A 48,618-nucleotide genomic window follows, 5' to 3' on the forward strand; every position below is an offset into this window, starting at 1 on the left:
GCGCGCGCGCGCGCGCGCGCGCGCGCGCGCGCGCGCGCGCCGCGCCGCGCGCGCGCGCGCGCGCGCGCGCGCGCCGCCGCCGCGCGCGCGCGCGCGCGCGCGCGCGCGCGCGCGCGCGCGCGCGCGCGCGCGCCGCGCGCCGCGCGCGCGCGCCGCGCGCGCGCCGCGCGCGCGCGCGCGCGCGCGCGCGCGCGCGCGCGCGCGCGCGCGCGCGCGCGCGCGCGCGCGCGCGCGCGCGCGCGCGCGCGCGCGCGCGCGCGCGCGCGCGCGCGCGCGCGCGCGCGCGCGCGCGCGCGCGCGCGCGCGCGCGCGCGCGCGCGCGCGCGCGCGCGCGCGCGCGCGCGCGCGCGCGCGCGCGCGCGCGCGCGCGCGCGCGCGCGCCGCGCGCGCGCGCGCGCGCGCGCCCCCCCGTAGTCCCCCCCCCCTGGGTGGGTGGCCCCCTTTGGGGCCAGGTCTCAGCTGCGGATCGAGTGGCAACTGCCCTGCACCGGAGCCACCGCCTACTGGACGCCCAACACCAACGCCCGCTGGCTGCCGCCCAGTTGGGCCATGCCCCGGGAGGCGTCGCTGCCCAAGGGCGCCCCCGTCGGCAGCCTGATCGGCGCCGGCGACCGCGCCCTGTGCACCTTCGCCGTCGGCGAACTCGTCCGGCCCGTCACGATCGGCGAGGGCGCCGTCGAGGAGACCGGCCGGTTCGCCTGGTGGACCGAGCACGACGGCCCCCGCAGCAGCCTGCGCCTCGACCTGACCGGCCGTCACTACGCCGACACCATCCGGGAGTCCGCCGACTGGTGGGAGACGCTCGCCCCCGTCCGCACCGTCCCCGACGCCGCGTTCGAGCCGGTGTTCTGCACCTGGTACGCGCTGCACCTGGCGATGGCCGCCCCCGACGTCGAACGGCTCGCCGCCCTCGCCGCCCCGCTCGGCTTCCGCTCCCTGATCGTCGACGACGGCTGGCAGACCGACGAACGCAGCCGTTCCTACGCCACCACCGGCGACTGGCGGCCCGCCCCCACCGACTTCCCGGACTTCGCCGCGCACGTCGGCCGGGTCCGCGCCCTCGGCCTGAACTACCTGCTCTGGCACGCCCTCCCGTTCGTCGGCGACCGCAGCGACGCCGCGCAGGAACTGGCCGGCCACACCCTCGCCCACCTGCCGCAGCTGGAGACCCACCTGCTCGACCCGCGCAGCGCCACCGTCCGCGCCCACCAGGTCGAACGGCTCGCCGCCGCCGTCGAGCAGCACGGCGTCGACGGCCTCAAGGTCGACTTCGTCGACACCTTCGCCCGCAAGCCCGCACCCGGCGCCCCGCCCAACACCGCCTCCCCCGAAGCGGACTGCGCCACCGTCGCCGAAGGCGTGCAGAAACTGCTCGCCGAACTCGACGCCCGCCTGCGCGCCACCCGCCCCGACGTCCTGGTCGAGCACCGGCAGGACTACCTCGGCCCCGGCCTGTGGCCCTACGCCACCATGGTCCGGGCCGCCGACTGCCCGCACAACGCGGTCGAGAACCGGGTCCGCACCGCCGACCTGCGGCTCACCGCCGGGCCGCTCGCCGTGCACGCCGACCCGCTGACCTGGCACCCCGGGGAGAGCCCCGAACAGATTGCCGTGCTGCTCCAGTCGGTGCTGTTCGCCACCCCGCAGGTCTCCGTCGACCTCGGCGCGCAGGACGCCGGGCAGCTCGCCGCGCTGGCGTTCTGGCTGCGCGTCGCCGAGGAGCACCGCGAGCTGCTCCAGCGCGGCGAACTGCGCCCGCACCGGCCCGAGTTGGCGTACCCGCTGATCGAGGCGGCGCGCGGCCGGCAGCTCGCCTTCGGACGCTACGCGCCGCTGCCGGTGCGGGCGCACGGGGAGTGGGAGCTGCTGCTGGTGGCCAACGCCGACCAGGACACTCTGGTGCGGGTCGAGTTCGACCGGGTGCCGGGACCGGTCGAACTGCTGGTGCAGGACTGCCGGGGCGGCGAGGTCGCCCGGGCGCAGACCCCGGTGGCCGGGACGGAACTCGCCGTCCGGGTGCCCACCGGCGGCCTGCTCACCCTGCGCAGGTAGCCCGCGGCCGGGGGCGGTCAGACCTCCAGGTCGCTCTCCACCTTCTTCAGCTGGTGGCGGGCCATCGCCAGGTTCGCCCGGTTGCGGTCCAGCGCCAGGTACAGGAACAGGCCCTTGCCGGAGCGGGAGGTCAGCGGGCGGATCAGGTGGTACTGCGAGGAGAGGGTGATCAGGATGTCCTCGATCGCCTCGTTCAGGTTGAGCAGCTCCATCGCCCGGAGCTTGGCCCGGACCACGTCGGTGTTGCCGGCGGCGGCGACGTTCAGGTCCAGCTCCGGCCCGCCGCCGATCAGGCCGAGCGCCATCCCGCTGTTGTAGTCGACCAGGGCGACACCGATGGCGCCGTCGATCGACCCCATGATGTCCTTGAGCGCGGTTTCCACGGCAGCCATGTGCAAGTACCTCTTCCAGTAGGCGAATTGACGGCACGTCAGATCGACGGGCCGGGTGGTGCGGAGATGAGATGAGCGTCAAAGGGGGGAGCGGGGAAGGTCAGAGCGGGTTGCGGTCGAGGTCCGCGTCGGCGAGTGCGGCTATCCGCGCCCCGGCCCGGCGGGCCTCCAGGTGCAGGCGGCCGACGTTGGCCTGCGCACCGGCCATCAGCGTCAGCACCGTGTACGCGCCGGCGGCGTACGTCGCGGTGTAGCCGAGCTCGCCCCGGGTGATCAGCTCCCGGAAGGCGCCCTGTCCGGTGGCCTCGGTGAGGCGCGCGCCGACGCCGAGCGCGGCGGCGGTCAGCGCGGCCACGCTCTCCGCCTCCAGGGCGCTGGTGTCGTGCGCCACCACCAGGCCGTCGGTGGTGGCGACCAGCGAACCCGTCAGGTGCGGGACGCGTGACCGCAGGCCGCGCAGTTCGGCGTGCACCTCGGCTTCGGGCAGCACGATCGTCCTCCTCGCGGTCAGTTGACGGAAGGTCCGCTTCATGACTCGGACGGCGGGCAGGGGCGGACGGGCAGGACGGTCACAGGGCCTCCAGAGCGGCGCGTAGTCGGAGCAGCAGGCCCACCTCCGGGTCCGAGGAGTCGTAGGAGCGCGGACCGGGCGGCAGCAGCACGTCCGGCGGCGCCGGTTGCGGCGCGGCTGCCGGTGGCGGGTCGGGAAGGACGGCGGGCCGGCCGGCCGCGAGCAGCCCGGCGGCGGCCAACTGCCGGACGTCCAGCAGGGTGCCGAAGGTGGAGCGGCCCAGCAGCCGGGCCAGCTCGGGCACGCCGCGGCTGCCGTCGGCGGCCGCCAGCAGGGCCTGCCGGCGGTGGCGCGGCACGGCGGTGCGGCGCACCGGGGCCGCGCCGGTCGCCACCGGCGCGGCGGAGTCCAGTTCGGCGGACGGCCAGCAGGAGTCCAGCAGGGCGCGGCGGCGGCCGACCGCGCCGCGCAGCTCCAGCACGGACAGCGGGCGGGCCAGCCGGAAGGCCGGCCGGGCGGCCGGGTCGAAGCGCAGCTCGCCGCCGTGCTGGGCGAGCGCGTCGAACGCGCCGTCCAAGGTGGCTGCCAGCCGGGCGAGTTCGAGCTCGCCGGGGCCGACGAGTCCGGACAGCCGGTCGGTGCCCAGGGCGACGGACTGCCAGTCGTGCAGGCCGATCCGGCCCGCGCCGACCAGCAGGTGGCCGACGGTCGCGCCGCGCGGGGACTCGGCGTGCACCACCAGGCCGGCCGCCAGGTGCACCGCCCCGTCCGGGCCGTGCAGGACGCCGGTCGCGCCCTCGGCGGCGAGGTCGGTCAGGGCGGCCTCGAAGGTGGTCGCGGGTGCGCAGCTGGAGCGCCGGCGGCGCGGCAGCGGGGCGGCCTGGGTGCGCCGGGGCCGCGGGGCGGAGTCCGGTGCGGCCGGGGCGAGTTGGGGGGCGGCGACGGGGGAGGCCACCAGCAGCGGCGGCACGGTCGGCATCGGGGGGACGACGGCCGGGACGAGTGCGGGGCCGGCGGCGAGGGGGTCGGCGGTGGGGGCGTCGGGCGGCGTGAGGGTGTCGGTGGGCCACATCAGGCGAGCACCAGTCGGTCGGCGATGGCGGCGAGGCGGAGCCGGGCCATCGCCAGGTTGGCGTGGTCCCGGTCCAGCCGGAGGTAGAGGAAGACGTTGGCGTCGAACGCGGCGGGGACGAACCGGATCAGGTGGTAGGTGCCGGCCGAGGTGACGATGACGTCCTCGGCGGGCGGGGCCCCGGAGTCCGGGTCGGCGAACGACGGGGTCTGGGTGACGGCGCGGGCGAGTTCGGTGGCGTCGGCCGCTCCCACCTCGTGGTCGCCGTCGGGGCCGAGTCCGGCGGTGCCGATGGCCAGGCCGTTGGTCCAGTCGACCAGGCTGACCCCGAGCGCGCCGGTGATCCCCATGGCTTCCGCAAGGCACTCCTCGATCCCGGGCACGTACCGCGTCCCTCCCCACCGTGCGGGGGCACGGCGCGTCGCTGCCACCGCCTTCACCTGCGGTAGTCTGACCGAAACGCAACGCTACCGGGGGGACCTCGGGAGGGCGAGACTTTCGGCCATATCCATCGGGCATATGCCCGAATGCGCTATGGTGCCCCGCCCTCCTGACGCCGCGTCAGACCGCGTGTTCGAGCGGTTCTCCCTGGTCGGCCGGTTCTTCCGGGTCCACCGCGCCGTCCTGGCCGGGCAGTTCGCGCAGGCGCGGGATTGGCGAGAACACCACCCAGAGCGCGGAGGCCACCGCTCCGGCCGCGGCGATCCACAGCGCCGGGCGCAGCCCGAGGGTCGAGCCGAGCAGTCCGCCGAGCAGCGAACCCAGCGGCCGCACCCCGTAGTTGACGGCCTGGTAGGCGCCGAACACCCGGGAGCGCAGGGCGTCGGGGATGCAGGCGGCGAAGATCGTGCCGGCCGAGATGTCCAGCACCATGACACCGATTCCGGACAGGAACTCGGCGCCGAACAGCAGTGCGGCGGCGGTGGCGACCGAGCCGCCGGCCAGCGGGATCAGCAGCAGCGGCGCGGGGAACAGCACCAGGCCGAACAGGAACGCCGGGCCGACGCCGATCCGGGCGGCCAGCCGGCCGGTGAGCGCCGCGCCGATCAGCGTGCCGACCGCGGCGGCGGCCAGCACGGCGCCCAGCAGGCCGGCGCTGAAGCCCAGTTCACGGGTGGCGTAGAGGACGAACAGGGCGCCGACGACGAAGGTGAACAGGTTGACGGTGGCGGTGCCGAGCAGTGCGGCCCGCATCACGGGGGAGTGCCGGATCCAGCGCAGCCCCTCGCCCGCCGAGCCGCGGCCGGCCTCGGCGGGCGGCGGCTCCTCGGGGCTGATCCGGCGCAGGAACAGCGCGGACGCCACGAAGGACAGCGCGTCCACCACCAGAGTCAGCGGTGCGGCGAGGAGTTGGACCAGCAGGCCGCCGAGGCCCGGGCCGGCCACGTAGGTGGCGGCGCGGCTGCCGTTGATCAGCGCGTTGCCGCGCAGGTACTGGTCGGCCGGGACGAGCGCGACGAACAGCGGCGGGTTGCAGACGTTGAAGAACACCGACAGCGCGCCGACCGCCAGCACCACCAGGTAGAGCTGAACCAGCGTCAGCACGCCCGCCGCCCAGGCAGCCGGGACGGTCAGCAGCACCGCGGCGCGCCCGAGGTCGGTGGCGATCATCACCCGGCGCCGCCGCCCGTAGCGGTCCGCCCAGCCGCCCGCGTGCAGGGACAGCAGCAGGTACGGCAGGTAGCCGGCGGCGGCCAGGTAGCCCATCTGCGCGGCGTCGGCGCGCAGCGCGGAGACCGCGATCAGCGGGATCACCAGCAGGGTGATCTGGTCGCCGAGCGAGGAGATGGTCTGGCCGCTCCAGTAGCGGCGGAAGGCCGGGTCGCGCAGCAGGTCGGGTATCCGGAGCCGGCCGGTCACGGTCGCACGTCCGTCGGGACGGCCAGCTGGATCAGCTGGACCGGGCGGGTGCCCTCGGGCGGCTCGCCGCCGGCCGGCCGCCGCTCCCGGTACGGGCGGGTCAACTCCTCGATCCGCGCCTGGAGTTCGAGCAGCTCGGCGGCCGTCACGTGCACCAGCGTGTCGCCGAATCCGGCGGCCTCGCGCCACTGCGGCGTCTCCTCGGCGCGGTGCGCCAGCCAGGCGGTGGCGCGGGCGAAGTAGCCGTCCAGGACGGCGCGTTGCAGGGTGTCGACGGCGGCGGCCTGCTCCGGGTCGGCGGGGGAGGAGTCCCAGCTGGTGAAGGCGGCGGTGGCCTGCCAGGGCTTCTCCCGGCCGCGGCCGCCGCCGGCCTCCTCCACCAGCCCGTACTTGGCGAGCTGGCGCAGGTGGAAGGAGCAGCTGGCGACCGACTCGGTGCCGAGCAGCTCCGCGGCCCGGGTCGCGGTCAGCGGCCCGTGCACGCGGAGCAGGCCCACCAGGGCCATCCGGGTCGGATGGGCGTAGGCGCGCAGGGCGCGGGGATCGGTCAGCCGGACGGCCGGCGGCGGTTCGCTCATGTGTCTAAAGCTATCTTTGGAAAGAAAGCTTTACAAGCGGGGCCGCCGCCGGCCGTCCGGCCGGAGCCGGGGTGTCAGGAGGCCGGGCCCACCCGCACCGTGGTCAGCTTGCCGCCCTGGGTCTCGCGGACCACCTCGATCCGGGTGTTGGTGTCCGGCACCTTCACCCCGAGCTGCGGGATCGCCGGGTCGCTGTACACCCCGGAGTGGTCGTCGAACACCGGCACCGCCGGCTTCGACGCCACCTTGGTGGCCACGCCCGCCTTGTGCAGCGTGAACGCGTCGGTCTTCTTCAGCGAGAAGGTCGCGTCGTACGACTGCGAACGCCCGTTGGTGAGCGAGCCGTCCGCGAACCGCAGCGCCTGCGGGTGCGCGTCCACCGGCAGGATCAGCCCGCCGCCCAGGTGGTCGACGGTGTTGTTGTCGCCATAGGAGGTGTCCCACAGCCAGACCAGGACGCCTTCCTGGTACGGGTAGTTGTCGATCACGTCGCCCTTGCCCGGCACGCCCGAGTAGCCGAAGTTGTACGGGCCGGTCTTCAGGTACGCGCCGTACCCGGCGTAGCGGCGGTTCTCCACCAGGTACGCCCGCGGGTGCTGCTTGACCGCGTCCTTGCCGTGCAGGACCGAGAACCCGACGGCCGCCCAGTCGCCCGGGCCGCCCTCCGCGCCGTCGGCCAGCAGGACGGCGCCGTCGGCGGTCAGCTTCACGGCGTCCACCAGCACGCCCTTGCCGTGCGTGTTGGTGTCCGAGGTGACGTGGAAGCGCACCTGCACCTGCTTGCCCAGGTAGGCGTCCAGCGGGACGTGCAGCTGCCGGTAGCCGCCCGAACTGCCGCTCAGGCCGGGGGTGAGCGCGGTGGTGTCGCCGATCGGCTGCCCGTCGACCGTGCCGTGCAGCGGCGTCCAGGTCCGGCCGCCGTCGGCGGAGCCCTCGACGGTGAAGAAGTCGTAGTCCTGCTCGGTGTCCCACCAGGCGGCCGCGTCCAGCGCTGCCGAGGCGGTCCTCCCGGTCAGGTCCACGGTGCGCGCCAGCGAGGCGTCCATGTTGTCGCCGGTGTCGCTCCACCACTGCGCGCCGCCCTCGAACGGCTCGGCCAGCGTGGTCGTGGTCGACCCCGGCGGCAGGTGCACCAGGACGGCCTGCGCCTGGTCGGTGTTGTAGCCGGAGACGCCGAGGGTGTGGCTGGACCGGGTGGCGGCCTGCGCCTCGTCGTAGTTCAGCCAGCCCATCTGCAACTTGCTCCAGGCGTCCAGGTCGCCCGGGAACTCGCCGGTGGTGTTGCGCCCCCGGCCCAGGTACGAGCCGGAGGACATCAGCGACCAGAAGCTGACCGAGTTGTCGCCGCCGTTGGTGGAGTACAGGTCCGGCAGGCCCAGGTTGTGCCCGAACTCGTGGGAGAACAGGCCCACTCCGCTGTTCTCGCCCGCCTGCACGTAGTCGTACACGTACAGGCCGGTGTCGCCGACCGGTGCGCCGCCGATCCGGTTGCCCGCCGGGCCGGTCTGGCCGGACGGGTCGGGGAAGGTCCAACTGCGGTGCGCCCACAGGGCGTCGCCGCCCTGCGCGCCGCCGCCCCAGGTCTCGTCCACGCCGGCGTGCACCACGATCACGTTGTCGAGGTAGCCGTCCGGCTCGTCGAAGTCGCCGTCCTTGTCGAAGTCGTAGCGGTCCTGGACGTCGTACTGCGCCAGCTCCGCCCTGACGTCCGCCGCGGTGCGGCCCTTGGCGAGCTCGCCGTCGTACCAGGCCTTGGTGGCGTCCCGGACGAACTCCTGCGCCTGGGTCCAACCGCCGCCGCCCTGCGGGCCCTTGTTGGATCCGTAGCGGGCCTCGTTCCACGGCAGGGTCACCCAGTCGGTGACGGTGCCCTGGATGTCGTACCGGCCCGAGGACTGGGTGCGGTAGAAGTTGCGCATCGAGTTCGCGCCCGGCGCGTCGTCGAAGAACATCTTCTGGTAGTAGCTGCGGTCGAAGTCGCCCTGCCAGTAGGTGTGGGTGTCGTTCGAGCCGGGCTTCGGGATCCGGTTGTGCTGCGGGCCGGGGGTGCCGCCGTAGCGCGGCTGCCCGTTGTACAGCGTGGAGTTGTCCACCTGGTCGCCGAACTGGGCGAGGATCACGAAGACCTTGTCGGTGCGCTGGTGGGCCAGCTGGACGTAGTCGTTGCCGATCTTCACCTTGGCCGGGGTGGTGCCCTTGTCGCTCCGGGCGACCTTGCCCTGGTTGACCTGCTCCAGGGCCTGCGCCTTCAGCGCCTGCCGGGCCTTCTCCTGCGGCGGCAGCGGCGACGGCGGCGCCTCGCGCTCGTCGGAGGCCTGATCGGCCGTCAACATCCGGTCGGGGGTGGTCGGTTGGGCGAAAGCAGGGACGGCGGTCAGGGCTATCGCGCCGGTGGTCAGCGCAGCCAGGACGGCTGTGGGGAGTCTGCGCAAAGAGACCCGCTCCTTAACGGAAGGAAGGGTAAAAGGATGGTCGGTAATATTTCACATGTCATCCTTCACGCGGAAGGGGTCAGACCCAACTCCCGACGCAGGAAGGCCAGTTCCACCGCCGCCAGGCGCTCCAGCGCCCCGTCCGGCAGCATGTGGGTCAGCCCCGGCAGCGGCAGCACCGCGTGCGGACGGCCCGCCCGGGTCAGCGCCTGCGACAGCAGCAGCGTGTGCGAGGGGTGCACGTTGTCGTCCGCCAGGCCGTGGACCAGCAGCAGCGGACGGCTCAGTGACGGCGCGTCGGGGAGCAGGCAGTCCGCCTCGTACCCCTCCGGGTTCTCCTGCGGCAGGCCCAGGTACCGCTCGGTGTACGCCGTGTCGTACAGCCGGAAGTCGGTCGGCGGCGCGCCCGCGCTCGCCGCGTGGAACACGTCCGGACGGCGCAGCACCGCCATCGCCGCGAAGTACCCGCCGTACGACCAGCCGCGCACGCCGACCCGGGACAGGTCCAGGTCCGGGTGGAGCGCGCCCAGCGCCTGCAGCGCCGCCACCTGGTCGTCCATCGCCACCGCGGAGAAGCGGCGGAAGATGGCGCGGGTGAACTCCGGTGACACGAACGGGGTTCCGCGGTTGTCCACGGTCACCACCGCGAAGCCCTGGTCGGCCCACCACTGCTTCAGCTGCCAGCGGCGCGGCTCGTTCGCCACCGCCTGGTAGCCCGGCCCGCCGTAGATGTCCACCAGCACCGGCAGCTTGCTCCCCGCCACGTGGCCGCGCGGGTACAGCACCGCCGCGGGCAGCCCGTGCTCCGTCACCCGGGCCAGCAAGGGCTTGGGCCGGTACGGGAGTTCGGCCGACAGGTCGGCGAACGCGGTGCGGACGCCGGGCTGCCGCCACTCGCGCCGGACGCCGTTCAGCCCCGCCGAGGTCAGCAGCAGCACGCCCTCCCCGTGCGCGGCCACCGAGTGCACGCCCGGGCCCTCGGAGAGCAGCTCCGGGGCGCCGCCGTCCGGGTCCAGCAGGAACACCTGCTGGTCGGCCGGATCGCCCTCGCCCGCCTCGACCAGCAGCCGGCCGTCCGGCCACGGGCCGAGCACGCGGCGGACCTGGAGGCGCTCGTCGGTGAGCGCCTTCCCATCCAGCGCCAGCCCGCGCGCCGCCGGGGTGTCCGCCGAGGTCAGCACCCGGCCGTCGGGCAGCCGCTGCGGCGTGCCCGGCAGCGGGTCCACCCAGAACTCGTCCACGGTGCAGGAGAGTTCACGGGTCCCGCCGGTCGCCGGGTCGGCGCTCAGCAGCAGCACGCACTGCTGCAGCCGGTCCGCGACGGTCAGCAGCACCTCGCCGTCGGACGCCCACTCCGCCGCCACCAGGTACGGGAACCCGCCGTCGTCCCAGCGCAGCCGGGTCCGCTCGCCGTTCGGGCGCAGCACCCAGAGCTGGACGTCCGCGTTCGGGCCGCCCGCCTGTGGGTAGGCGAAGGACTCCGGCTCGCGCGCCGGGTCCGCCGGGTCGGCGAAGTGCCGCACCGGGAGCGCCGATTCGTCCACCCGGGCGGCCAGCACCGCCGAACCGTCCGGCGACCACCAGTGGCCCCGGGAGCGGCCCAGTTCCTCGGCCGCGGCGAACTCCGCGACGCCCCAGCGCGCCCCGTCCGCCGGGCTGAGCCGGCCGCCCGGCGCCAGGTGCAGCGCGTCGTCCGCGACGTACGCGACCAGCGAGCCGTCCGGGTTCGGGCGCGGGTCGAACGCCGGCCCGGCGACCGGGAGTTCGGTGCAGGCGCCGGTCTCCGTGTCGCACCGGAACAGGCGGCCGTCGAGGGCGAACACCGCGGTGGCGAGGTCGGCGGTGGCGGCGAAGGAACCGATGCCGGGCGCCCAGACCCGGATCCGCTCGCGCAGCCGGCGCTCCGCCGCGGGCAGTGCGGCCGCCGTGCCGGTGCGCGCCGGGAGGAGGGCCTCCGGGTCGGCGACCAGGCGCTCCTGATGGGTGGTCAGGTCGAGGCTCCACAGGCGCTCGACCGGGTCGGTCGGGCCGGTGGAGCGCAGGAACAGGGCGCGGCTCGCGTCGGCGGCGAGGGTGACCGCGCGCGGCGAGCCGTAGCTGAAGCGGCCGGTGGCGGCGCTCAGCGCGAGAAAGGGGTCGGTGTGAGTCACCCGCCGATGGTTGCCGCACCGGGCCCACTTCGGCTAGAAGTATGACGTGTGAAATGTCACACAGCATCAAGGCGCAGAGCAGCACGGCGCACAGCATCGAAGAGGGCGGCCGAGTGAACACCCCGCAGCACCCACGACACCCCGCCGGCCCGCCCGCCCCGCTCCCGGGCAGCACCACCCTGTTCGCCCTCGACCCGGGCACCGCCCACCTCAACCACGGCTCGTACGGCGCCGTCCCGGTCCCCGTCCAGCGCCGGCAGGCCGAACTGCGCGCCGCACAGGAACGCGACCCGGACGCCTTCCTGCACGACGCCCCCGACCGGATCGCCCGCGCCCGCGCCGAGATCGCCGCCGCCCTCGGCGGCAACCCCGAACGGCTCGCCCTGCTCACCAACGTCACCGAAGGCATCGCCGTCGCCCTCGACACCGTCCCGCTCGCCGCCGGCGACGAGATCCTGGTCACCGACCACGGCTACGGCGTCGTCACCCGCGCCTGCGAACGCCGCGCCGCCGATACCGGAGCCCGCGTCCGCAGCGTGCGGCTCTCCCCGCAGACGCCCGACGGGGACGCCGTCGCCGAACGCGTCCTCGCCGCCGTCACCCCGCGCACCAGGCTCGCCGTCCTCGACCTGATCACCTCACCCACCGCCCGCGCGATCGCCGGCCCCGCACTGCTCGACGCGCTGCGCGAACGCGGCATCACCACCGTCGTGGACGCCGCCCACGCCCCCGGCGCCCTGCCCGTGGACCTCGGCGGCGAGGCCGGCGGCGCGGACTTCTGGATCGGCAACCTGCACAAATGGGCGTTCGCCCCGCGCCCGACCGGAGTCCTCGCCGTCCACCGCCGGTGGCGCTCCCGGGTCCGCCCGCTGACGTACTCCTGGGAACACGACCGCGGCTTCCCGCGCAACGTCGAATGGCGCGGCACCTGCGACTACACCGGCTGGCTCGCCGCCCCCGCCGGCCTCGCACTGATCCACCGGATCGGCGCGGAGCGGCTGCGCGAGCACAACGCCCGGCTCGTCGAACACGGCAGCCGCCAACTCGTCGAACACGCCGGACTGCGCCCGCTCCCCGCCCACCCCGGCCTCCCGATGCGGGCCCTGCGGCTGCCGGCCGGCACCGCGGAGCACGAACACTCCGCGAAGGCCCTGATGGCCGCCGTCCACCGTGCCCTCCGCACCCGGATCGCCGTCCGCCCCTGGCCCGGCGGCGGCATCCTCCGGATCAGCGCCCAGCTCTACAACCGCCCCGAGGAGTACACCCAGCTCGCCACCGGCCTCCCGCGCCTGCTCACCCACCGGGCAGGGCCGTCGGGCGGCGGTCAGGGGGCGGCGCGGAGTTCCTCCAGCAGCATGCCCTGATCGGCGAGCAGTTCGGTGAGTATCCGGCGGGCGGTGCGGAGGAGGTCGGCGACATCGGCGCCGGCGAGGGCGTAGACGACGGTGGAGCCCTCGCGGGTGGCGGTGACCAGGCCGGAGCGGCGCAGGATGGCCAACTGCTGGGAGAGGCTGGACGGTTCGACGTCGAGCGCGGTCAACAGGTCGCGGACGGGGGTCGGCCCGGCCTGGAGCAGTTCGAGCACTCGGATCCGGACCGGGTGGCCGAGCATCCGGAAGAACTCGGCCTTGGCCTGGTACAGCGGTACGGGCATGCTTCCTCCCCTGGTTCTCGGACGGCGTGCGGGCCGCCACCGCTCGCTCAGACCTCCAGGGACGATTCGATCCGCTTCAACTGGTGCCGGGCCATGGCCAGGTTGGAGCGGCTGCGGTTGAGCGCGAGGTACAGGAACAGGCCGCGCCCGCCGGCCGTGGTGAGCGGGCGGATCAGGTGGTACTGGCCGGTGAGGGTGACCAGGATGTCCTCGATGCCGTCCTCGTGCAGGTTGAGCAGCTCCATCGCCCGCATCTTCGCGCGCACCAGGTCGGTGTTGGCGGCCGCGGCGACGTTCAGGTCGATCTCCCCGCCGTCGCCGAGGGTGCCCAGGGCCATGCCGCTGCCGTAGTCCACCAGGGCCACGCCGATGGCACCTTCGATGGTCATGGCTTCCTTGAGCGAGGTTTCGAGATTCGCCATTGCGCTGTCCTCCGGTCGTGGCGGGGTCGGTCGGTCGGCACGACTGTAGGAACCGGATCGCCCGACGGCCGACTGTTGACCGCAATCCTTCTAAACCGGGCCACAGTTGACCGGTCGTCACCGGATCGGCGACCACATGAAGACATTTGCAACTACGGATGTGAGCACTTCACGCAAGCATGATTTCCGCAGCCGCTCCCGGGGAACGGGGCCCGGGCAACGGGCAACGGGGCAACGGGGCATGGGGCCCGGGCAACGGGGCAACAGGGCATGGGGCCCGGGCAACGGGGCAACAGGGCATGGGGAGTTGGCGGCGAGGTACGGGCGCCCACTCGGCTCCGCCCCGGACGTGACGGAGCCCGGGAGCGGTATCCAGCTCCCGGGCCCCTGAGGTGCCACCCAATTGCTCTGCGCCGGCACGTTTAAGGCCGAGGGTCAATCTCACAACGTCGTGCTTTGCCATTGAAGCTACCGTGCCGCGGAGAGGCACAGGCGGGAGTCGAACCCGCATCCGACGTTCCAGGCCCTCGACCGGTCGATCCGGCGCTCGGCGGCGAATGCTGAGTCTGGAGCGAGAGTCTGAGATTCACGGGGCTGCCTCTGCCATGTTGGGCCACCCCGGCGCGTGAGTGCCGGGGGGAGGACTCGAACCTCCACCGTGTACCCCGAAGTCAGCTTCAACTTCAGTGTCAGCTTGCGCTTTTCGCGCCCACCCCGGTCTCACCCGGGGGGATCGTGGGGCTACCCGAACAGGTAGCCGAAAACGGCGTCGCCGACCCGGCGGTCGGTGACCTCCGCGGCGTTCGCCTCCTCGCGGGCGAACTGCACCGCCTGCTGGAGCTTCTCCACCCGTTCCAGCAGCTCGTTCACCCGCCGCGCGGGCAGCGCGCCGGAGAACTTCACGGTCGTCCAGTACCCGATCGCGACGTCCTCGTAGTAGACCTCGACCTGCGCCGGGTGCTTCTCCGTCGCCTCCGCCTTCACGTGGTTGCGCGGCACCTTCTTGGTGCGGATGGTCCGCACCGCCTCGGTCTTCCACGCGTCCGAGGACGGGTCGTGCGACCAGGACTCGGCGGCGTCCAGCACCGGCAGCTTGCGGACGAAGGTCCGCAGGTCGGTGAGCTGCTTCTCGAGGAACAGCAGGTAGGTGACCGGCGCGCCCGCCACCAGCGTCCGCCCGTCCACCACCACGTCGGCCCGGGCGTCGGTGTTCGCCCAGTCCTTGGTGGCCGTCACGTCGAACAGCCTGGTCAGCGTCGCGGCCGTGGCGCGCAGCACGTCCTCCGCCTTGACCTGGACCCGGGTGGACTCCGGAGGGAGCTGCTCGCCCTCCTCGTCCTTCGGCTGGTACGTCCGGGAGATGCCGGCCAGCAGCGCGGGCTTCTGCAGGTCCTGGTGAGCCTGCGTCAGCTCCTGGAAGGACTTCGACTTGACGCCTTTTTCCACGGCGATGATCTGGTTCAACTTGGCCACGGCGAGGACGCTAGCGGAACGCCCGTTCGACCGTCATACGGTTTTCGCAACCCGGCGCCCCGGCCGGCATCCCGCTCGCCGTCTCCGTCACCGGGCCTTCCCCCACCCGTGCCCCATCCGTGTGCCCGCACCCGTGCCCCCACCCCTGCCGCCACCTGGAACGCCACCCCCGCCGCCACCCCCGTCGTCACCCCGCGGCGCTCACCGCCGGCAGCCGCCCGCTCACGCTTCGCACCCCCGCCGGCCGCCCTTTTCAGCTGCCGGAAAAGTCTGATGTTGATGTCACTCCAGACGGGTAATCTCAGGCTGAGATGCTCGATCACCACACCCCAAGCACCCGCTGCGCCCCGTCGCCCCTCCGGGCCACGGCCCCGCAGCCGCAGGCGTCGCCGTCTGCGCCCCCGTCCAGCCACACCCACGGGAAGAAAAGGTGACGCCAGTGCACGGCAACCCCACGCCCGAAGAGCAGCTCAGCCCCGCCGAGCGGTACGCGGCCTCCCGCGAGCGCGCCAAGGAGCAGGCGACGGCCCTCTACGGCTTCCAGCAGTTGTACGACTTCCCGCTCGACGACTTCCAGGTGCAGGCCTGCGAGACGCTGGAGAGCGGCAAGGGCGTCCTGGTCGCCGCGCCCACCGGCAGCGGCAAGACCATCGTCGGCGAGTTCGCCGTCCACCTGGCGCTCGCCGCCGGCCGCAAGTGCTTCTACACCACGCCGATCAAGGCGCTGTCCAACCAGAAGTACGGCGACCTGGTGAAGCGCTACGGCGCCGCCAAGGTCGGCCTGCTCACCGGCGACAACTCCGTCAACGGCGACGCGCCGGTGGTCGTGATGACCACCGAGGTGCTGCGCAACATGCTGTACGCGGGCTCCAGCGCGCTCGACGGCCTCGGCTACGTGGTGATGGACGAGGTGCACTACCTCGCCGACCGCTTCCGCGGCGCCGTCTGGGAGGAGGTCATCATCCACCTCCCCGAATCCGTGACGCTGGTGTCGCTGTCCGCGACCGTCTCCAACGCCGAGGAGTTCGGCGACTGGCTGGACACCGTCCGCGGCGGCACCGAGGTGATCGTCTCCGAGCACCGCCCCGTCCCGCTCTGGCAGCACGTGATGGCCGGCAACCGGATGTACGACCTGTTCGCCAGCCCCGACCGGGACGGCCGCCCCAAGGGCAGCCTGAAGAACCCGGCCAAGGCCGTGAACCCCGAACTGGTGCGCCTGGCCCGCTCCGAGGCCGACCGCGGGCGGGACAGGTTCGCCCGCGGCCGCGGCCGCTCGATGCCCGCCGGCCGCCCCGGCCGGGTCTGGACGCCGAGCCGCGTCGACGTCATCGACCGGCTCGACGCCGAGGGCCTGCTGCCCGCGATCACCTTCATCTTCAGCCGGGCCGGCTGCGAGGCCGCCGTCCAGCAGTGCCTCAACTCCGGCCTGCGCCTGAACCGGGACGCCGACCGCCTGAAGGTCCGTCAGTTCGTCCAGGAGCGCTGCCGCGACATCCCCGACGAGGACCTCAACGTGCTCGGCTACTTCGAGTGGCTCGACGGCCTGGAGCGCGGCATCGCCGCCCACCACGCCGGCATGCTGCCGAGGTTCAAGGAAGTCGTCGAGGAACTCTTCGTCCAGGGCCTGGTCAAGGCGGTCTTCGCGACCGAGACGCTCGCCCTCGGCATCAACATGCCCGCCCGCTCGGTGGTCATGGAGAAGCTCGTCAAGTGGAACGGCGAGACCCACGCCGACATCACCCCCGGCGAGTACACCCAGCTCACCGGCCGGGCCGGCCGCCGCGGCATCGACATCGAGGGCCACGCCGTGGTGCTGTGGCAGCGCGGCCTCGACCCGGAGGCGCTGGCCGGCCTGGCCGGCACCCGCACCTACCCGCTCAAGTCGTCCTTCCGCCCGTCCTACAACATGGCCGTCAACCTGGTCGGCCAGTTCGGGCGGCACCGCTCCCGCGAACTGCTGGAGACCTCCTTCGCGCAGTTCCAGGCCGACCGCTCGGTGGTCGGCATCGCCCGCCAGGTCCAGCGCAACGAAGAGGGCCTGGACGGCTACCGCGAGTCGATGACCTGTCACCTGGGCGACTTCGACGAGTACATGAGCCTGCGCCGGCAGCTCAAGGACCGTGAGAACACCCTCGCCCGCGAGGGCTCCACCCAGCGCCGGGCCGCCGCCGTCGAATCGATCGAGCAGCTCAAGCCCGGCGACATCATCCACGTCCCCACCGGCAAGTTCGCCGGCCTCGCCCTGGTCCTCGACCCCGGCCTGCCGCCGGACGTCCGCGGCCGGCACGGCCGCACCGGCCCGCGCCACCCCGACTACCAGGACGGGCCGCGCCCGGTGGTGCTCACCGCCGAACGCCAGGTCAAGCGCCTCGCAATGATCGACTTCCCGCACCCGGTCGCGGCCATGGACCGGATGCGCATCCCCAAGTCCTTCAACCCGCGCAGCCCGCAGTCCCGCCGCGACCTCGCCTCCGCGCTGCGCACCAAGGCCGGCCACCTCGAACCCGAGCGCTTCCGCAAGGGCCGCGCCGCCGCCGCCGACGACCCCGAGATCGGCCGGCTGCGCACCGCGCTGCGCCAGCACCCCTGCCACGGCTGCGACGAACGCGAGGACCACGCCCGCTGGTCCGAGCGCTACCACCGCCTGCACCGGGACACCGAACTGCTGGAACGCCGGATGCGCTCCCGCACCCACACCATCGCCCGCACCTTCGACCGGGTCTGCGGCCTGCTCACCGACCTCGGCTACCTCCGGGGCGACACCGTCACCGACGACGGCAAGCGCCTCGCCCGGCTGTACGGCGAGCTCGACCTGCTCGCCTCCGAGTGCATCCGCGAACGCGTCTGGGACGGCCTCGCCGCCGCCGAACTCGCCGCCTGCGCCTCCGCGTTGGTGTACGAGGCCCGGCAGTCCGACGACGCCACCGCCCCGCGGGTCCCCGAGGGCGGCGCCAAGGACGCGCTCGGCCAGATGGTCCGGATCTGGGGCAGGCTCGACGCCCTGGAGGAGGAGCACAAGATCTCCACCGCCGAGGGCGTCGGCCAGCGCGAACCCGACCTCGGCTTCGCCTGGACCGCCTACCGCTGGGCCCTCGGCCACGACCTGGACGCCGTCCTCCGCGACGCCGACATGCCCGCCGGCGACTTCGTCCGCTGGACCAAGCAACTGATCGACGTCCTCGGCCAGATCCAGGACGCCGCCGGCGAGAACCTCGAACTCCGCCGCACCGCCCGCAAGGCCGTCGACGGCATGCGCCGCGGCATCATCGCGTACTCGTCCGTCGGCTGACCCCGTTCGCAACGCCCCGGGCCCGGCCACTCCTTGGGAAGCGGCCGGGCCCGGGGCGTTGCGGGCTGCTACCGGGTGGCCAGGACCTCCAGGAGGCGGGTGAGGGAGGTGCCGAGGGCCCAGCGTTCGGCGAGGGCTTCCAGGGCCATCGGGTCGCGCGGCTCGCGGGGGAGGGCCGGGTCGAAGGGCGGGAGTTGGATGTCGGTGGCGACGCGGACCACGGTCGGGGCGACGTCGAGGTAGGGGGCCGCTTCGAGCAGGTTCTTGCGGCGGGCCGGGGTCAGCTTGGAGGTGGGGTCGGCGGCGGCGGCGCGGACGCCCGCCAAGTCGCCGTAGGTCTGGATCAGTTGGGTGGCGGTCTTCTCGCCGATGCCCTTCACGCCCGGCAGGCCGTCGCTCGCGTCGCCGCGCAGCGCGGCGAGGTCGGCGTAGGACGAGCCGGGGACACCGTACTTCTCGAGGATGGCCGCGTCGTCCATCCGCAGCGCCGAGCCGATGCCCTTCGCCGGGTACAGCACCGTCACCGCGCGGGCGTCGTCGACCAGTTGGAACAGGTCGCGGTCGCCGGTGACGATCTCGACCGGGCCGGTGGCGCGGGTGGCCAGGGTGCCGATCACGTCGTCGGCCTCGTAGCCGGGCGCGCCGATCCGGGCGATGCCCAGGGCGTCAAGGACCTGCTCGATCACCGGGACCTGCGGGGCGAGGGTGTCCGGCACCTCCTCCTCGCCGTCCGTCGCGGCCTCGGCCACCCGGTGCGTCTTGTAGGTGGGGATCAGGTCGACCCGCCACTGCGGACGCCAGTCGGCGTCCATGCAGGCCACCAGGTGGTCCGGGCCGTGGTCCTGGACGAGGCGGGTGATGAAGTCGAGCAGCCCGCGCACCGCGTTCACGGGCTCGCCCTGCGGCGAGCGCAGTGAGTCCGGCACGCCGAAGTAGGCACGGAAGTAGAGGCTCGCGGTGTCGAGCAGCATCAGGCGCGGTGCGTTCGTGGCGGTCACCCCCCGATCATGCCGCATCCCGCCGACAACGCGGCTGACGCGGAGTCAGCGCGGGCCTGGGAGGTGTTGTTGACCTCCGGCGGAGTGTGCCGCCCCCGCCGGGCATGCGGGGTCCGGTCAGTGCGGGTGCGGGCCGGAGCGGTGGACCGGGCCGTGCGCGTCGGCGCAGTGCTCGCGGGCCTCCTCCTCGGCGGCCGCCGCCTCGCTGCTCGGCGCGATCTGCAGCAGCCCGTCCGCGCCGCTCTCGCCGACGTGGTCGACCTGGAGGGTGGCGTGGGTGATCCGGTATTCCTCGCGCAGCTGCCGCTGCAACTCGCGCTGCACCGCGTGGCAGTCTCCGCCCGGCGTGACCAGGATGTGCGCCGACAGCGCGGGCTGGTTGGAGGTGATCTCCCAGATGTGCAGGTCGTGGATCTCCTCCACCCCCGGGGTGGCCACCAGCCGGTCCGCCACCCGGTCCGGGTCGATCCCGGCGGGCGCGGCCTCCAGGAAGATCCGCGCCGAGTCCCGCACCAGCCCGATCCCGGCCCGCAGCATCAGCGCGACCACCACCAGCGAGGCGATGGCGTCGGCCCGCACGAACCCGGTGAACAGCACCACCGCACCGGCCACCGCCGTCGCGACGAACGCGTACAGGTCGGTCAGGACATGCTGGAAAGCGCCTTCCACGTTCAGCGAAGAGCGGTTCGCCTTCGACATGCACCAGGTCGCCGCGACGTTCACCACCACGCCGACCAGCGCCGTCGCCAACACCAGCGATCCCGTCACCGCCGGCGGCGAGATCAGCCGGGCGACCGCCTCGTAGCCCAGCCACGCCGACAGCACCAGCAGCGTCACGCCGTTCGCCTGCGCCGACAGGATCTCGGCCCGCTTCAGCCCGTACGTGTAGCCGCCGCGGGCCGGACGCGCCGCCAGCCGCATCGCCACCAGGGCCAGCGCGATCGACGCCGCGTCGGTGAGCATGTGCGCCGCGTCCGAGATCAGCGCCAGCGAGCGGGCCGCGAAACCGACCACCACCTCGCCGGCCATGAACACCACCAGCAGCAGCAGCGCGCTCCACAGCCACTTCCGGTCCGCGTCCGCCGACACCGCGTGGCTGTGCCCCGCGTGCCCACGGCCGCCGTGCCCGTGGCCGTGACCCTCCCCGTCCCCGTGGCCCTTCCCGTCCCCGTGGCCGTGGTCGTGGCCGTTCCGGTGATCGTGATCGGCGTCGTGATCGGGGTCGTGGTCGTGCGTGTGGTCGTGCTCGTGATCGGCCATCGAGGTCCCTCCGCTCCGGTCTCCGCCCCCGAAGTGAACCCCAATTCGGAGGAAGATCCAAAGGCTGCACTGGTGACCGTTGTCGTTCCCCGTTAGGCCATTCAGGTCAGGTAGGGTGCGGCCCGCATCCGCGCAGGTCGCGCGGGTTCTCGGGACGTCGGGTCGGGAGTGGGGCGGGATGACGGAGCAGGTGCCGCTGGCGGTGATCGCCAAGGAGTGGGGCCGGATCGGCGTGCTCGGGTTCGGCGGGCCGCCCGCGCACATCCTGCTGCTGCGCCGGCTGTGCGTGGAGCAGCGCGGCTGGCTCGCGGCGAGCGAGTTCGAGGACGGCATCGCCGCCACCAACCTGCTGCCCGGACCGGCCTCCACCCAGCTGGCGATCTTCACCGCCTGGCGGGTGCGCGGCACGGCCGGGGCGCTGGTCGGCGGCGCGGCGTTCATCCTGCCCGGGCTGGCGCTGATCCTGCTGCTGGCCGCGCTGTTCCTGGCCGGCGAACCGCCGCGCTGGGTGCTCGGCGCCGCCGCCGGCGCGGGCGCGGCGGTCGCCGCCGTCGCCGTCCAGGCCGCGACCGCCCTCGTCCCGGCCAGCCTGCTCCGCTCCGGTGCCGGCCCCGCGCGGGTCCGCTGGGTCTGCTACCTGCTGGCCGGCGCGGCGGCCGCGGTCCTCACCGGCCCCTGGCTGGTGCTCGTCCTGGTGGCCGCCGGCGCCGCCGAGATCGCCTTCCGCCGAAGCGCCCGCCGTCTCAGCCGAACGGGTGACACCGAGCTGCGCCGACCGGACGGTGACACCCCACCCGAAGCGTCCGGACCGTCCTCCCCGTCCGGCCCGCGCGCCGTGCTGCCCCTGCTGGTGCCGGGCCTGGCCGCGACGGGTGGGCTCGGTGCGCTCGCCTGGGTCGCCTTCAAGGTCGGCGCGCTCTCGTACGGCGGCGGCTTCGTGATCATCCCGCTGATGCAGCAGGACGCGGTGCACCGCTACCACTGGATGACGGACGGTCAGTTCCTGAACGCCGTCGCGCTCGGCCAGATCACTCCCGGACCGGTGGTCCAGACCGTCTCCGTGGTCGGGTTCGCCGCCGCGGGCGTGCTGGGCGGACTGCTCGCCGCGGCGGTGGCGTTCGCCCCGTCCTTCCTGTTCGTGCTGTTCGGCGCCGCGCACTTCGACCGGCTGCGCGCCAACACCGCCGTCCAGGACTTCCTCACCGGCGCCGGCCCCGCCGTGATCGGTGCGATCGCCGGCTCCGCACTCCCGCTGGCGCTGGCCCTGCACCACCCGTGGCAGTACGCCGTCCTCGCCCTCGCCGCGCTGTGGCTGCTGGTGCTGCGCCGCCCCGTCGTCCCCTGCCTGCTGGGCGCGGGCGCGCTCGGGGTGGTGGCGGTCCTGTCCGGCCTGCCGCTCCCGTAGCCACCGAGCAGTGGAGCGACCGAACAGTGGAGCAGCCGAGCGGCGGGGCGTCAGACGGCCGGGACGAGGGCGGGGGAGAGCCGAGCGGCGCGGATCAGGGCGCGCGGGATGCGGAGGTCCTCGCTCTGCTCGGGGTGCCACTGGACGCCGAGGGTGAAGCCGGGGCCCTCGACGGCCTCGACGGTGCCGTCGGCGTGGAGCGCGCTGACGGTGAGGCCCTCGCCGAGGCGGGCGACGGCCTGGTGGTGGTAGGTCGGGACGACGACCGCCGGCTCGGGGAAGAGATCGGCGAGCAGCGTGCCCGCCACCGGGTGGATCGGGTGGCGGCCGTACTCGCTGGGGGCGCCGAGGTGGTCGTGCACCTCGCCGACCACGTCCGGCAGGTGCTGGATGAGCGAGCCGCCGCAGACCACGTTGAGCAGCTGCATGCCCCGGCAGACGCCCAGCAGCGGGGTGCCGGCGGCGAGCGCGGCGCGGATCAGCGCGGCCTCCCACAGGTCGCGCTCGGGTGCGTTGGCCACCGTCCGGGGGTGGGGGCTCTCGCCGTACAGGGCGGGGGCGACGTCCTCGCCGCCGGCGACGATCAGGCCGTCCAGGCGGGCGACGGAGGCCGCCGCGTGTTCGGGCGCGTCGGGCGGCAGCATGACGGCGATGCCGCCGGACTCCCGGACCAGGGCCGGGTAGCGCTCGGGGAGCAGCACCGACCGCATGGCGTCCCACCGTCCCCAACCGGCGTCGAGGAGGAAGGTGCTGATGCCGATGACGGGGCGAGGGGTCATGGCGCGCATTCTGCCGCTCCGCCGCGCGCCCGGTGGCGCGACCCACCAGCCGCACGCGCCCCTTCAGGCGCGTGGAGCACAGCGCACGCCCGTGGACGGCTCCGAGGAGCCTCTCCGGCACCGGGTCCGCGCGATTCTCACCCGAATCTCATCACCAGACCCCCGTTTCCGGCCCTGCGCTGATTTCCCGCTTATCCACGGCCGCCTAGGGTCGTGGGTGTGAGTGAGCAGCAGATTCCGGCCGGGTGGTACCCGGACCCAGTCGACACCGACAGCGACCCCCGCCCCGAGCGCTGGTGGGACGGCAAGGGCTGGACCGCCAGCACCCGCCCGGCCTCGGCCGCCCCCGCGGACACGCCGTCCGCCCCCTCCGGCGCGGGGAGCACCCCGACCGGCCCGTCCGCCCCCGCCGACACGCCGTCCGACGGCGCGTCCGCGCAGGGCGCCCCGGCAGGTGCCCCGTCCGGCGCCGAGGACACCACCGTGCTCGAAGGCACCGTGCTGGACGCCGACGGGCAGGCCGTCCACTACCCGCCGCTGCCGCCGTACGCGCAGCAGCCGGTGCCGCAGGCCAAGCCGCGCCGCCGCCCGTCCGGGCCGGTGCTGGTCGCGGCCGCGGTGGCCGCGGTGCTCGGCCTGGCGGTCGGCTCCGGCGTCACCTACCTGGCGATGGACGGGCGGGACGGCAAGTCCGCCTCCGCCCAGCGCTCGCCGGAGGGCCGGTACGGGCACAACAACCCCGGCGACAGCTTCGGCGGCCAGAACGGCCAGAACGGCCAGAACAGCCCGGGCGACGGACTGCCGAGCTTCCCCGGCCAGGGCAACGGCGGCAACGGGGGCAGCGGCGGCAGCGGCGGCGGGAACGGCAAGGGCGGCGGCAGCGGCAAGGGCGGCGCCAACGCGAACCTCGCCGTCGACATGGTCAACGGCGTCTCGGTGCCGATCCCCAGCGGCTGGAAGGGCGGCACCACCACCGACGGCTACGCCAGCACGTACGTCGGCGAGTACACCTGCGTGGACGGCTCGGACACCTGCACGCTGGCCGGGGTCACCACCGCCCGGATCAGCGGCACCGACGCCAAGCAGGCCGCGCTGAAGGACATCGAGACCGCCGCGAAGAACTCCTACGGCGACATCACCGGGCACAAGGAGCTGAAGAGCGAGGCCGTCACGGTGGCCGGCCGGGCCGGCTACCTGGTGCGCTGGCAGGTGGACGCGTCCAAGGGCAACAACGGGTACGTGGAGACGGTGGTCTTCCCGACCGCGGACGGCAAGGCGCTGGCCGCCGTCCACCTGGGCTTCGACATCGCCGACAAGGCCCCGGGCGTGGACCAGATGGACAGCATCGTCAAGGGCATCGCCGCCTACCAGGGCGGCCCGGGCGGAGTCCCCGGCACCACCACCTGAGGCACCGCCGCGCGGCTCAACGCCCTTCGCGTAGAAGGGTGTTGAGCCGCGCAGCTTGCCGCACCAGATGGTCCCGCTCGGCCACCGCGCCGGCCTTCGCCGCCGCCTGCGCGTACAGTCGGGCGGCCGCCGGCAGGTCGCCGGAGCGCTCGTGCAGGTACGCGGCGACGGCGGTGTGCCGGGGCAGCGTGTCGTCCAGCGCGGCGAGCGCGGCCAGGCCCGCGCGGGGCCCGTCCGCCTCGCCGACCGCGACCGCCCGGTTCAGCCGCACCACCGGACTGTCCGTCAGCGCGGCCAGTTCGTCGTACCACTCGACGATCTGCACCCAGTCCGTCTCCTCGGCGGTCGGCGCGTCCGCGTGCAGGGCCGCGATCGCCGCCTGCGCCTGGAACTCGCCCAGGCGGTCGCGGGCCAGCGCCGCCTGGAGGACCGTCACCCCCTCGTGGATCAGCGCGGTGTCCCAGCGGGTCCGGTCCTGCTCGGCCAGCGGGACGAGGCTGCCGTCGGGCGCGGTGCGTCCGGCCCGGCGGGCGTGGTGCAGCAGCATCAGCGCCAGCAGGCCGGACACCTCGGGGTCGTCGATCCGGGCGGCCAGCTGCCGGGTCAGCCGGATCGCCTCGGCCGCCAGGTCGACGTCCCCCGAGTAGCCCTCGTTGAACACCAGGTACAGCACCCGCAGCACCGTCGCCGGGTCGCCCGGCCGGTCCAGCCGGACCTTGCTCACCGTCCGCTTGGCGCGGCTGATCCGCTGCGCCATGGTCGCCTCCGGCACCAGGTACGCCTGCGCGATCTGACGGGTGGTCAGCCCGCCGACCGCGCGCAGCGTCAGCGCCACCGCCGAGGCCGGCGTCAACGACGGGTGCGCGCACAGGAAGTACAGCTGCAGGGAGTCGTCGACGTCCGGCACCGGGCCGGGCTCCGGCTGCTCCTCGACCTGATCCTCGCGGCGGCGGCGCGAGGCCTCCGAGCGGGCCGCGTCCAGGAACCGCCGCCAGGCGACGGTGATCAGCCAGCCCTTCGGATCGCGCGGCGGATCGGCCGGCCAGGTCCGGACGGCCTCCAGCAGCGCCTCCTGGACGGCGTCCTCCGCCGCCGCGAAATCCGCTCCGCGACGGACCAGGGCGGCCAGCACCTCGGGGGTGAGGACGCGCAGCCGCGCCTCGTCCATCGCGTCCACCGGAGCCGGCCCGTTCACTCGGAGACGGTGTCCGGCATCTCGGTCAGGAACGGGCGGAGCTCCAGCCACTCGTGGATCGGCTCGCCGTTCGCACCCGGCGCCGCGGACAGCTCGGCGGCGCATTCGAGCGCGCGCTCGTAGGAGTCCACGTCGATCGCCATCCAGCCGGCGATCAGGTCCTTCGTCTCGGCGAACGGCCCGTCGGTGACCGGCGTGCGGCCGTCCAGGTCGGACCGCACCCAGGTGCCCAGCGGGGCGAGCGCCTGCGCGTCGACGAACTCGCCGCTCTCCCGCAGCCGGTCCGCGAAGTCGTTCATGTACGTGATGTGCGCCGAGACCTCCTCGGGCGTCCACTGGTCCATCGGCACGCAGTTCACCGCTTCCGGGTTGCCCCGGTAGTGCTTCAGCAGCAGGTACTTCGCCATCGCTCTCACTCCTCGGTGGTGATGCGACCCATTGTGGCCGCCTTCACCCCTGGGACGGAGCCGCCGCAGGGTTCTCGACACGGCCCGCGAAAGTTTTTTGCGGACGTGTTCGGCGCACTCAGAGGAAGGTGTGACCCTCGCCGCGGTACGTCGGCACCGTCTCCACCACCGCGTCGCCCTCGATCAGGTGCAGTTCCGGGAAGCGCTCGCACAGCTCGCCGGCCTTCGCGTGCCGGAACCATACCCGGTCGCCGATCAGCAGGTCGTCGGCGGCCGGACCCAGCAGCGGCGTCTGCACCTCGCCCGCGCCCTCCTGCGGGTCGTAGCGCAGACCGGCCGGCAGGTACGGGACGGGCGAACGGTCCGCCCCCGCCGGGCCGGACGCCGGATAGCCGCCGCCCAGCACCGTCACCACGCCGACCCCCGGCCGGCGCACCACCGGCTGCGCGAACAGCGCCGCCGGCCGGCCCCGGAACGAGCGGTAGTTGTCGAACAGCCGCGGCAGGAACAGGCCCGACCCGGCCGCCACCTCCGTCACCGCCCGCTCCGCCACCGTGGACTCCACGCTGCCGGTGCCGCCGCCGTTCACGAACTCCAGGTCCGCGACCTGCCGCACCCGCCGCACCACCTCGGCCCGGCGCTGCGCCAACTCCGCCCGCGCCTTCGACTGCATCAGCCGGATCGCCGCCGACCGCAGCGGACGGCCCGGCACCGCGTCCCCCACGCCCGCCACGTGGCCCTCGTACGCCATCAGCCCGACCACCTCGAAGCCGCGCCGGGCGTTCACCGTCTCGGCGAAGCGGCCCAACTGCTCGGGCGTCCGCAACGGCGAACGCCGGGCGCCCACCCGGACCCGGCCGCCCAGCAGGTGGAGCGAGGTGTCCAGCTCCAGGCACACCCGCACCGTCGCGGACCCCTCGCGCGCCGCGTCGATCAGATCCAGCTGCGCGACGTCGTCCACCAGCACGGTGACCTGACGGGCCAGCTCCTGATCCGCCGTCAGCCGCCCGAACCCGGCCCGGTCCGCCGACGGGTACGCCAGCAGCACGTCCGTGAACCCGCTGCGCACCAGCCACAAGGACTCGGCGAGGGTGAAACTCATCAGCCCCGCGAAGCCGTCCCGCGCCAGCACCCGCTCCAGCAGCGCCCGGCAGCGCACCGACTTCGACGCCACCCGGACCGGCTTCCCGCCCGCCCGCCGCACCAGATCCGCGGCGTTCGCGTCGAACGTGGCCAGATCCACGATCGCCACCGGCGCATCCAGGTGCGCCGTCGCCCGGTCGTACCGAGCCCGGTCGGACACAGCGCCGCCGGGCACGGCGGTATCAGCGAGAGCCATGCGCGCAGACTGCCACATCCCCCTACCGGACGGTAGATCCTCCACCCGGCCAAATCGCCCGCGCCCCCTCCTCCTCGAGCGCTATGGTCGGGGCTTTCCGCGACAAGGGGGAACGAGCCGTGCACCTGCCCGACGCCTTGCTTACCGGAGCCGCCAAGGCCCGGATCAGGCAGGCCGAACACGAGGCGGCGAAGTGGTTCCCGCACAACCCCCGCGCGCGGCACGCCCACGTGTCCCTGGCCCACCACGTCGAGGGCCGGACGCACGCCGCCGAGGTGCTGGCCCGCTTGCGGAGCCAGGCGCGGAAGCCCGACGGCGCGGCGGAGTTCCGACGCCGCAAGGACCTCGACGCCGCGACGAAGCGGTACGGCAAGGCCGACCGGGAGGTGGAGTACGCGCGCAGCCAACTCCTGCGCGCACTGCGCAACCCCGGCCCGGCCCCGCAGACCCGCCCCGCCACCCCGGTCCGGCCGGCCCCCGCTCCGCCGGTCCACCGCGAGCCGATGTGGATCGGGTCGCACTGGTCCCGCAGCACGAGCTGAGCCCGCCCGGGCCGTCCGGCCGGTCAGCCGGTGTGCAGGATCCGGAAGCGGTCGGGGTCCGCCGGGTCGCGGTCGGCGACCTGGACCGGGGGCCAGGCCCACTGCCAGACGCCGATGCCCGGGACCTGTTCGAAGCGGATCGGGCCGCGGGTGCCGGTGACCCGGACGTCCGCCCACTTGGTCGTCGCCGAACCGAGCATCGCCGCAAGGACGGTGACGGTGTCCCAGCCCTCGAAGGCGACGAAGGACGGCTCCCGGCCGAACTGCCCGTGCAGGGCGTCCGCGACCCTCGCGCCCAGCGGGGAGAGCCGCTCGGGCAGGTAGCGGAGGAACGGCACGCCGGCGCCGGCCGGGCCGAGGAGGGCGGCCCACTCGGTGAACTCGGGCTGCCCGGCCGGGGCGCCGATCAGCAGGCCGGCGAGGCGCGGGTCCTGCCGGAGGGCGCGGACGAGCGGGACGGCCGGGTCGGGGAAACCGGTGAGCAGCAGGACGGCGGTGGCGTCGGAGGCCGCGAGCGCGTCGCACACCGCGGCCGGGTCGATCCCCAGTTCGAGCACGCTGCCGCCGTGCGCCGCGAGGTGCGCGCGCAGGATGCGGGTGCCGGACTCCCAGTAGGCGCCGCGCTGGGTGGCGACGGCGAGGTGCCGGTGTCCGGCGGCGAGCAGGTGGTCGCCGTAGATCCGCCAGCCGTGCGACTGGGCGGGGGAGAGGCGGGCCACCCGGTCCGTCGGCCGTGCGGTCAGGGCGTCGAGGACCGCGGAGGAGCAGAGGAACGGCACGCCGAGTTCGTCGGCCCGCGCCGCGACCGCCCGGGCCACCACGCTGTGGTACTCGCCGGCCAGTGCCGCCACCCCGAGGCCGGCCAGTTCGGTGACGGCCGCGGCCGCGCGGGCCGGGTCCGCCGCGGTGTCCCGCACCAGCAGCTCCACCGGACGCCCGTCCACGCCACCCGCCGCGTTGACCTCGCGGACGGCCAACTCCATTCCGCCCAGCAGCTGTTGACCCGCCTCCAGCCACCCGGGCCGACTCAGCGGAACCAGCACACCGATACGAACCGCCCCCATGACCCCACCACTCCCGTCCGCCGACACATCGTCGGACCATCATGGCGGACGCGGGGGCCGCACCACCGGCGCGAGGGTCAGCGCACGTCCCGGGCCACGCCGCCCGCCTTGCGGAGCTGCTCGCCCAGCTTGACCGCGGTGGCCGCCGCCTCGGTGACCAGCCCGGCGGCCTGCACCGCCTGCGGATCGGCGGTCAGCTTCGGCAGCGCGTCGGCCTGCTGGCGCAGCAGGTCCGCGAGGGCGGAGACCAGGTGGTCCATCCGCTCCAGGGAGTTGGCGGCGTCCGCCGGCCGGTCCCAGGCGGCGCGGCCGCCCGCCACGTCCTTCGCCGCGACGGCCACCGCCTCGGCCGCGCCCCGCACCGCGAACATCGGGTCGTACGTTCCCACGATCTCCCCTTCCACCGGCAGGTATCCGTCCAGCGTGCCCCACCCGCCACCCGCACGGGGGAAATCCGCCCCACCGGCCACGACGCGTCCGCCCCCCGGCGCGACCGCCCGGCCGCCGCGCCCCACACCGGCGAGCCGCCGCGCCCCGCACCGCCCGACCGGCCCGAGGTAAACGTGGCATACGCTCGACGGGTGGAGCGCAAGAACATCCCCGATCCCGGGTTCGCCGCGGACGACGGCAGTGCCGACCCCGTCCTCGCCGCGGCCCTCGCCGCCTGGCAGCAGGACCCGTCCGCCGAGGGCGAGTTGCTGGCCGCGTTGACGCCGAGCCGGCTGATGGTGCCGATCGTCGCCGTGCTGGGGGAGGTGGAGTACGACGAGAACGGGCACAAGCACGAGAAGACCAGCGACATGGCGGTGCCGGTGCTGGAGGCCGCCGACGGGCGGCGCGCGCTGCCCGCGTTCACCTCGATGGAGACCATGACGCGCTGGCGCGCGGACGCCCGCCCCGCGCCGGTGGTCGCCCCGCAGGCCGCGATGGTCGCGTTCTCCGAGCGAGCCGACATCCTGCTGGTCGACCCGGCCGGCCCGGTCACCTACCAGCTGTCCGGCGCCCGGCTGCGCGCCGTCGCCGAGAACCGGCCCTACCTGCCGCCGCACACCGACCCCGAGGTGCACCGGGCGCTGCGCGAACTGCTGGCCGCCGAGCCGGAGATCGCCGCCGCTCACCTCGCCCCGGCCCCCGACGCGGACGCCACCCTGGCCCTGGTCCTCGCCGACCCCGCCGCCGACCCCCGCCCGCTCGCCGCCCGCCTCGGCCGGGCCCTCGCCGCCGACGACACCCTGCGCCTGCGCCTGGACCACGGCCTCCAGCTGGCGTTCCTGGCCCAACAACTCGACCAGAAACCGTTCTTCACTCGCACCTGACACGAACGGGTGAACTCACGCAGGGGCGGTTCGTGTTCGGAGTGTTGCGGCCGAACGGGGGACCGCCCTCGCTACGTTGTGGCTCCCGGACCGGGCGGCAGTCGGACCGTCCGCCGGTCGGCTTCGTGCGTGAGGGGAATCCGTGTTCTCGAGGACCAAGAGGATCGTCTGTTCGCTGGCCACCGCGTTCGCGGCGGCGCTCGCGTTCACCGTCAGCGTGCCCGGCGGCCACGCGTTCGCCATCGACCACATCGAGTGCGTGGGCGGTGCGGACTACCTGAAGATCTGGTCGCACCTGGACGGCCGGGAGAGCGTCGACTGCTACGCGAACGGCGGCCGGACCGACTTCGGCGACTGGTGGGTGGACCGGATCTCCACCGGCAACAATGACCTGATCTACTACGACGCCAACGGCGACTCGGTCCGGATCGACCGCTGGACGGACATCACCTTCCCCAACAACCCGCCGAAGGTCCGCTCCATCCAGATCGTCTGAACCCCCGTCCCGGGCCCCGTGGTTGACGCACCGTCAGCCACGGGGCCCGGCGGTCGGGTCAGCCAGTGACCGGGCGGACGTCCAGGCGGACGTGGTCGACGGCCCAGTACCAGTTGTTGCCCGCGTCGTACATGCGGAACTCGAGGGTCACCGACTTCGCGCCCGCCGGGACGGCGAACTGGCGGGCGACGAAGGTGTTCTGGGCGTCCTTGCCGGCGTTGTCGTTGCCGGTGGCGTCGCTGCTGTAGCTGAGCAGCCGGGTCTTCTCGCCGGTGTCGAAGACCGCGGTGACGGTCGCCTTCTGGGGAGCCTCCTGGCGGTAGTGGGAGTCGAAGCCGAGGTGCAGGGTGCTGGTGCCGGCCGGGATCGGGACGGCGGGGGAGACCAGCGTGGAGTCGAACTTGCCCTTGGCGGACGGGGATCCGGTGTCGTCCCAGTCGTCGGGGTCGGCGACGGCGAGGACACCGAGGCCGCGGGTGAAGTTGCCGCGGTCCTGGCCGGCGGGGGTGGACCACTCGCGCTTGGTGTGGAAGGTCCAGCCCTGCAGCCGGACGGTGCCCTGCGGCATGCCGGGGGCGTTGACCACCGACCAGCCGGCCGGGGCCTTCGCGGTCCAGCCGAGCACGCCCGACACGGCGGTGAGCTGCGGCGCCAGCGACTCGAAGTCCTCGCCGAGCAGGTACCCGGCCATCGACGGGGCGGTGCGCGCCGCCACCTCGCCGTCGGCGACCGCGTAGCGCGCACCGGCGGCGGCGCGCGCGGTGACCAGGAGCCGGCTGGTGCCGGTCGCGGCGAGCGTCGCGGGCGGCAGCACCTCCCACTCGGCGTCAACGGTCTGTCCGGCGGCGAGGGTCGACGGCGGCGCGGTCAGCACGGTCGGCGCGGGCCAGCCGGCCGGCAGCAGCGGCCGGGCTCCAGCGCCGAGACGTCGGCGGTGGCGGTGAACCGGGCCTTGAGCCGGCGGGCCGACCGGCAGCAGCAGCGGCTCGTCGATGGTGGTGGACGCGGAGCCGAGCGCGACGTCCAGCACCAGCGGGTCGGCCAGGCCGATCGCCGGGTCGGTGAAGCCGACGGCCTGGTTCGGCAGCCGGCCGGCCCGGCGGAAGCGGTAGCGGGCGTCGTCCCGGGCGGTGACCACGACGTCGTACCAACCCTCCTTGCCCACCGGCAGGTTGACCACCGCGGACTCGCCCGCGCCGAGCCGCACCTCGCGCTGCCCGCCGCCGTAGGCGAGGTCGCCGACGGTCATCACCGGCTGACGTCGGTCCGGTTGGCGACCTCGACGGCCAGCTGCCAGCCGCCCCCCGCCGTCCTCGGAGACGGACGCCCCGTAGGAGCCGGCCGCGTCGCCGCGCAGGTGCCACAGTGCGCCGTTCGGGCCGTGCAGGCGCAGGTCGTAGCCGTCCGGGCCGACCTGCCAGCTGTCGGAGAGCTTGCCCTTGACGTCCACCGTGTAGTGCCGGGGCGCGGTGCCGGGCTCGGGGTAGGCGGCGATCACCGCGCCCTGCCGGCCGGGGTTGGCGAGGTCCAGGGTGAGCACGCCCTTGCGGACCCGGCCTTGACCTGCAGGTGGTAGGGGACCGGCCGGGCGGTGCGGGTGCCGCGCGGCTGCTGCGGGAAGGCCTGCGGCTTGGGGACGGTCGGCGCGGGCAGCTTGCCGGTGTCGGTGACCTTCTGCCGGTTGCCGGAGGTGTCGGGCAGCGCGGGCCACACCGGGTCCTGCCCGGAGAAGTCGAACAGGTTGGTGAGGTCGCCGGTGATCGCCCGCCGCCACGGCGAGATGTTCGGCTCGGCGACGCCGAAGCGCTTCTCCAGCAGCCGGATCACCGAGGTGTGGTCGTACACCGTGGAGTCGACCACGCCGCCGCGGGTCCACGGCGAGACCACCACCATCGCACCCGCACGCCCAGGCCCATCGGGAACGGCCCGGCCACCAGGGTCTCCCCGGCGGCAGCGCGGCGGACCAACCCAGGCTGCCGTCCGCGTTCCTGACGCGGTACCGGCCGTCCTGACCGACCACCCGGTGGTAGGTCGAGCCGCCCTTGGACACCCGCACCACCCACCTCGCCGTCCACGGAGACGGTGGACGCGCCGCGCCCGGCGGCCAGCGGCGGGACGGGCGGCAGCTGGTGGTCGAAGAAGCCGCCGTGCTCGTCGTAGTTGAGGATGAACACGGTCTTCGCCCACACCTCGGGCTTGGCGGCGAGCGCCGCCAGCAGCCGGGCGTCAGGTGCTCGCCGTTCGGCGGCGCGTAGTTGGCGTGCTCGGACAGCGCGGCGGGCGCGATCAGCCAGGACACCTGCGGCAGCTTGTCGGCCTGCACGTCGGCGGCGAACGCGTCCACCAGGGCGTCGCCCATCGCGAACGGGTCGCCCTTCTTCGCCGGGTCGCCGACCTGCCGCAGACCGCGCTCGTACAGCGCCGAACCGGGCTCGGCGTTGTGGAAGCTGGTGAACCAGGCCAGCGCGTTGTCGTCGAAGTTGTCGAGCGCCTGGTAGGTCTGCCAGCTGACGCCGGCCTGCTCCAGCCGCTCCGCGTAGGTGGTCCACTCGAACCCGGCGGCGGCTCGGAGTTGTCGGTCACCGGGGTGTCCCGGACGGTGCCGCCGCTGGTGCCCGTCATCAGGTGCTCCGCGGTTGGTGTTGGTGTTGCACTGCACCGAGGCGTAGTACGCGTCGCAGGTGGTGAACACCGAGGCCAGCGCGTGGTAGAAGGGCATGTCGGCGCTCTCGTAGTAGCCCTGGCCGAGCCAGCCGGAGGAGCGCCGGTCACCGAGCCGTCCGCCCCGCCGTCGTTTCCAGGCGTTCATCGAGTCGACGTAGCCGAAGGCCGGCGCACCCTGCTGGTAGGCGCTGGTGTGGGCGGCGTTCATCGGGTACGGCAGCAGGTAGCCCTCGGCCCGGGACGGGTCGGCTGGTGGAACACCGAGCGGCCGTTGACGCCGCCGCCGCCCCGCCGCGCGTCGCCGAAGCCGCGCACGCCGGGCAGGTGCCGAAGTAGTGGTCGAACGCCCGGTTCTCCTGCATGAAGATCACCACGTGCTGGATGTCCTCCAGCCTGCCCGGCGGGCGGGGCGGCCAGCGCCTGACGGACGCTCAGCGGCAGCGCGGACAGCACGGCCGCGGCGGCGGCGCCGCCGAGCAGGGTACGGCGCGACAGTTCGGGACTCATCGGGGCTCCTCGTACGCGGTGCCGGGCTTCTCCGCCCGGCCGCGACCATTCGTAGGCGGCGCAGGTGGACTGGACCAGTGCGGCGGATGACGGGCGGATGACGCGCTCCGCAACCTGTACAGACATCTCGCCCCGGCCGGTCCGGGCCGGAAACCCCGTGACGTCCCGCGACCCCGAGGGGTAATATTCCCAAGCGTCGAATGACCCTTACCAAATCTGGAGCGTGCCCATGCCCGACGACCCGACCGTCCCCGCCCTCGTCCGGGCCTGGATCAGTGGCTGGACGGTCTCCCGCGGCGCCGCCGATCCCCGGCCCGAGCCGTGGGGCTGGACCATCGACGTCGGCCGGTACCGCCACCCCTGGCGCCACGTCCTGCCCGCCCCCACCGAGGCGGAGGTCCGCAAGCTCACCGAGGGCACCACCGTCCCGTGGACGTGGCTCAAGCTGTTCGGCGTCGACGAGCGCGCCCTGCCGTGGATCGGCCCCGGCTGGCACCTGGACGTCCCGGGCCACCTGATGACCCGTCAACTGCGCCCGGAGGCCCCGACCGTCCCGGCCGGCTACCGGATCACCACCTGGAGCCGGGGCGGCGTGATCCACGCCCTGGTCCGCACCGCCGACGGCGCGTACGCGGCCCGCGGACAGATCGGCCTCGGGCCCGCCGACGCGCTCGGCACCGGCCCGCTCGGCGGCGACGCGCTCGGCGGGGCAGCGCCGCTGCTCGCCGTCGTGGACCAGGTCGAGACCGAGCCCGAGCACCGCCGCCGCGGTCTCGGCTCACTGCTGATGCGCACCCTGCAGAGCGAGGCGCACGCGGCCGGCGCACGCACCGGCCTGCTGGTCGGCACCACCGAGGGCCGCGCCCTCTACGCCGCGCTCGGCTGGCAGTGGCACGCCCCGATGCTCAGCCTCTGGTACGACCCGGCCACGCCGGGGGAGTTCCCGCTCGGCGGCTCCTGACGCAGCGGGCCCGGGAATGCCGACGCCCGCCGGGAGGGCGCTCTCCGGGCGGGCGGTGATCGGTGGGGGATGCGCGGCCGAGGTCAGGCGGCGATCAGCAGGGTGCGGCGCGGGGCGATCACGCGGCCGTCCGGCAGCAGCTCGCCGGTGTCGTCGAACAGCAGCACCCCGTTGCACAGCAGGCTCCAGCCCTGCTCGGGGTGGCGGGCGACCGCCTCGGCCGCCTCGCGGTCCGGAGACTCGGCGGACGGGCAGTCGGTTCGGTGCTGGCACATCGTTGTACCTCGCTTCGCTCGGATGTCGCTCCGCCGGACGGCCACCCCCGGGGCGCCGACCTGCCGACGGAACTTTCTCGCCGCCTCGGGTGTGAAACGGAGTCAGCCGGGTAGGAGGTGTGGTCCCCTCCCCCGACCGACACCAGTGTCCGACTCCGCGGGCGCTCGCGCAGGCATTTGGTGACATGCGCCACAGAAGATCGGGCGAGATCACCCTACCGGGCGGCCCGGCGTCCGATCCGCGCCCGGACGGGCCATGCCCGACCGATCCGTTCGGACCAGTCGGGCATGGCCCGTCCGGGTGGTATGCGTCCGAGTGGTACGAGGGGGCGTCAGCCGATCAGCGCGGTCGGCCGGGCCGCCGGGGCGTTCGCCAGCCGGGCCAGCAGTTCGGCGGCGGGCAGCACCTGATGGGCCGCCACCCCGAGCGGGGCCGGCGCCAGCGGGATCAGCAGGTCCTCCGCGGGCAGCTCGCCGTGCAGCCACAGCGCGGACGCGTAGTGCTCGGGCAGTGGCAGCAGCCGCGGCTCGTACCGGGCGGGGGAGAGGTGCACCAGCTGCCAGGCCTGCCGCAGCGCCCGCACCGTGGAGTCCAGGAACGGCCCGGCGCTCAGGTGCGAGAACACCGGCCCGTCCGCGCCGGCGGCGACCTCGGCGGCGGCCACCACCTGCTCCAGTCCGTCCTCGGTGAACTCGCCGGTCATCAGCGGGCGCTCCGGCCGGACGTCCGCCGCGGCGCCCGCCGCGCCCGCCGCGTCGCAGGACTCGTGCGGACAGTGCGGCCCGGCCGCGGCCGGGCGGGCGGCGCGCAGCAGGAACCGCCAGCCGGTGCATTCCGCCTCCGCCAGCCGGGGCGCGGGCCCGCGCAGGGCGTGCACCGGGAGGGCGAGCAGCGGTTCCGGGCGGCCGGCGCTATGGCGCAGCACGGCGGCCGCGGACGGCGGCAGGGCCGCCCCGGGCGCGAGGGCCGAGCGCACGGCGTTCAGGGCGCCGGCCGGGGGCTGGGACAGGTGCAACGTCATGGTGAGTCGCCTCTCCGTGCGAGATCGGCGTACTGCGGCATACCGGCATGGCATCGACATGAGGGTCTGGCCGTGTCCGGTTGGGCAAGATCGCCGAGGGGGTGGGCGGGTCGTCGACGAGTCCCTCGACGGTGGGGGTTACTCGGACGGCCCTGACCTGGCCTGAGCGGCGTGCGAATGCTATTCGAACAAGTGCGCAGGGTGACCTTCATATCACGTTCCGTGTCGTGGCGCAAGTGGGTTCGAACTGACAGACCGTCAGAAAGCCTGTCTCGTTCGGGTGTTCACATCGTGGGCTAGAAATCTTCGCGCTGGGCAGAATGCACAGGCACTGTCGACCGAGAGGAGGGAAGGCACCCGTGGGCGAGAAAGTCGTCGCGACCCGGGCGGAGCTGGCCGACCGGCAGCTGTACCGCCGCAAGCTCCAGTCCTGTCTGGACGTCCTGGGGCGGATGCTCAGGGAGGAACGGTTCGACCGCCCGAAGGCCATGATGGGCCTGGAGATCGAACTCAACCTGGTCGACGAGCAGGGCGTGCCCATGCTCGGCAACGAGCAGGTGCTGGACTCGATCTCCTCCACCGACTTCCAGACCGAGCTGGCCCGCTTCAACATCGAGCTGAACATCGCCGCCCGGCGCCTCGGCGGGCACGTCTTCGAGGACCTGCGCGAGGAGCTCGACACCGCCCTGCGCTACGCCGAGCGGCGGGCCGAGCAGGTCGGCGGGCGGATCGTGATGGTCGGCATCCTGCCCACCCTGGACCTGGAGCACGCCGGGCTGGAGGCGATGTCCAGCAACGACCGCTACACCCTGCTCAGCGACCAGATCCTGGCCGCCCGCGGGGAGGACATCGCGCTCGACATCGAGGGCGTGGAGCGGCTCACCATCGACTCCGTCTCGATGGTCGCCGAGGCCGCCGCCACCTCCCTGCAACTGCACCTGCAGGTCACCCCCGCCCGGTTCGCCTCGGTGTGGAACGCCGCCCAGTCGTTCTGCGGCGTGCAGCTCGCCCTCGGCGCCAACTCGCCGTTCCTGTTCGGCCGCGAGCTGTGGCGCGAGACCCGGCCGGTGCTGTTCCAGCAGGCCTGCGACACCCGCACGGCCGAGCTCAAGGCCCAGGGCGTGCGCCCCATCACCTGGTTCGGCGAACGCTGGGTCGACTCCGCCTACGACCTGTTCGAGGAGAACCTGCGGTACTTCCCGGCGCTGCTGCCGATCTGCGACGACGAGGACCCGGTCAAGGTGCTGGCCTCCGGCGGCGCGCCCCGGCTCGGCGAGATGCGGCTGCACAACGGCACCATCTACCGCTGGAACCGCCCGGTCTACGACGTCGCCGACGGCGTCGCCCACCTGCGGGTGGAGAACCGCTGCCTGCCCGCCGGCCCGACCGTCGCCGACATCCTCGCCAACTCGGCCTTCTACTACGGCCTGGTCCGGGTGCTGGCCGAACAGCCCCGCCCGATCTGGACCAGGCTGCCGTTCGAGAAGGCCGACGAGAACTTCCGCAACGGCGCCCGCTACGGCATCGACGCCGTGCAGTGGTGGCCGCGCTCCGGGCGCGGCGCCCGCGGCCTGGCCGAACTGCCCGCCACCGACCTGGTGCTGAACGAACTGCTGCCGCTCGCCCACCAGGGCCTCGACCGCTGGGGCATCGCCGCCCGGGACCGGGACCGCTACCTCGGCATCATCGAGCAGCGCTGCCTGCGCCGCACCAACGGCGCCTCCTGGCAGGCCGCCGTCGTGCACCGGCTGCGCGAACGGCACGGCCTCGCCCCGAACGCCGCGATCGCCGAGATGACGCGCCGTTACATCGAGTACATGCGCACCGGCGAACCCGTGCACACCTGGCCGGTGGACTGACATTCCCGGGCCCGCGAGTCCAGGAACGGCTCATCCTCCTGTGAAAGGATGATCGGCCCGGAGACGGCATCGAGCCCCTCCGGGCCGCATCCGCCCTCGGGGAGACCAGTGACCACCGCCTCGGCCGAGCCCGCCACCACCAAGACCCCCTCGCGCCGGCTGCTCGCCGCCGAACTGCTGATCGTCCTCGGGCTCTCGCTCGGCGCCAGCGGCGTCTCCGCGCTGATCAGCTTCGTCGGCTCGCTCACCGAGCCCGTCGCCCTCGGGCACCAGGTCGCCACCCTCAACGCCTCCCGGGCGCCCGGCCGCCCCTGGCTCGACCTGGCCTGGCAGCTGTACTACGTCGCCCGCGGCCTGATGCCCGTGGTGCTGGTCGGCTACCTGCTGGTCCGCGAGGGCGCGTCGCTGCGCACCCTCGGCTTCGACCTGCGGCACAAGCTCGCCGACCTTGGCCGCGGCACGCTGCTCGCCGCCGCCATCGGCGGCTCCGGGCTCGCCCTCTACCTGGCCGCGCAGGCGGCCGGCTTCAACCTGACGGTCGCCCCCTCCGGGCTGCCCGAGGTGTGGTGGCGGATCCCCGTGCTGATCGCCTCCGCCTGGCAGAACGCGATCCTGGAGGAGGTCGTGGTGGTCGGCTACCTGGTGCGCCGGCTGCACCAGCTCGGCTGGACCTGGCCCGCGATCATCACCGCCAGCGCCGTGCTGCGCGGCTCGTACCACCTGTACCAGGGCATCGGCGGCCTGGTCGGCAACATGGTGATGGGCGTGGTGTTCTGCCTGCTGTACCGCCGCTGGCGCCGGGTCGGCCCGCTGGTCGCCGCGCACGCCCTGATCGACACGGTGGCCTTCGTCGGCTACGCGCTGCTGGCCGGGCACGTGAGCTGGCTGCCGTCCTGAACGCGGCCTGACGGGCGGTCAGCTGCCGGTAGGGTGACGGCCGGTGGAGACCGTGAACGGGCAGGGGAGCGGCATGGGCGGGCAGCAGAGCTGGCACGGCGACCGGGCGCGGGCCCGCCGGATCGCGGACGCCCTGCACAAACTCACCGGTCACCCGCCGGTGGTCGACCGCACCCGCACCGGTGCGACCCGGGTCAGCGTCCGGGTCGCCGAGCGCGCCGACCGCACCCAGACGCTGGCGGTGCTGCGGGTGCTGGGCCAGGGCGACAGCTTCGGCCACGACCGCACCGCCCGCTGGGAGAAGGTCTGGGTCGAGGTGGCCGACCGGGCGGCCGCGCAGGCCTGACGCAGGGTCAGCAGGCCCACGGGTTCGGCCAGGCCCGCGACGGGGGGCGGCGCAGCAGCCGGTCCACGTGCTCGCGTTGCAGGCCCTGCGCGGGGTCGATCGGCAGCAGCAGCCGGTCCGCGCGGAGCACGGTGCGGCGCACCAGGCGCGGCGGGATGCAGTCGTCGACCCAGGCGAACGGGCGGCCCTCGGCGTGCCGCAGGATCGGCGCCCACTTGCGGGCCGAGAACAGCTCCATCAGCGGCACCCGCGGGTCGCCCGGCTGCGGCACGTAGCCGCTGAACTCGACCACCGGCAGTTCCGGCAGGCCCAGCAGCGGGGCGATGTGCCGGTTGGCCTCGGACTCCCAGGTGGTCGCCCAGACGAGTTCGTACCGCTCGGCGAGTTCGCGCAGCCAGTCGCCGTGGCGCGGCGAGAGCAGCACCGAGTAGCCGAGCAGGGTGTGGGAGTCGAAGTCGTCGTCGGGGTGCGGGAACACCGGGTTCAGCACCCCGTCGACGTCAAGGTACAGCAGTGGCTTGCCCATTCGGTTTGCTCCCCCGGGTCGCGGCCTGTTGTCCAGTCGGACGAGTTCCGGCCCCCGGGGGTTGCAAGCTGACAGCGGCTGTCACCCGGAAGTGGCCGGTTCCGGTTCCGGAGTCTTGGAACGAGCCTCGGGCACCTTGCGTTCCAACTGCCGTACCTCCGGCACCAGGAGCACCGCCGCGGCGAGGCCGAGACAGGTCAGCGCGCAGGCCCACAGTGCGCCGGACAGGCCCAGCGCGTTGGCCACCGGTCCGGCCAGCGCGGTGCCCGCCGGCATCAGCGCGAAGGAGCCGAAGCCGTCGTAGGCGGAGATCCGGGACAACAACTCCTCCGGGATTTCCTGACGGAGCGTCACCAGCCAGCCGACCACGAACACGGTGACGCCGACGCCGGACAGGAACATCGCCACCACCACGGCGGGCAGCGGCAGCCGCAGCGCCAGCGTGAGCGCGGGCAGGCCGAACAGGAACACGCCGCCGTTGCCGACCAGCAGCACCCGGCGCGGCTGCCAGCGGGCCATCAGCACCGCGCTGAGCACCATGCCGATGCTGAGCGCGGCCATCGCGGTGCCCCAGGCGCCGGCGCCGCCCATCCGCTGCTTGGCGACCACCGGGCCGTACACCGCCTCGACGGCGAGCACGCAGGCGTTCATCAGGGAGAACTGCACGACGATCGCCCACAGCCAGCGGCGGGAGATGAACTCCCGCCAGCCGACCCGCAGTTCGTGGACCAGGCTCTCCCCGGAGGACTTCCGCTCGCCGACCTGGACGAGGCCGGTGCGCATCAGCGCGGCCACCGCGAAGCAGCCCGCGTCGAGGGCCAGCACCCAGCCGGGGCCGGCCACCGCGGTCAGCAGGCCGCCGAGCGCGGCGCCGCCGATCTGCGAGCCGTTCAGGCCCATCTTGAAGACCGAGATCGCCTTCGAGGAGTGCTCCGGCGGCACCGCCTGGAGGATCACGCCCTCGGCGGCCGGGGTGTAGAACGCCTGCCCGGCGCCGCCCGCCGCGGACAGCACCAGCAGCGCCCACAGCGGCGGGTGCCCGATCAGCACCAGCGCGGCCAGGACCGCCTGCGACACCGCGTTGAAGACGTTGGCGCTGACCATCACCACGTGCCGCGGCCACCGGTCGGCGACCGCTCCGCCGATCAGCATCAGCACCACCAGCGGCACCGTCCGGGCGGCCGTGACGTAGCCGACCTCGGTGGTGTGCCAGCCGGCCTCGAGCACGGCGAACGCGGTGGCGATCGGCGCTCCGGCGTTGCCCAGCGCGCTGACCACGGTGGAGGCGGTCTGGATCCGATAGTTGCGGCCGGCCCACGCCGGAAACGTTATACGCACCGCCTGACGATGGACCGTCAGTAGCCGTTCTGTAAAGAGGTTTTAAGGATTCCGGCCGTCGGCCAGCAGTCCCAGCACCACCTCGTCCACGAACCGGCCCGAGACCCACGCGGCGCCGCGCAGCGTCCCCTCCACCCGGAAGCCGGCCCGGCGGGCCGCGCCGATCATCGCCGCGTTGTCCGCCAGCGTGTCGACCTGCAGGCGGTGCAGGCCCAGCACGTCGAACCCGTACCGGCACAGCACCCGCACCACGTCCGTGCCGAGGCCGCGGCCGCGCACGCCGGGCCGCAGCGACATGCCGAGCCGGCCCGAGCGGTGGTGCGGATCGACGCCCCACAGCAGGGCGGCGCCCGCGAGTTCGCCGCTGGCCCGGTCGACCACCGAGAACACCGCGTTCTCCTCGGCCCCCGTCACCCGGAACGGCGAGGCCTCGACGGGCACCGGCCGCCAGGGCCGCCCGTCCGTCCGCGAGCGCGTGGCGACGTCCTCGTACAACTCCTCGTGCAGGACGGCGACATCGCTCTCGTACCGGGCCCGCAGGACCGCCTTCTCCCCGATCAGCATCCCCCAGGGGTACCACTTGCCGGGCCGCCCCGGCCAGCGGACTCCCGCGCCGACGGGGCGTCAGCCCAGGTGGCCCCAGAGGAAGCTGAGGGTGCGGCGCCAGGCGATGCCGGCCTGCAGCGGGTCGTAGCTGCTCGGGGTCTTCTCGTCGTTCATGAAGGCGTGCCCGGCCGGGTAGAAGTGGATCTCCGGGCGGCGGCCGGTGGCCTCCCCGATCCGGATCGCCGCCTCGTCGACCACCGCCACCGGCAGCGAGGCGTCCTGCTCGCCGAAGTGGCCCAGGACGTGCGCGGTCAGGCCCCGGTAGTCGTAGTCCGGGTCGCCCGGCAGGCCGTAGAACGGGACGACCGCCGCGACCCGGTCGCCCTCCCGGGCGGCGAGCCGCAGCGCCAGGCCGCCGCCCATGCACAGGCCGACCACGCCGATCGCGTCGCCGACCACCGACGGGTGGTGCAGCAGCCGGGAGACGGCCGCGGCCAGCTCCTGCGCGGCCAGCTCCACGGGCAGTTCGCGCTTCATCCGGGCCGCCTCCGCCCGGTCGTGGGTGACCGTCCCGCCGTACAGGTCCGGGGCGAGCGCGACGAACCCCTCCTCGGCGAGCCGGTCGGTGAGATCGGCGATGTGCCGGGTCAGCCCCCACCACTCCTGGATCACCAGGACGCCGGGACCGACCCGGGCGGGCGGCGCCGCCAGGTAGCCGTGCAGGGTCCGGCCGGGGCCGGCGAAGCTGAGGTTCTGGCGGGCAGTGCCCATGGCCTCTCCGTCGGGGTGGCCGCGCGCGGGCAGCTCGCGGCGGGGGCAGCGGTGGGTCGGGAACGCGCGAAGGCCCTCAGCCCATCTCCTCCAGCGCCTTGCCCTTGGTCTCCTTGATGCAGAACGCCACGAACGGGATCGACAGCAGCGCGAAGCAGGCGTAGATCACGTACGTCGCGGACAGGTTCCAGTCCGCCAGGTTCGGGAAGGTGACGGTGATCGCCCAGTTGGCGATCCACTGCGCGGACGCGGCGACCGACAGGGCCAGCGCCCGGATCGCGTTCGGGAACATCTCGCCGAGCAGCACCCACACCACCACGCCCCAGGAGAAGGCGAAGCAGAACACGAAGACGTGCGCGGCGACCAGCGCGACCGTGGCGTGCGCGTTGTCCAGCGTCGCGGTGTCGCCGGTGCCGTGCCGGTAGGAGAACGCCCAGGCGGCCAGCGCCAGCGCGACCGCCATGCCGATCGAGCCGGCCAGCGCCAGCGGCTTGCGGCCGATCCGGTCCACCAGCACCATCGCCACCACCGTGCCGATGACGTTGACGATCGAGGTGGAGAGCGAGATCAGCAGCGAGTTCGACTCGTTGATGCCGACCGACTGCCACAGGAACGACGAGTAGTAGAAGATCACGTTGATGCCGACGAACTGCTGGAACACCGAGGCGCCGATGCCGACCCAGACGATCGGCAGCAGCCCGAACCGGCCGCCCAGCAGGTCGGACAGGCGCGGCTTGTGACGGGTGTTCAGCACCCGCCGGATCTCCGCGACCCGGGCGTCCAGGTCGACGCCCGGACCCTCCACCTCGACCAGCACCTTGCGGGCCTGCTCCTCCCGCCGGTCGGCGATCAGGTAGCGCGGCGACTCCGGGATGGCCAGCGCCATCAGCCCGTACACCAGCGCCGGCACCGCCTCCACGCCGAGCATCCACTGCCAGGCCTGGATGCCCGCCAGGTGGTTGGTCGACTCGCCGCCCGCCGCCTGGTTCAGCGCCCAGTTGGCCAACTGCGAGACGGTGATGCCGAGCACGATCGCCATCTGCTGGAACGAGGCCAGCCGGCCCCGGTACGCGGTCGGCGCGACCTCCGCGATGTACGTCGGGGCGATCACCGAGGCGATGCCGATCGCGATGCCGCCCAGCACGCGCCACACCCCGAGCACCTCGATGCTCGGCGGGAACATCGAGCCGATGCCGCTGATCGCGAACAGCGCGGCCGCCAGCAGCATCGTCCGCACCCGGCCCAGGTGGTCGGCGAGCCAGCCGGCGATCACCGCACCGGCCGCCGAGCCGAGCAGCGCGATCGCCACCACGAACGCGGTCTCGCCGTTGCCGACGCCGAAGTGCTTCTGGATGCCGGTGACCGCGCCGTTGATGACCGCGCTGTCGTAGCCGAACAGGAAACCGCCCATCGCGGCGGCCGCGGAGATGAACACCACATGGCCGAGGTGCTCGTCCCGGACGGCGGAGTGGGTAGCCAGTGGTCTCTCCCTACGTGACGATCCGTCCGGTCACGGACGGACATATCCGGAGGTAATTCGACCAGCGGCTACCCCGCCGAGCGGGTTCGACACGCCCAGAACCGACGAGCCGTCAGCCCGACGCCCCGTCAGCCCGAAGCGCGCTCAGCCCGAAGCGCCGTCCGACCGGCCCGCCGTCGGCACCGGCCGCCGGGAGCGCCGCCGCAGCAGCTGCGCCCGGGCCGCCGCGTCCTGCGGGTTGCCGGTCGCCGCGTGCCGCTCGGCCAGCCGCTCGGCGATCTCGCCCTGCAGCTCCACCGGCTTCTTGTCGTCGTACTTGAACTTCGCCCGCACCCGGCGGACCGTCAGCCGCAGCCCGCGCAGGCCGGTCAGCTGCGGCCCGTACGGCGCCGCCCCGACCACCACCCGGTCCTCGGGCCACTCCGGCTGGAAGTGCGCCAGCTGCCGGTTGAGGATCTCCGCCTTGCCCTGCGGGTCGTCCACCACCTCGGCGGTGCAGGAGAACTGCACCGAGGCGTAGTAGCTGGTCGGCGTGTACGGCGCGTCCCGCCAGCGGCCGGGCGCGAAGGCGTAGTCGTCGGTGACCGCCAGCGTCACGTGCGGGTCGGCCCGCACGGCCGCGAACAGCGGGTTGGGGGCGGCCAGGTGCAGCAGCACCTCGCCCGCGTCGGCGTCCAGCAGGAAGTGGGTCGGCACCATGACCGGCCCCTCCGGGCCGTTGGCGGCGAGCGTGCCGAAGTCCCGTCCGGCGGCCAGCCACTGCCGCCACTCCGGCTCGGTGCCCCGGTCCCAGCCGCGGATCAGCATGCCGGCCCCGCCAGGTAGCCGGGCAGCTCGGCGTCCGAGTGCGGCGCGGCCACCGGCTCGCCGTACGCCGGGGCGACCGGCACCACGCCCGCCCAGTACGGCAGTCCGAGGTCGTCCGGGTCGTCGTTGACGCCGCCGGTGCGGCTCTTCGCCGACACCTGGTCCAGCTCCAGCCGGATCACCGCCGTCGCCGCCAGCTCCTTCGCGCTGGGCGGCCGGCAGTCCGCGACCCGGCCCGGCACCGCCTGCTCGACGATCGCGTCCAGCGCCGTGCGCAGCTCCTCCGGGTCGGTGACCTGGTACGCGGTGCCGTGCGCCACCACCGAGCGGTAGTTGACGGAGTGGTGGAACGCCGACTTCGCCAGCACCAGGCCGTCCAGGTGGGTCACCGTCACGCACACCGGCAGGCCCTGCTCCTCGCGGGCCGCGTGCAGCGGGCGGCTGCCGGTCGAGCCGTGGAGGTACAGCGCCCCGCCGACCCGCGCGTACAGCGTGGGCAGCACCACGGGCGCGCCGTCCCGGACGAAGCCGAGGTGGCACAGGCAGCCAGCGTCCAGGATCGCGTGCACCGCGTCCCGGTCCCAGTCGGCCCGGTCCTTGTCCCGGGTGGGGGTGGTGCGAGCATTCCTGGTGTACGAGCCGGCCGGCGTGTCCGACATGACAACCCCTCTGTACTAGTGCATAATTGCGTTTGTGCTAGGAGAGTATCGGATCACCGGTCGGCGGGCCAGCGAGATTGCCGCCGACGTCGAACGCGCCATCGCCGAAGGGCAGTTGGCCCCCGGTGCTGCCCTGCCGCCGCTGCGCGACCTGGCCGGCGAACTCGGCGTCAACCCCAACACCGTCGCCGCCGCCTACCGGCTGCTGCGCGAACGCGGCGTCATCGAGACCGCCGGCCGCCGCGGCAGCCGGGTCCGCCCCCGCCCCGCCACCACCCCCCGCGACGAAGTCCGGCTGCCCGTCCCGCCCGGTGCCCGCGACCTCTCGGCCGGCAACCCCGACCCCGCCCTGCTGCCCCCGCTCGGCCCCGCCCTCGCCGCCGCCGCGGCCGGCCCCACCGTGCTGTACGGCCACCCCGTCGCCGAACCCGAACTCCTCGACGGCTTCCGCGCCGAATTCCGCGCCGACGGCTCCCCGGACGGCGAACTCGCCGTCTGCTCCGGCGCGTTGGACACCATCGGCCGGGTGCTGTCCGCCACCCTGCGCACCGGCGACACCGTCGCCGTCGAGGACCCGGGCTGGGGCTCCGTCCTCGACCTGGTCCCCGCCCTCGGCCTGCGCACCGCCCCCGTCTCCGTCGACGACGAAGGCCCGCTGCCGAACGCCGTCGCCGCCGCCCTCGACGCCGGCGCCCGCGCCCTGGTCGTCACCAGCCGCGCCCAGAACCCCACCGGCGCCGCCCTCACCCCGCCCGCGCCGCCGCCCTGCGCACCGTCCTCGCCGCCCGGCCGCACACCGTGCTGATCGAGGACGACCACGGCCACGGCATGGTCGACCAGCCCTTCCAGTCGCTCGCCTCCGACGGCCGCGGCGGCACCACCGTCACCCACTGGGCGCTGGTCCGCTCCGCCGCCAAGGCCCTCGGCCCCGACCTGCGGGTCGCCGTGTTCACCGGCGACGCCGACACCGTCGCCCGGGTCCTCGGCCGCCAGCGCCTGGACGCCGGCTGGGTCAGCCACCTGCTGCAACGCGCCGTCCTCGAACTGCGCCGCACCGACGCCGCGCCCGCCGCCACCGTCGCCGCCGCCTACCGGGCCCGCCGCGACGCGCTGCTCACCGCGCTCGCCGCGCACGGCGTCCGGGCGCACGGCGAGAGCGGCGTCAACGTCTGGGTGCCCGTGCCCGACGAGACCGCCGCCGTCGCCGCCCTGCTGCACCGCGGCTGGGTGGTCGCCCCCGGCGCCCGCTTCCGCCTCACCTCCCGCCCGCCGTCCGGATCGGCATCGCCGGCCTGCACCCCACCGAGGCCCCGCCCTCGCCGCCGCGATCGCCGACGCCCTCAGCAGCCCCGCCCACGGCTCCCGGATCACCTGATGCGGATCCGCCTGGAGCGCCTGCGCCCCGGCCTGCCCGTCCTCGCCGAGGTCCGCACCCCGTACGGCCCGGCCGTCGCCCGCTGGCGCGGCGGCCCCGCCGGCCCGCCCGGCGAGCACCAGGTCGAGTGGACCGTCGACGAGGACCACGCCACCGTCCGCCCCGCCGACCGGCCCGGCCCGGAGATCCGCATCGAGGGCGGCCTGCTCGTCCTGGTCGGCGAGTTCGACGGCGAGGCGCTGCGGCTGGGCGACGCCCTGCTCCTGCTCGACCTGCCCGGCCGCCCGCCCGGCCCGCTGGAGCTGACCGTCCCGCACGAGCACGCCGAGCTGTACCCCTACGAGACGTGACGGAGCCCCCGCCCGGATGACCGGGCGGGGCTCGTCGGCGCCGCGGGGGATCAGCCCTTGGCGAGCAGCGCCTGGGCGTGCTCGCGGACCTGGTCGCGGGAGAGGTAGGCGTCGGTGTACTCGAAGTCCCGCAGCCGGGCCGGCTGGCGGGCCAGGAAGCCGGTGCGGACGAAGTCGTCGCCCGCGGTGGCGTTCAGCAGCCAGTTCGCGCTGGTCCGGTACTTCGCGCTGTTGGTCCGCATCGCCATCACGTGGTAGCCGCGCGCCACCAACTGGGCGGGCATGCCGTGCAGTTCCACACCCAGCGGCTTGGACACCGCGTCCTTGCCGCCGAGGTCGACGACCAGACCGAGGTCCTTGTGGAAGTACGGCTGCAACGGCTGGTTGCGCAGCGCCGCCACCAGGTTGTCCGCCAGCCGCTTGCCCTGCCGGGCCGAGTGCTGCGCGGTCGGCGGGCACACCGCGCCGTCGCCCTTGGCGAGGTCCGGCACCGCCGCGGCGTCGCCGAGCGCGAACACCCCCTCGAACTGCGGCACCCGCATCTCCGCCGTCACCGCCAGCCGCCCGCGCACCGTCTCCGCGTCCAGCGTGCCGATCAGCGGGGACGCGGCCACGCCGGCCGTCCAGATCAGCGTCCGGCACGGGAGCGTCCGGCCGTCGGTGAACTTCACCGTCTCCGCGCCGACCTCCGCGACCGACACGCCCAGCGACACGTCCACGCCGCGGTTGCGGAGGATCTCCATCGCGGTCTGCCCGAGCTTGTCGCCCAGCTCCGGCATCAGCTTCGGGGCGATGTCGATCAGGTGCCACTTGATCAGGTCCGGGTCCAGCCGCGGGTAGCGCTTGACCGCCGCGGTGGTCAGCCGCTGCAGGCAGGCCGCCGTCTCGGTACCCGCGTACCCGCCGCCGACCACCACGAACTGCAGCCGGGAGGCCCGCTCGTTCTCGTCCATCGACGCGGACGCCAGGTCCAGCTGCGCGATCACGTGGTCGCGGATGTACGTCGCCTCGGCGAGCGTCTTCATGCCGCGCGCGTAGTCCGGCAGGCCCGGGATGTCGAAGGTCCGGGTGACGCTGCCCGGCGCCAGCACCAGGTAGTCGTACTTCTCCGCCACCACCTCGTCGGTGATCTTGCGGACCACCGCGACCTTCGAGCGCGGGTCGATGCCGATCGCCCCGCCCGGCACGATGTGGGTGCGCCGCAGCGTGCGCCGCAGCGAGATCGCCACCGACTGCGGGGTGAGCACCCCGGCCGCGACGTGCGGCAGCAGCGGCAGGTACAGCTGGTAACTGAACGGCGTGACCAGGGAGATCTCCGCCTCGGAAGGGGCGAGCTTGCGCTCCAGGCGGCGCGCGCACTCCAACCCGGCGAAGCCGCCGCCGACGATCAGGATCCGAGGTCGTTCCATCGTTCATCCCCTACGTTGCGAGTCCGTGTGGCGAGTCCGTGAAGTAGCAAGGACGACTGCTCGCCACACTCGCACGGGGTAACGGAGAGTGCATCCGGAAGAGACCGATAGGCTGTCGGGATGCTCTCCGAGGTGACGGCCGTCCGCTACGTGACGCCGCTGCGCGAAGGCGGTTCGATGCCAGGCCTGGTCGAGGCCGACGACCGCCGGCTGTACGTCCTGAAATGGGTCGGCGCGGCCCAGGGCCGCAAGGCGCTGGTCGCCGAGGTGCTGGCCGGCGAACTCGGCCGCCGGCTCGGCCTGCCGGTGCCCGAACTCGCCCTGGTCGACCTCGACCCGGTGCTCGCCCGCAGCGAGCCCGAGGTGCAGATCCAGGACCAGATGCGGGCCAGCGGGGGCGCCAACCTCGGCATGGCGTACGTGTCCGGGGCGCTGAACTTCGACCCGCTGTGCTTCGAGGTGGACGCCGACACCGCCGCCCGGGTGCTCTGGTTCGACGCCCTGATCGGCAACGTCGACCGCTCCTGGCGCAACCCCAACCTGCTGGTCGCCACCGGCGGCCTGCGGCTCATCGACCACGGCGCCAGCCTGATCTTCCACCACAGCTGGCCGCGCGCCGAGGCCTGGCGCCGCAAGCCCTACGACGCCGGCGACCACGCCCTGCGGCACGCCGCCGACCTGCTGCCCGAGGTCGACGCCGAACTCGCCGCGCTCGCCGAGGCCGCGCTTCCCG

General features: G+C 74.0%; 48 protein-coding genes, 1 tRNA gene and 2 pseudogenes. 16 read left to right on the forward strand and 35 right to left on the reverse strand.

Annotated elements, in window-relative coordinates; translation table 11 throughout:
* The coding region (locus KCH_RS42910; RefSeq protein WP_208866009.1) for a hypothetical protein at positions 1-414 on the forward strand (414 nt) is incomplete at its 5' end.
* An 18-nt stretch (positions 415-432) separates the two neighbouring features.
* Positions 433-2,052: a glycoside hydrolase family 36 protein gene (locus tag KCH_RS32065; RefSeq protein ID WP_157032280.1), complete on the forward strand. Its 1,620-nt coding sequence runs from the start codon at positions 433-435 to the stop codon at positions 2,050-2,052.
* A gap of 17 nt (positions 2,053-2,069) precedes the next feature.
* On the opposite strand, the gene KCH_RS32070 is transcribed toward KCH_RS32065, so the two are convergent.
* The 8 genes from KCH_RS32070 to KCH_RS32105 form a co-directional block, all read right to left on the reverse strand.
* On the reverse strand, positions 2,070-2,444 hold the full coding sequence (locus KCH_RS32070; RefSeq protein ID WP_035868900.1) for a hypothetical protein: 375 nt from the start codon (positions 2,442-2,444) through the stop codon (positions 2,070-2,072).
* A 100-nt stretch (positions 2,445-2,544) separates the two neighbouring features.
* Positions 2,545-2,934 (reverse strand): roadblock/LC7 domain-containing protein, encoded by a 390-nt coding sequence (locus KCH_RS32075; protein WP_035868902.1) that lies wholly within the window; start codon positions 2,932-2,934, stop codon positions 2,545-2,547.
* 79 nt (positions 2,935-3,013) lie between these two features.
* On the reverse strand, positions 3,014-4,027 hold the full coding sequence (locus tag KCH_RS32080) for a hypothetical protein (protein WP_051653681.1): 1,014 nt from the start codon (positions 4,025-4,027) through the stop codon (positions 3,014-3,016).
* Positions 4,027-4,410, reverse strand: coding sequence for a hypothetical protein (locus tag KCH_RS32085; RefSeq protein ID WP_035868905.1), 384 nt, complete (start codon positions 4,408-4,410; stop codon positions 4,027-4,029). Before KCH_RS32085 ends, KCH_RS32080 begins: the two co-directional genes overlap by 1 nt.
* 178 nt (positions 4,411-4,588) lie before the next feature.
* Complete coding sequence (locus KCH_RS32090) at positions 4,589-5,887, reverse strand: MFS transporter (RefSeq protein WP_035868908.1); 1,299 nt, start codon at positions 5,885-5,887, stop codon at positions 4,589-4,591.
* On the reverse strand, positions 5,884-6,465 hold the full coding sequence (locus KCH_RS32095) for a winged helix-turn-helix domain-containing protein (protein ID WP_035868911.1): 582 nt from the start codon (positions 6,463-6,465) through the stop codon (positions 5,884-5,886). Before KCH_RS32095 ends, KCH_RS32090 begins: the two co-directional genes overlap by 4 nt.
* A 74-nt stretch (positions 6,466-6,539) precedes the next feature.
* The gene (locus tag KCH_RS32100; RefSeq protein ID WP_244305523.1) at positions 6,540-8,897 is read right to left on the reverse strand and encodes an immune inhibitor A domain-containing protein; all 2,358 of its coding nucleotides are present in this window, start codon (positions 8,895-8,897) and stop codon (positions 6,540-6,542) included.
* A 65-nt stretch (positions 8,898-8,962) separates the two neighbouring features.
* Positions 8,963-11,047 carry a S9 family peptidase gene (locus tag KCH_RS32105; protein WP_084224038.1) on the reverse strand — a complete coding sequence of 695 codons (2,085 nt, stop codon included), beginning with the start codon at positions 11,045-11,047 and terminating at the stop codon, positions 8,963-8,965.
* A gap of 53 nt (positions 11,048-11,100) precedes the next feature.
* Between KCH_RS32105 and KCH_RS32110 the strand changes: the two genes are divergently transcribed.
* Complete coding sequence (locus KCH_RS32110) at positions 11,101-12,411, forward strand: aminotransferase class V-fold PLP-dependent enzyme (protein WP_084224039.1); 1,311 nt, start codon at positions 11,101-11,103, stop codon at positions 12,409-12,411.
* On the opposite strand, the gene KCH_RS32115 is transcribed toward KCH_RS32110, so the two are convergent.
* The 4 genes from KCH_RS32115 to KCH_RS32125 all read right to left on the reverse strand — a co-directional run bounded on the left by KCH_RS32115 (position 12,372) and on the right by KCH_RS32125 (position 14,596).
* Positions 12,372-12,701, reverse strand: coding sequence for an ArsR/SmtB family transcription factor (locus KCH_RS32115; protein WP_035868917.1), 330 nt, complete (start codon positions 12,699-12,701; stop codon positions 12,372-12,374). The two genes, KCH_RS32110 and KCH_RS32115, sit on opposite strands and share 40 nt — an antisense overlap.
* A 47-nt stretch (positions 12,702-12,748) precedes the next feature.
* Entirely contained in the window at positions 12,749-13,123 is a 375-nt protein-coding gene (locus KCH_RS32120; protein WP_035868922.1) for a hypothetical protein, read from the reverse strand.
* 630 nt (positions 13,124-13,753) lie between these two features.
* Positions 13,754-13,841 (reverse strand) — tRNA-Phe (locus KCH_RS41850).
* A gap of 23 nt (positions 13,842-13,864) precedes the next feature.
* Positions 13,865-14,596, reverse strand: a complete 732-nt coding sequence (locus KCH_RS32125; RefSeq protein WP_035868924.1) for a DUF7873 family protein — start codon at positions 14,594-14,596, stop codon at positions 13,865-13,867.
* Between the two features lie 439 nt (positions 14,597-15,035).
* Here KCH_RS32125 and KCH_RS32130 point away from each other — a divergent pair, with 439 nt between their 5' ends.
* Positions 15,036-17,885, forward strand: coding sequence for a DEAD/DEAH box helicase (locus KCH_RS32130; RefSeq protein WP_035868928.1), 2,850 nt, complete (start codon positions 15,036-15,038; stop codon positions 17,883-17,885).
* A gap of 68 nt (positions 17,886-17,953) precedes the next feature.
* On the opposite strand, the gene KCH_RS32135 is transcribed toward KCH_RS32130, so the two are convergent.
* Together KCH_RS32135 and KCH_RS32140 are read right to left on the reverse strand one after the other, a co-directional pair.
* Positions 17,954-18,856, reverse strand: coding sequence for a 5'-3' exonuclease (locus KCH_RS32135; RefSeq protein ID WP_035874751.1), 903 nt, complete (start codon positions 18,854-18,856; stop codon positions 17,954-17,956).
* Between the two features lie 144 nt (positions 18,857-19,000).
* On the reverse strand, positions 19,001-20,143 hold the full coding sequence (locus tag KCH_RS32140) for a cation diffusion facilitator family transporter (protein WP_035868930.1): 1,143 nt from the start codon (positions 20,141-20,143) through the stop codon (positions 19,001-19,003).
* A 178-nt stretch (positions 20,144-20,321) separates the two neighbouring features.
* Here KCH_RS32140 and chrA point away from each other — a divergent pair, with 178 nt between their 5' ends.
* Positions 20,322-21,548: a chromate efflux transporter gene (chrA, locus tag KCH_RS32145; protein ID WP_035868934.1), complete on the forward strand. Its 1,227-nt coding sequence runs from the start codon at positions 20,322-20,324 to the stop codon at positions 21,546-21,548.
* 50 nt (positions 21,549-21,598) lie between these two features.
* On the opposite strand, the gene KCH_RS32150 is transcribed toward chrA, so the two are convergent.
* Complete coding sequence (locus tag KCH_RS32150; protein ID WP_035874754.1) at positions 21,599-22,327, reverse strand: gamma-glutamyl-gamma-aminobutyrate hydrolase family protein; 729 nt, start codon at positions 22,325-22,327, stop codon at positions 21,599-21,601.
* Between the two features lie 219 nt (positions 22,328-22,546).
* On the opposite strand from KCH_RS32150, the gene KCH_RS43590 reads away from it, so the two are divergent.
* Positions 22,547-23,734, forward strand: a complete 1,188-nt coding sequence (locus KCH_RS43590) for a DUF2510 domain-containing protein (RefSeq protein WP_051653682.1) — start codon at positions 22,547-22,549, stop codon at positions 23,732-23,734.
* 16 nt (positions 23,735-23,750) lie between these two features.
* Here KCH_RS43590 and KCH_RS32160 read toward each other — a convergent pair whose 3' ends face one another.
* The 3 genes from KCH_RS32160 to KCH_RS32170 all read right to left on the reverse strand — a co-directional run bounded on the left by KCH_RS32160 (position 23,751) and on the right by KCH_RS32170 (position 26,675).
* Complete coding sequence (locus tag KCH_RS32160; RefSeq protein WP_035874759.1) at positions 23,751-24,902, reverse strand: RNA polymerase sigma factor; 1,152 nt, start codon at positions 24,900-24,902, stop codon at positions 23,751-23,753.
* 23 nt (positions 24,903-24,925) lie between these two features.
* Entirely contained in the window at positions 24,926-25,336 is a 411-nt protein-coding gene (locus KCH_RS32165) for a YciI family protein (protein ID WP_035868937.1), read from the reverse strand.
* Positions 25,337-25,454: 118 nt separating this feature from the next.
* On the reverse strand, positions 25,455-26,675 hold the full coding sequence (locus KCH_RS32170) for an alanine racemase (protein ID WP_051653683.1): 1,221 nt from the start codon (positions 26,673-26,675) through the stop codon (positions 25,455-25,457).
* A 119-nt stretch (positions 26,676-26,794) separates the two neighbouring features.
* On the opposite strand from KCH_RS32170, the gene KCH_RS32175 reads away from it, so the two are divergent.
* Positions 26,795-27,217 carry a hypothetical protein gene (locus KCH_RS32175; protein ID WP_035868941.1) on the forward strand — a complete coding sequence of 141 codons (423 nt, stop codon included), beginning with the start codon at positions 26,795-26,797 and terminating at the stop codon, positions 27,215-27,217.
* 23 nt (positions 27,218-27,240) lie between these two features.
* Here the strand turns inward: KCH_RS32175 and KCH_RS32180 are convergent, their stop codons facing one another.
* Positions 27,241-28,281: an ABC transporter substrate-binding protein gene (locus tag KCH_RS32180; RefSeq protein WP_051653684.1), complete on the reverse strand. Its 1,041-nt coding sequence runs from the start codon at positions 28,279-28,281 to the stop codon at positions 27,241-27,243.
* A gap of 77 nt (positions 28,282-28,358) precedes the next feature.
* The gene (locus tag KCH_RS32185) at positions 28,359-28,670 is read right to left on the reverse strand and encodes a hypothetical protein (RefSeq protein WP_157032282.1); all 312 of its coding nucleotides are present in this window, start codon (positions 28,668-28,670) and stop codon (positions 28,359-28,361) included.
* Between the two features lie 192 nt (positions 28,671-28,862).
* On the opposite strand from KCH_RS32185, the gene KCH_RS32190 reads away from it, so the two are divergent.
* Entirely contained in the window at positions 28,863-29,597 is a 735-nt protein-coding gene (locus KCH_RS32190; protein WP_035868951.1) for an SseB family protein, read from the forward strand.
* A 142-nt stretch (positions 29,598-29,739) separates the two neighbouring features.
* On the forward strand, positions 29,740-30,093 hold the full coding sequence (locus tag KCH_RS32195; RefSeq protein WP_035868954.1) for a beta/gamma crystallin domain-containing protein: 354 nt from the start codon (positions 29,740-29,742) through the stop codon (positions 30,091-30,093).
* A 58-nt stretch (positions 30,094-30,151) separates the two neighbouring features.
* Here KCH_RS32195 and KCH_RS45345 read toward each other — a convergent pair whose 3' ends face one another.
* From KCH_RS45345 to KCH_RS47475, 5 genes and pseudogenes are all read right to left on the reverse strand, one after another.
* A complete protein-coding gene (locus tag KCH_RS45345) occupies positions 30,152-31,633 on the reverse strand; it encodes a phospholipase domain-containing protein (protein ID WP_051653685.1) in 1,482 nt (493 codons plus the stop codon).
* Positions 31,588-31,986, reverse strand: a complete 399-nt coding sequence (locus KCH_RS47460; protein WP_035868957.1) for an alkaline phosphatase family protein — start codon at positions 31,984-31,986, stop codon at positions 31,588-31,590. The genes KCH_RS45345 and KCH_RS47460 overlap by 46 nt, the downstream gene beginning before the upstream one ends.
* Complete coding sequence (locus tag KCH_RS47465; RefSeq protein ID WP_425268921.1) at positions 31,917-32,282, reverse strand: alkaline phosphatase family protein; 366 nt, start codon at positions 32,280-32,282, stop codon at positions 31,917-31,919. Before KCH_RS47465 ends, KCH_RS47460 begins: the two co-directional genes overlap by 70 nt.
* A 53-nt stretch (positions 32,283-32,335) precedes the next feature.
* Positions 32,336-32,965 (reverse strand): annotated as a pseudogene (locus KCH_RS47470) (alkaline phosphatase family protein); the annotation flags it as partial.
* A complete protein-coding gene (locus tag KCH_RS47475) occupies positions 32,862-33,119 on the reverse strand; it encodes a hypothetical protein (RefSeq protein ID WP_425268922.1) in 258 nt (85 codons plus the stop codon). The gene KCH_RS47475 and the pseudogene KCH_RS47470, both read right to left, overlap by 104 nt.
* A 374-nt stretch (positions 33,120-33,493) precedes the next feature.
* Between KCH_RS47475 and KCH_RS32215 the strand changes: the two genes are divergently transcribed.
* Complete coding sequence (locus tag KCH_RS32215; protein WP_035868959.1) at positions 33,494-34,225, forward strand: GNAT family N-acetyltransferase; 732 nt, start codon at positions 33,494-33,496, stop codon at positions 34,223-34,225.
* Positions 34,226-34,308: 83 nt separating this feature from the next.
* Here KCH_RS32215 and KCH_RS32220 read toward each other — a convergent pair whose 3' ends face one another.
* Together KCH_RS32220 and KCH_RS38175 are read right to left on the reverse strand one after the other, a co-directional pair.
* Positions 34,309-34,500 (reverse strand): DUF5999 family protein, encoded by a 192-nt coding sequence (locus tag KCH_RS32220; RefSeq protein WP_035868962.1) that lies wholly within the window; start codon positions 34,498-34,500, stop codon positions 34,309-34,311.
* A 332-nt stretch (positions 34,501-34,832) separates the two neighbouring features.
* Positions 34,833-35,522 carry a hypothetical protein gene (locus KCH_RS38175; protein ID WP_051653688.1) on the reverse strand — a complete coding sequence of 230 codons (690 nt, stop codon included), beginning with the start codon at positions 35,520-35,522 and terminating at the stop codon, positions 34,833-34,835.
* Positions 35,523-35,881: 359 nt separating this feature from the next.
* On the opposite strand from KCH_RS38175, the gene KCH_RS32230 reads away from it, so the two are divergent.
* The 3 genes from KCH_RS32230 (at position 35,882) to KCH_RS32240 (ending at position 38,624) form a co-directional block, all read left to right on the forward strand.
* Positions 35,882-37,381: a glutamate-cysteine ligase family protein gene (locus tag KCH_RS32230; RefSeq protein ID WP_035868964.1), complete on the forward strand. Its 1,500-nt coding sequence runs from the start codon at positions 35,882-35,884 to the stop codon at positions 37,379-37,381.
* Between the two features lie 108 nt (positions 37,382-37,489).
* Positions 37,490-38,278, forward strand: coding sequence for a CPBP family intramembrane glutamic endopeptidase (locus KCH_RS32235; RefSeq protein ID WP_035868967.1), 789 nt, complete (start codon positions 37,490-37,492; stop codon positions 38,276-38,278).
* 43 nt (positions 38,279-38,321) lie between these two features.
* Positions 38,322-38,624, forward strand: coding sequence for a hypothetical protein (locus tag KCH_RS32240; RefSeq protein WP_244305526.1), 303 nt, complete (start codon positions 38,322-38,324; stop codon positions 38,622-38,624).
* Positions 38,625-38,631: 7 nt separating this feature from the next.
* Here KCH_RS32240 and KCH_RS32245 read toward each other — a convergent pair whose 3' ends face one another.
* The 7 genes from KCH_RS32245 to KCH_RS32275 form a co-directional block, all read right to left on the reverse strand.
* Positions 38,632-39,150: an HAD domain-containing protein gene (locus KCH_RS32245; RefSeq protein ID WP_035868972.1), complete on the reverse strand. Its 519-nt coding sequence runs from the start codon at positions 39,148-39,150 to the stop codon at positions 38,632-38,634.
* 81 nt (positions 39,151-39,231) lie between these two features.
* Positions 39,232-40,488, reverse strand: a complete 1,257-nt coding sequence (locus KCH_RS32250; RefSeq protein WP_035868975.1) for an MFS transporter — start codon at positions 40,486-40,488, stop codon at positions 39,232-39,234.
* A 42-nt stretch (positions 40,489-40,530) separates the two neighbouring features.
* Complete coding sequence (locus KCH_RS32255) at positions 40,531-41,052, reverse strand: GNAT family N-acetyltransferase (RefSeq protein ID WP_035868978.1); 522 nt, start codon at positions 41,050-41,052, stop codon at positions 40,531-40,533.
* Between the two features lie 60 nt (positions 41,053-41,112).
* Positions 41,113-41,805, reverse strand: coding sequence for a dienelactone hydrolase family protein (locus KCH_RS32260; protein WP_035868979.1), 693 nt, complete (start codon positions 41,803-41,805; stop codon positions 41,113-41,115).
* A gap of 76 nt (positions 41,806-41,881) precedes the next feature.
* Positions 41,882-43,243 (reverse strand): sugar porter family MFS transporter, encoded by a 1,362-nt coding sequence (locus tag KCH_RS32265; protein ID WP_425268856.1) that lies wholly within the window; start codon positions 43,241-43,243, stop codon positions 41,882-41,884.
* A gap of 186 nt (positions 43,244-43,429) precedes the next feature.
* Positions 43,430-44,092 carry an FMN-binding negative transcriptional regulator gene (locus KCH_RS32270; protein WP_051653690.1) on the reverse strand — a complete coding sequence of 221 codons (663 nt, stop codon included), beginning with the start codon at positions 44,090-44,092 and terminating at the stop codon, positions 43,430-43,432.
* A complete protein-coding gene (locus tag KCH_RS32275; RefSeq protein ID WP_035868985.1) occupies positions 44,086-44,751 on the reverse strand; it encodes a pyridoxamine 5'-phosphate oxidase family protein in 666 nt (221 codons plus the stop codon). Before KCH_RS32275 ends, KCH_RS32270 begins: the two co-directional genes overlap by 7 nt.
* 34 nt (positions 44,752-44,785) lie before the next feature.
* Here KCH_RS32275 and KCH_RS40325 point away from each other — a divergent pair.
* A pseudogene (locus tag KCH_RS40325) lies at positions 44,786-46,126 on the forward strand (aminotransferase class I/II-fold pyridoxal phosphate-dependent enzyme).
* Complete coding sequence (locus tag KCH_RS47480) at positions 46,126-46,476, forward strand: hypothetical protein (protein WP_084224043.1); 351 nt, start codon at positions 46,126-46,128, stop codon at positions 46,474-46,476. Before KCH_RS40325 ends, KCH_RS47480 begins: the two are co-directional and overlap by 1 nt.
* Before the next feature lie 50 nt (positions 46,477-46,526).
* Here KCH_RS47480 and KCH_RS32285 read toward each other — a convergent pair whose 3' ends face one another.
* Complete coding sequence (locus KCH_RS32285) at positions 46,527-47,885, reverse strand: NAD(P)/FAD-dependent oxidoreductase (protein WP_035868988.1); 1,359 nt, start codon at positions 47,883-47,885, stop codon at positions 46,527-46,529.
* A gap of 120 nt (positions 47,886-48,005) precedes the next feature.
* On the opposite strand from KCH_RS32285, the gene KCH_RS42915 reads away from it, so the two are divergent.
* The coding region (locus KCH_RS42915) for a HipA family kinase (RefSeq protein ID WP_035868993.1) at positions 48,006-48,618 on the forward strand (613 nt) is incomplete at its 3' end.

The organism is Kitasatospora cheerisanensis KCTC 2395, from assembly GCF_000696185.1.
In the GTDB taxonomy this organism is placed as follows: Bacteria; Actinomycetota; Actinomycetes; order Streptomycetales; family Streptomycetaceae; genus Kitasatospora; species Kitasatospora cheerisanensis.

What these genes read in the sequence shown, in the direction of transcription:
- KCH_RS32165 (WP_035868937.1), bottom strand. Translation starts at nt 25,336, where the DNA reads ATGGCGAAGTACCTGCTGCTGAAGCACTACCGGGGCAACCCGGAAGCG.
- chrA (WP_035868934.1), top strand. Translation starts at nt 20,322, where the DNA reads ATGACGGAGCAGGTGCCGCTGGCGGTGATCGCCAAGGAGTGGGGCCGG.
- KCH_RS32095 (WP_035868911.1), bottom strand. Translation starts at nt 6,465, where the DNA reads ATGAGCGAACCGCCGCCGGCCGTCCGGCTGACCGATCCCCGCGCCCTG.
- KCH_RS32215 (WP_035868959.1), top strand. Translation starts at nt 33,494, where the DNA reads ATGCCCGACGACCCGACCGTCCCCGCCCTCGTCCGGGCCTGGATCAGT.
- KCH_RS38175 (WP_051653688.1), bottom strand. Translation starts at nt 35,522, where the DNA reads ATGACGTTGCACCTGTCCCAGCCCCCGGCCGGCGCCCTGAACGCCGTG.
- KCH_RS32270 (WP_051653690.1), bottom strand. Translation starts at nt 44,092, where the DNA reads ATGCTGATCCGCGGCTGGGACCGGGGCACCGAGCCGGAGTGGCGGCAG.
- KCH_RS32260 (WP_035868979.1), bottom strand. Translation starts at nt 41,805, where the DNA reads ATGGGCACTGCCCGCCAGAACCTCAGCTTCGCCGGCCCCGGCCGGACC.
- KCH_RS32180 (WP_051653684.1), bottom strand. Translation starts at nt 28,281, where the DNA reads ATGGGGGCGGTTCGTATCGGTGTGCTGGTTCCGCTGAGTCGGCCCGGG.
- KCH_RS32275 (WP_035868985.1), bottom strand. Translation starts at nt 44,751, where the DNA reads ATGTCGGACACGCCGGCCGGCTCGTACACCAGGAATGCTCGCACCACC.
- KCH_RS32245 (WP_035868972.1), bottom strand. Translation starts at nt 39,150, where the DNA reads ATGGGCAAGCCACTGCTGTACCTTGACGTCGACGGGGTGCTGAACCCG.
- KCH_RS32080 (WP_051653681.1), bottom strand. Translation starts at nt 4,027, where the DNA reads ATGTGGCCCACCGACACCCTCACGCCGCCCGACGCCCCCACCGCCGAC.
- KCH_RS47460 (WP_035868957.1), bottom strand. Translation starts at nt 31,986, where the DNA reads ATGGTGGTGGTCTCGCCGTGGACCCGCGGCGGCGTGGTCGACTCCACG.
- KCH_RS32110 (WP_084224039.1), top strand. Translation starts at nt 11,101, where the DNA reads ATGTCACACAGCATCAAGGCGCAGAGCAGCACGGCGCACAGCATCGAA.
- KCH_RS32285 (WP_035868988.1), bottom strand. Translation starts at nt 47,885, where the DNA reads ATGGAACGACCTCGGATCCTGATCGTCGGCGGCGGCTTCGCCGGGTTG.
- KCH_RS32115 (WP_035868917.1), bottom strand. Translation starts at nt 12,701, where the DNA reads ATGCCCGTACCGCTGTACCAGGCCAAGGCCGAGTTCTTCCGGATGCTC.
- KCH_RS32150 (WP_035874754.1), bottom strand. Translation starts at nt 22,327, where the DNA reads ATGACCCCTCGCCCCGTCATCGGCATCAGCACCTTCCTCCTCGACGCC.
- KCH_RS32220 (WP_035868962.1), bottom strand. Translation starts at nt 34,500, where the DNA reads ATGTGCCAGCACCGAACCGACTGCCCGTCCGCCGAGTCTCCGGACCGC.
- KCH_RS32160 (WP_035874759.1), bottom strand. Translation starts at nt 24,902, where the DNA reads ATGGACGAGGCGCGGCTGCGCGTCCTCACCCCCGAGGTGCTGGCCGCC.
- KCH_RS47480 (WP_084224043.1), top strand. Translation starts at nt 46,126, where the DNA reads ATGCGGATCCGCCTGGAGCGCCTGCGCCCCGGCCTGCCCGTCCTCGCC.
- KCH_RS32120 (WP_035868922.1), bottom strand. Translation starts at nt 13,123, where the DNA reads ATGGCGAATCTCGAAACCTCGCTCAAGGAAGCCATGACCATCGAAGGT.
- KCH_RS32170 (WP_051653683.1), bottom strand. Translation starts at nt 26,675, where the DNA reads ATGGCTCTCGCTGATACCGCCGTGCCCGGCGGCGCTGTGTCCGACCGG.
- KCH_RS32140 (WP_035868930.1), bottom strand. Translation starts at nt 20,143, where the DNA reads ATGGCCGATCACGAGCACGACCACACGCACGACCACGACCCCGATCAC.
- KCH_RS32255 (WP_035868978.1), bottom strand. Translation starts at nt 41,052, where the DNA reads ATGCTGATCGGGGAGAAGGCGGTCCTGCGGGCCCGGTACGAGAGCGAT.
- KCH_RS32070 (WP_035868900.1), bottom strand. Translation starts at nt 2,444, where the DNA reads ATGGCTGCCGTGGAAACCGCGCTCAAGGACATCATGGGGTCGATCGAC.
- KCH_RS32135 (WP_035874751.1), bottom strand. Translation starts at nt 18,856, where the DNA reads ATGCTGCTCGACACCGCGAGCCTCTACTTCCGTGCCTACTTCGGCGTG.
- KCH_RS47475 (WP_425268922.1), bottom strand. Translation starts at nt 33,119, where the DNA reads ATGCAGGAGAACCGGGCGTTCGACCACTACTTCGGCACCTGCCCGGCG.